General features: G+C 72.5%; 58 protein-coding genes (1 of these 58 running past the window's edge). 28 read left to right on the top strand and 30 right to left on the bottom strand.

What is annotated here, in order from left to right:
• The 5 genes from VGN18_RS00990 to VGN18_RS01010 all read right to left on the bottom strand — a co-directional run.
• Nucleotides 1-396, bottom strand: a 396-nt coding sequence (locus VGN18_RS00990) for a glycosyltransferase (protein ID WP_327537751.1), incomplete at its 3' end; no start/stop codon positions are given.
• A complete protein-coding gene (locus VGN18_RS00995; RefSeq protein ID WP_327537752.1) occupies nt 393-1,736 on the bottom strand; it encodes a bifunctional PIG-L family deacetylase/class I SAM-dependent methyltransferase in 1,344 nt (447 codons plus the stop codon). The genes VGN18_RS00995 and VGN18_RS00990, both read right to left, overlap by 4 nt.
• Nucleotides 1,733-2,746: an acyl-CoA dehydrogenase gene (locus tag VGN18_RS01000; protein WP_349259802.1), complete on the bottom strand. Its 1,014-nt coding sequence runs from the start codon at nt 2,744-2,746 to the stop codon at nt 1,733-1,735. Before VGN18_RS01000 ends, VGN18_RS00995 begins: the two co-directional genes overlap by 4 nt.
• Before the next feature lie 118 nt (nt 2,747-2,864).
• Complete coding sequence (locus VGN18_RS01005; RefSeq protein WP_327537754.1) at nt 2,865-3,800, bottom strand: NAD(P)H-binding protein; 936 nt, start codon at nt 3,798-3,800, stop codon at nt 2,865-2,867.
• Nucleotides 3,797-4,231 carry an SRPBCC family protein gene (locus VGN18_RS01010; RefSeq protein WP_327537755.1) on the bottom strand — a complete coding sequence of 145 codons (435 nt, stop codon included), beginning with the start codon at nt 4,229-4,231 and terminating at the stop codon, nt 3,797-3,799. Before VGN18_RS01010 ends, VGN18_RS01005 begins: the two co-directional genes overlap by 4 nt.
• Nucleotides 4,232-4,384: 153 nt before the next feature.
• On the opposite strand from VGN18_RS01010, the gene VGN18_RS01015 reads away from it, so the two are divergent.
• A complete protein-coding gene (locus VGN18_RS01015; RefSeq protein WP_327537756.1) occupies nt 4,385-4,888 on the top strand; it encodes a hemerythrin domain-containing protein in 504 nt (167 codons plus the stop codon).
• Between the two features lie 10 nt (nt 4,889-4,898).
• Here the strand turns inward: VGN18_RS01015 and VGN18_RS01020 are convergent, their stop codons facing one another.
• The 5 genes from VGN18_RS01020 to VGN18_RS01040 all read right to left on the bottom strand — a co-directional run bounded on the left by VGN18_RS01020 (nt 4,899) and on the right by VGN18_RS01040 (nt 8,968).
• Nucleotides 4,899-5,924: a YhjD/YihY/BrkB family envelope integrity protein gene (locus tag VGN18_RS01020; protein WP_327537757.1), complete on the bottom strand. Its 1,026-nt coding sequence runs from the start codon at nt 5,922-5,924 to the stop codon at nt 4,899-4,901.
• 24 nt (nt 5,925-5,948) lie between these two features.
• Nucleotides 5,949-6,779 (bottom strand): thioesterase family protein, encoded by an 831-nt coding sequence (locus VGN18_RS01025; protein ID WP_327537758.1) that lies wholly within the window; start codon nt 6,777-6,779, stop codon nt 5,949-5,951.
• Nucleotides 6,780-6,910: 131 nt separating this feature from the next.
• On the bottom strand, nt 6,911-7,351 hold the full coding sequence (locus tag VGN18_RS01030; RefSeq protein ID WP_327537759.1) for an OsmC family protein: 441 nt from the start codon (nt 7,349-7,351) through the stop codon (nt 6,911-6,913).
• Nucleotides 7,352-7,428: 77 nt separating this feature from the next.
• On the bottom strand, nt 7,429-7,878 hold the full coding sequence (locus VGN18_RS01035; RefSeq protein WP_327537760.1) for a MarR family transcriptional regulator: 450 nt from the start codon (nt 7,876-7,878) through the stop codon (nt 7,429-7,431).
• 25 nt (nt 7,879-7,903) lie between these two features.
• Nucleotides 7,904-8,968: an NADH:flavin oxidoreductase/NADH oxidase gene (locus tag VGN18_RS01040; protein WP_327537761.1), complete on the bottom strand. Its 1,065-nt coding sequence runs from the start codon at nt 8,966-8,968 to the stop codon at nt 7,904-7,906.
• A 115-nt stretch (nt 8,969-9,083) separates the two neighbouring features.
• On the opposite strand from VGN18_RS01040, the gene VGN18_RS01045 reads away from it, so the two are divergent.
• Nucleotides 9,084-9,962 carry an aldo/keto reductase gene (locus VGN18_RS01045; protein ID WP_327537762.1) on the top strand — a complete coding sequence of 293 codons (879 nt, stop codon included), beginning with the start codon at nt 9,084-9,086 and terminating at the stop codon, nt 9,960-9,962.
• A gap of 19 nt (nt 9,963-9,981) precedes the next feature.
• Here VGN18_RS01045 and VGN18_RS01050 read toward each other — a convergent pair whose 3' ends face one another.
• From VGN18_RS01050 to VGN18_RS01085, 8 genes are all read right to left on the bottom strand, one after another.
• Entirely contained in the window at nt 9,982-10,893 is a 912-nt protein-coding gene (locus tag VGN18_RS01050) for a hypothetical protein (protein ID WP_327537763.1), read from the bottom strand.
• A gap of 41 nt (nt 10,894-10,934) precedes the next feature.
• Complete coding sequence (locus VGN18_RS01055; RefSeq protein WP_327537764.1) at nt 10,935-11,324, bottom strand: YchJ family protein; 390 nt, start codon at nt 11,322-11,324, stop codon at nt 10,935-10,937.
• Nucleotides 11,321-12,862, bottom strand: a complete 1,542-nt coding sequence (locus VGN18_RS01060) for an acetolactate synthase large subunit (protein WP_349259803.1) — start codon at nt 12,860-12,862, stop codon at nt 11,321-11,323. Before VGN18_RS01060 ends, VGN18_RS01055 begins: the two co-directional genes overlap by 4 nt.
• Entirely contained in the window at nt 12,859-13,479 is a 621-nt protein-coding gene (locus VGN18_RS01065) for an MBL fold metallo-hydrolase (RefSeq protein ID WP_327537765.1), read from the bottom strand. The genes VGN18_RS01060 and VGN18_RS01065 overlap by 4 nt, the downstream gene beginning before the upstream one ends.
• A complete protein-coding gene (locus VGN18_RS01070; RefSeq protein WP_327537766.1) occupies nt 13,479-14,573 on the bottom strand; it encodes an S-(hydroxymethyl)mycothiol dehydrogenase in 1,095 nt (364 codons plus the stop codon). Before VGN18_RS01070 ends, VGN18_RS01065 begins: the two co-directional genes overlap by 1 nt.
• Complete coding sequence (locus tag VGN18_RS01075; RefSeq protein ID WP_349259804.1) at nt 14,570-15,091, bottom strand: YbhB/YbcL family Raf kinase inhibitor-like protein; 522 nt, start codon at nt 15,089-15,091, stop codon at nt 14,570-14,572. The genes VGN18_RS01070 and VGN18_RS01075 overlap by 4 nt, the downstream gene beginning before the upstream one ends.
• 113 nt (nt 15,092-15,204) lie before the next feature.
• The gene (locus tag VGN18_RS01080) at nt 15,205-15,615 is read right to left on the bottom strand and encodes a cupin domain-containing protein (protein WP_327537768.1); all 411 of its coding nucleotides are present in this window, start codon (nt 15,613-15,615) and stop codon (nt 15,205-15,207) included.
• An 18-nt stretch (nt 15,616-15,633) separates the two neighbouring features.
• Nucleotides 15,634-16,941 (bottom strand): hypothetical protein, encoded by a 1,308-nt coding sequence (locus tag VGN18_RS01085; RefSeq protein ID WP_327537769.1) that lies wholly within the window; start codon nt 16,939-16,941, stop codon nt 15,634-15,636.
• Between the two features lie 126 nt (nt 16,942-17,067).
• On the opposite strand from VGN18_RS01085, the gene VGN18_RS01090 reads away from it, so the two are divergent.
• Both VGN18_RS01090 and VGN18_RS01095 read left to right on the top strand, forming a co-directional pair.
• The gene (locus VGN18_RS01090; protein WP_327537770.1) at nt 17,068-18,510 is read left to right on the top strand and encodes an NAD-dependent succinate-semialdehyde dehydrogenase; all 1,443 of its coding nucleotides are present in this window, start codon (nt 17,068-17,070) and stop codon (nt 18,508-18,510) included.
• Nucleotides 18,507-19,238: a YqjF family protein gene (locus VGN18_RS01095; protein ID WP_327537771.1), complete on the top strand. Its 732-nt coding sequence runs from the start codon at nt 18,507-18,509 to the stop codon at nt 19,236-19,238. Before VGN18_RS01090 ends, VGN18_RS01095 begins: the two co-directional genes overlap by 4 nt.
• Nucleotides 19,239-19,243: 5 nt before the next feature.
• On the opposite strand, the gene VGN18_RS01100 is transcribed toward VGN18_RS01095, so the two are convergent.
• Nucleotides 19,244-19,966, bottom strand: coding sequence for an IclR family transcriptional regulator (locus VGN18_RS01100; RefSeq protein ID WP_327537772.1), 723 nt, complete (start codon nt 19,964-19,966; stop codon nt 19,244-19,246).
• Nucleotides 19,967-20,042: 76 nt separating this feature from the next.
• Here VGN18_RS01100 and leuC point away from each other — a divergent pair, with 76 nt between their 5' ends.
• The 3 genes from leuC (at nt 20,043) to VGN18_RS01115 (ending at nt 22,965) form a co-directional block, all read left to right on the top strand.
• Complete coding sequence (gene leuC / locus VGN18_RS01105; RefSeq protein ID WP_327537773.1) at nt 20,043-21,440, top strand: 3-isopropylmalate dehydratase large subunit; 1,398 nt, start codon at nt 20,043-20,045, stop codon at nt 21,438-21,440.
• 9 nt (nt 21,441-21,449) lie between these two features.
• The gene (leuD, locus tag VGN18_RS01110) at nt 21,450-22,043 is read left to right on the top strand and encodes a 3-isopropylmalate dehydratase small subunit (RefSeq protein WP_327537774.1); all 594 of its coding nucleotides are present in this window, start codon (nt 21,450-21,452) and stop codon (nt 22,041-22,043) included.
• 121 nt (nt 22,044-22,164) lie between these two features.
• Nucleotides 22,165-22,965: an HU family DNA-binding protein gene (locus tag VGN18_RS01115; RefSeq protein WP_327537775.1), complete on the top strand. Its 801-nt coding sequence runs from the start codon at nt 22,165-22,167 to the stop codon at nt 22,963-22,965.
• A 60-nt stretch (nt 22,966-23,025) separates the two neighbouring features.
• Here the strand turns inward: VGN18_RS01115 and VGN18_RS01120 are convergent, their stop codons facing one another.
• The 3 genes from VGN18_RS01120 to cofC are packed head-to-tail and all read right to left on the bottom strand — an operon-like array spanning nt 23,026 to nt 26,702.
• On the bottom strand, nt 23,026-23,913 hold the full coding sequence (locus VGN18_RS01120) for an NUDIX hydrolase (RefSeq protein WP_327537776.1): 888 nt from the start codon (nt 23,911-23,913) through the stop codon (nt 23,026-23,028).
• 6 nt (nt 23,914-23,919) lie between these two features.
• Complete coding sequence (locus VGN18_RS01125) at nt 23,920-26,070, bottom strand: RNA degradosome polyphosphate kinase (protein WP_327537777.1); 2,151 nt, start codon at nt 26,068-26,070, stop codon at nt 23,920-23,922.
• On the bottom strand, nt 26,067-26,702 hold the full coding sequence (gene cofC, locus VGN18_RS01130; RefSeq protein ID WP_327537778.1) for a 2-phospho-L-lactate guanylyltransferase: 636 nt from the start codon (nt 26,700-26,702) through the stop codon (nt 26,067-26,069). The genes VGN18_RS01125 and cofC overlap by 4 nt, the downstream gene beginning before the upstream one ends.
• Before the next feature lie 106 nt (nt 26,703-26,808).
• Here cofC and VGN18_RS01135 point away from each other — a divergent pair, with 106 nt between their 5' ends.
• From VGN18_RS01135 to VGN18_RS01145, 3 genes are read left to right on the top strand one after another with little or no spacing between them, the layout of a single operon-like run.
• Nucleotides 26,809-27,579, top strand: a complete 771-nt coding sequence (locus VGN18_RS01135; protein WP_327537779.1) for a lysophospholipid acyltransferase family protein — start codon at nt 26,809-26,811, stop codon at nt 27,577-27,579.
• A gap of 28 nt (nt 27,580-27,607) precedes the next feature.
• Nucleotides 27,608-28,609, top strand: coding sequence for an NAD(P)H-dependent glycerol-3-phosphate dehydrogenase (locus VGN18_RS01140; protein ID WP_327537780.1), 1,002 nt, complete (start codon nt 27,608-27,610; stop codon nt 28,607-28,609).
• Nucleotides 28,610-28,636: 27 nt separating this feature from the next.
• Nucleotides 28,637-29,716 carry a D-alanine--D-alanine ligase family protein gene (locus tag VGN18_RS01145; RefSeq protein ID WP_327537781.1) on the top strand — a complete coding sequence of 360 codons (1,080 nt, stop codon included), beginning with the start codon at nt 28,637-28,639 and terminating at the stop codon, nt 29,714-29,716.
• A 1-nt stretch (nt 29,717) separates the two neighbouring features.
• On the opposite strand, the gene VGN18_RS01150 is transcribed toward VGN18_RS01145, so the two are convergent.
• From VGN18_RS01150 to VGN18_RS01170, 5 genes are all read right to left on the bottom strand, one after another.
• A complete protein-coding gene (locus VGN18_RS01150) occupies nt 29,718-30,098 on the bottom strand; it encodes a DUF3037 domain-containing protein (protein WP_327537782.1) in 381 nt (126 codons plus the stop codon).
• A gap of 67 nt (nt 30,099-30,165) precedes the next feature.
• Nucleotides 30,166-30,996, bottom strand: coding sequence for a HipA family kinase (locus VGN18_RS01155; protein ID WP_327537783.1), 831 nt, complete (start codon nt 30,994-30,996; stop codon nt 30,166-30,168).
• 129 nt (nt 30,997-31,125) lie between these two features.
• Nucleotides 31,126-32,268, bottom strand: coding sequence for a CaiB/BaiF CoA-transferase family protein (locus VGN18_RS01160; protein ID WP_327537784.1), 1,143 nt, complete (start codon nt 32,266-32,268; stop codon nt 31,126-31,128).
• A gap of 112 nt (nt 32,269-32,380) precedes the next feature.
• Nucleotides 32,381-34,537, bottom strand: a complete 2,157-nt coding sequence (locus VGN18_RS01165; RefSeq protein ID WP_327537785.1) for a 3-hydroxyacyl-CoA dehydrogenase NAD-binding domain-containing protein — start codon at nt 34,535-34,537, stop codon at nt 32,381-32,383.
• 23 nt (nt 34,538-34,560) lie between these two features.
• The gene (locus VGN18_RS01170; protein WP_327537786.1) at nt 34,561-35,772 is read right to left on the bottom strand and encodes an acetyl-CoA C-acetyltransferase; all 1,212 of its coding nucleotides are present in this window, start codon (nt 35,770-35,772) and stop codon (nt 34,561-34,563) included.
• A 157-nt stretch (nt 35,773-35,929) separates the two neighbouring features.
• Between VGN18_RS01170 and VGN18_RS01175 the strand changes: the two genes are divergently transcribed.
• Nucleotides 35,930-36,670 (top strand): MerR family transcriptional regulator, encoded by a 741-nt coding sequence (locus VGN18_RS01175; RefSeq protein ID WP_327537787.1) that lies wholly within the window; start codon nt 35,930-35,932, stop codon nt 36,668-36,670.
• Between the two features lie 3 nt (nt 36,671-36,673).
• On the opposite strand, the gene VGN18_RS01180 is transcribed toward VGN18_RS01175, so the two are convergent.
• Nucleotides 36,674-37,201 carry a DUF3515 domain-containing protein gene (locus VGN18_RS01180; protein ID WP_327537788.1) on the bottom strand — a complete coding sequence of 176 codons (528 nt, stop codon included), beginning with the start codon at nt 37,199-37,201 and terminating at the stop codon, nt 36,674-36,676.
• A gap of 69 nt (nt 37,202-37,270) precedes the next feature.
• Nucleotides 37,271-37,507, bottom strand: coding sequence for an Lrp/AsnC ligand binding domain-containing protein (locus tag VGN18_RS01185; RefSeq protein WP_327537789.1), 237 nt, complete (start codon nt 37,505-37,507; stop codon nt 37,271-37,273).
• Nucleotides 37,508-37,720: 213 nt separating this feature from the next.
• On the opposite strand from VGN18_RS01185, the gene VGN18_RS01190 reads away from it, so the two are divergent.
• Together VGN18_RS01190 and VGN18_RS01195 are read left to right on the top strand one after the other, a co-directional pair.
• Complete coding sequence (locus tag VGN18_RS01190) at nt 37,721-38,641, top strand: thiamine-phosphate kinase (RefSeq protein ID WP_414655003.1); 921 nt, start codon at nt 37,721-37,723, stop codon at nt 38,639-38,641.
• A 22-nt stretch (nt 38,642-38,663) separates the two neighbouring features.
• Nucleotides 38,664-39,125, top strand: a complete 462-nt coding sequence (locus tag VGN18_RS01195) for a GNAT family N-acetyltransferase (RefSeq protein WP_327537790.1) — start codon at nt 38,664-38,666, stop codon at nt 39,123-39,125.
• A gap of 70 nt (nt 39,126-39,195) precedes the next feature.
• Here VGN18_RS01195 and rpmB read toward each other — a convergent pair whose 3' ends face one another.
• Nucleotides 39,196-39,387, bottom strand: a complete 192-nt coding sequence (gene rpmB, locus VGN18_RS01200; protein ID WP_327537791.1) for a 50S ribosomal protein L28 — start codon at nt 39,385-39,387, stop codon at nt 39,196-39,198.
• A 207-nt stretch (nt 39,388-39,594) separates the two neighbouring features.
• Here rpmB and VGN18_RS01205 point away from each other — a divergent pair, with 207 nt between their 5' ends.
• From VGN18_RS01205 to VGN18_RS01275, 15 genes are all read left to right on the top strand, one after another.
• Entirely contained in the window at nt 39,595-41,208 is a 1,614-nt protein-coding gene (locus VGN18_RS01205; protein ID WP_327537792.1) for a DAK2 domain-containing protein, read from the top strand.
• 2 nt (nt 41,209-41,210) lie between these two features.
• A complete protein-coding gene (gene recG, locus VGN18_RS01210; protein WP_327537793.1) occupies nt 41,211-43,400 on the top strand; it encodes an ATP-dependent DNA helicase RecG in 2,190 nt (729 codons plus the stop codon).
• 100 nt (nt 43,401-43,500) lie between these two features.
• Nucleotides 43,501-44,058, top strand: coding sequence for a 16S rRNA (guanine(966)-N(2))-methyltransferase RsmD (gene rsmD, locus VGN18_RS01215; protein ID WP_327537814.1), 558 nt, complete (start codon nt 43,501-43,503; stop codon nt 44,056-44,058).
• A complete protein-coding gene (gene coaD / locus VGN18_RS01220) occupies nt 44,055-44,570 on the top strand; it encodes a pantetheine-phosphate adenylyltransferase (protein ID WP_327537794.1) in 516 nt (171 codons plus the stop codon). Before rsmD ends, coaD begins: the two co-directional genes overlap by 4 nt.
• 32 nt (nt 44,571-44,602) lie before the next feature.
• On the top strand, nt 44,603-45,328 hold the full coding sequence (locus VGN18_RS01225; RefSeq protein ID WP_327537795.1) for a hypothetical protein: 726 nt from the start codon (nt 44,603-44,605) through the stop codon (nt 45,326-45,328).
• Nucleotides 45,329-45,405: 77 nt separating this feature from the next.
• Nucleotides 45,406-46,044, top strand: coding sequence for a YceD family protein (locus VGN18_RS01230; RefSeq protein ID WP_327537796.1), 639 nt, complete (start codon nt 45,406-45,408; stop codon nt 46,042-46,044).
• A 5-nt stretch (nt 46,045-46,049) separates the two neighbouring features.
• On the top strand, nt 46,050-46,229 hold the full coding sequence (rpmF, locus tag VGN18_RS01235) for a 50S ribosomal protein L32 (RefSeq protein WP_327537797.1): 180 nt from the start codon (nt 46,050-46,052) through the stop codon (nt 46,227-46,229).
• 23 nt (nt 46,230-46,252) lie between these two features.
• The gene (gene rnc / locus VGN18_RS01240; protein WP_327537798.1) at nt 46,253-47,020 is read left to right on the top strand and encodes a ribonuclease III; all 768 of its coding nucleotides are present in this window, start codon (nt 46,253-46,255) and stop codon (nt 47,018-47,020) included.
• A 2-nt stretch (nt 47,021-47,022) separates the two neighbouring features.
• The gene (gene mutM, locus VGN18_RS01245) at nt 47,023-47,916 is read left to right on the top strand and encodes a bifunctional DNA-formamidopyrimidine glycosylase/DNA-(apurinic or apyrimidinic site) lyase (protein WP_327537799.1); all 894 of its coding nucleotides are present in this window, start codon (nt 47,023-47,025) and stop codon (nt 47,914-47,916) included.
• 284 nt (nt 47,917-48,200) lie between these two features.
• Complete coding sequence (locus tag VGN18_RS01250) at nt 48,201-48,389, top strand: hypothetical protein (RefSeq protein WP_327537800.1); 189 nt, start codon at nt 48,201-48,203, stop codon at nt 48,387-48,389.
• A 153-nt stretch (nt 48,390-48,542) separates the two neighbouring features.
• Nucleotides 48,543-52,127 carry a chromosome segregation protein SMC gene (smc, locus tag VGN18_RS01255; RefSeq protein WP_327537801.1) on the top strand — a complete coding sequence of 1,195 codons (3,585 nt, stop codon included), beginning with the start codon at nt 48,543-48,545 and terminating at the stop codon, nt 52,125-52,127.
• A 119-nt stretch (nt 52,128-52,246) separates the two neighbouring features.
• The gene (locus VGN18_RS01260) at nt 52,247-53,251 is read left to right on the top strand and encodes a L,D-transpeptidase (protein WP_327537802.1); all 1,005 of its coding nucleotides are present in this window, start codon (nt 52,247-52,249) and stop codon (nt 53,249-53,251) included.
• Nucleotides 53,252-53,355: 104 nt separating this feature from the next.
• Nucleotides 53,356-54,510 carry a signal recognition particle-docking protein FtsY gene (gene ftsY / locus VGN18_RS01265; RefSeq protein WP_414655004.1) on the top strand — a complete coding sequence of 385 codons (1,155 nt, stop codon included), beginning with the start codon at nt 53,356-53,358 and terminating at the stop codon, nt 54,508-54,510.
• Between the two features lie 7 nt (nt 54,511-54,517).
• Nucleotides 54,518-55,552 carry an L-threonine 3-dehydrogenase gene (gene tdh, locus VGN18_RS01270; RefSeq protein ID WP_327537804.1) on the top strand — a complete coding sequence of 345 codons (1,035 nt, stop codon included), beginning with the start codon at nt 54,518-54,520 and terminating at the stop codon, nt 55,550-55,552.
• Nucleotides 55,552-56,438: the 5' portion of a glycine C-acetyltransferase gene (locus VGN18_RS01275; protein WP_327537805.1), read on the top strand. 307 nt of this gene lie beyond the right edge of the window; 887 of the gene's 1,194 nt are visible here — the first part of the coding sequence; the start codon lies at nt 55,552-55,554; the stop codon falls past the right edge of the window. The genes tdh and VGN18_RS01275 overlap by 1 nt, the downstream gene beginning before the upstream one ends.

Raw genomic sequence — 56,438 nt, forward strand, 5'->3', positions numbered from 1 at the left:
GAGCACGACCTGGGCGCCGCGGGCGGCTTCGTCGAGCATGCCGGCGAGCCAGCCGGGTGACACCTCGGAGTCGGCGTCGGTGTTCGCGATCCAGGTGTGCTGCGCCGAACCGCGGGGTCCGGTGCCCAGCAGGTGGGCAACTCCGAGAGCGCGAGCCGGGCCGACGGCTCGGACGTCGACAGCCACGGTCTCGACGCCGGCGTGGCGGGCGGCGATCGCGGCGCTCGCGTCGGTGCAGGCGTCGAGGGCGAGCACGATCCGGATCGGGCCCACGTCCGGATGGCGCGTCGCGGCCACCGTGCGGGTGACCTGCAAGGCCTGCAGGCAGCGCCCGAGCAGGTCCTCCTCGTTGGCGACCGGCACGACGATGCCGACGTGGCGGATGGGCCCGCTCATCCGAGGATCCCGGCCGCGCGGGCCACCGACTCGGGCGAGGTCGACCAGACGTCGAGCCGGAAGTCAGCCTCCTCGTGCGCGACGAGCCGGTGCAGCGCGGTGCCGAGGGCATCGTGGACGAGCTCGGCCGGGTGCGCGTGGTCGGGGGCCGGATGCCGCCAGTGGCAGGCGACCACCACGCCGCCGTCGGCGAGGGAGGCCCGCACCCGCCCGGCCAGCGCGACGAGATCGTCGACGTAGTACCCGACCTCGCTCAGCACGACGAGGTCCAGCGAACCCTCCGGCCAGTCCTCGGCCAGGCTGCGCTGCTCGACGGTGACGTGGGGCGAGCCGGCCATGCGGTCGGCGGTCTGCCGCACGGCCGCGGCAGCGACGTCCCACGCCACGACGTGGTCGCAGCGTTCGGCCAGGGCGGCGGTCAGCAGGCCGGTGGCGCAGCCGGGCTCGAACGCCCGGCCGAACCGCTCCCGCGGCAAGGCGGCGAGCAGGATCGCCCGCTTGCGGCGCTCGTAGAACGAGTCGGCCAGGCTCCACGGATCGTCGGCCGCGGCATACAGGTCGTCGAAGTAGCCGGCGTCGCTCGTCGGGTTGTCCGGCAGCACGACGAACGTTTCGAAGCCGCGCCGGAAGTGGGCCACGATGCTCGGCGGCAGGATCGCTTCGTCGCCCGGAGCAGCCGACAGCGCCGAGTGCTGCGACACGTGGCACGCGAGCGCCGCGTCCTTCCGGGCCCGCGTCGCCGGGTCGAGGTCGAGGCGGCGCAGCCGCGGCCAGGGCAGATCGTCCGGCGTGCCCCAGTGCCAGGCCCAGATGGGGAACTGCCAGTGGCGCACGCGGTGCGGGCCGGCGGCCAGCGCCGCGGCACCGGCCCGGGCACACGCCTCGTGGTCGGGGTGCGCGTCGTGCGCCCAGGGCGTGACCAGCAGCGTGTAGTCGTCGAGGTGCGCGGTCAGCCACGACGTCAACGACCCGAGGTGCGCGGAGAGCTGCCCGTCGGGCAGGCCGAGGAAGGTCGTCCGCGCCCGCGGGTCGAGGGCCGCGACGGCGGCGCGCAGCTCCTCGCGCCGGATCGCCGCGAGCTGCGCCGGCGTGTGGGTCGGCGAGTTCGGGTGCGAGGCGTCGCCGTCGGTGGCGACGACGACGTGGACGGCGACGCCGCGGTCGGCGGCCGCCGCGACGAGGCCGCCGGCCCCGAGCGTCTCGTCATCGGGATGGGCGACGAGGAGCAGCACGCGATCCGACGGCTCGGGCAGCTCCAGGGGCGGCAGCTGGTCCAGCGCGCTCGCGGCCCAGACCGACTCGTCCGTCCCGGACTGAAGGTGGTCGAACCCGACGCTCATCGCGCCGTCACCTCCGCCCCGCGGCGCGCCGTGCCGAGCGCGGCGAGATCGCGCTCGGCGTGGTGCTGGCGCACGTACAGCTCGAGGTCGGCGACGCGGCGCGCGTGCTCGTCGTCGAAGGCCAGCGGCGCCGGGCCGAGAGCGTGCCCGACCTGGCGCAGGGTGCGCTCGACGGCGTCGGCGACGACTGCCCGCACACGCAGCGCGAGCAGCTCACCGGCCGGCCCGCGCGCCTCGCCCCGATCGACCGCCGCGGCGGCCTGGGCCAGCGTGGCGGCCGCACCGTGCAGGGCGGCGTCGACGGTGCCGACGTGCAGCCGGGCCAGATCGCCGTCCTTCCGGTCCAGCGCCGCCGCGAGCGTGCGGTAGAGGCCCAGCGCCCCGCCGTACCAGCACGCGGCGACGCCGAGCCCACCCCAGGCGAAGCCGTCGCGCTCGAGGTACCAGCCGGCGGCGCCGACGGGACGGGCCGGCGTCGCGTCGAAGGTCACCGGCGCGCTGGTCACGTGGGCCAGCCCCCGCGCGACCCAGCGGGCGGGATCGTCGGCAGTCACGGACGGCTGGTGCAGGTCGACCGCGAAGAGCCGCCGCCCGTCGGGGGTGTGCGCGGTGACCAGCGCGTGGTCGAGCACGCCGCCGAGGGAGCACCACGGCTTCGTGCCGGTGAGCGTGGTCGCGTCGTCGGCGCCGGTCGCGTCCAGGTGGACGTTCGGCATCTCGGCCGCGAACACGCCCCAGGTGCCGTCGGGCGGGGGTTCCCCGGCCTCGGCGAGGATGGCGAGCGCATCGGTGTGGGCCTCGAGGATGCGCGCGGCGGTGAGATCGATCGAGCCGGCGAGAGCGAGCAGCCGCCACCGGACGGCGGTGGCGCCCGAGCCGGGCGCCGGGAAGGACCGGCCGAAGGTGCGGGCGAGTTCCAGCCCGGCCGCGACGTCGTCACGCGCGGCATCGACTGCCGAGCAGAACTCGGTCGACCAGTCGGGCAGATCTTCGGACGTTTTCACACACATCCTCGCTGGAACAGTCGTACATCGAGTCGGCGAGCTGTTTCGCCGCGAGACGTCCGGCCGATCGAGTCGGCTTGGTTGGCTTTCCCATCTCGACGGCGGTTTCCACAGCCGGCCTGCGTCAGGAAGCCCGTCTCGCGCGAGCCCGCTCGCCCAGGGCGGCCAGTACCGCCTCGTCGTAGCCCATCGGTTCGAACGGGACGACACGACGGATGCTGTCGTCGCGCACGACCACCTCGTTCTTCATCGACGCGATCAGCGAACGGATCGTGCGCCCGTCGACCCCGGTGATGAGCGGCAGTGCCTGCCCCGCGAGCAGGGCGGCGAGGCGCGTGCTCGGCACCGGTACCGGCACCACGATCGAGGGACGGCCCTCGAGGGCACTGACCCGCGACAGCACGTCGACGTAGCGCAGCACCTCGGCGCCGCCGATGTCGAAGGTGTGCGACTGCTGGTCGTCCAGGTCGAGTACGCCGACGAGGTAGCGGACGACGTCGGCGAGCGCGATCGGCTGGGTGCGGGTCAGCGCCCACCGCGGCACGGCCAGCGCCGGGATCCGCTCGACCACCGAGCGGATCATCTCCCACGACGCGCCGCCGTGGCCGATGACGATGCCGGCCCGCAGCGTCGTCACCGGCACGCCGCCGGTCGCGAGCAGGCCCTCGACCTCCTGCCGGCTGCGCAGGTGGGGGGAGAGGTCGTCCTGCTCGTCGCCGAGGCCGCCGAGGTAGACGATGCGCTGCACCCCGGCCGATGCTGCCGCGAGCCCGAACGCCTCCGCTGCCGCCGCGTCGCGGGCCACGAAGTCGCCGCGATCGAGCGAGTGGACGAGGTAGTAGGCCGCCGCGCACCCGTCCAGGGCGGCGAACAGCGCGTCGGGGTCGTCGATGTCGGCCCCGACCGCCGTGCCCGGGCCGTCGTACCGGTCGGGCCGGCGCGTCATCGCCTGCACGTCGTGGCCGGCGTCGATCAGCGCCGGGACGAGCCGCCGCCCGATGAAGCCGGTGGCGCCGGCCACGAGGACCGGCCGCGCGGCGGGTGACGGGAGTCGGCTCACGGCAGGCGGGCGATCACGGAGGTGATGCTGTCGCGGGTCTTGTCGCCGAGCGAGTCGAACTCGCCCTGCAGGAACGGCCCGGCCACCTTGGCGATGCCGTGGAACTCGATCTCGGCGCGATAGGTGATGGTCGCCCCCGTGACGGACCCGACGACCCGGATGTCGTCGGTCGACGTCGCGGTCTTGTTCTTGCCGACGAAGACGAGGTGGTCGGGCTCGAGGGTGACCAACTCGTAGGTCAGCTCGGTCTCGCGTCCCTTGATCTCGGAAACGTTGTGCCACGTGGTGCCGACGCCGACCGGGCCGCCGCTCACCTGGGTGCAGCTCCTCGTGCCCGGATCCCACTCCTCGGCGTGGGCGAAGTCCTTCAGGTACGCCACGACGACGTCAGCCGGCTTGTCGACCTCGAAGGTGCGCTCAACGGTGATCATGGGAAAGCCTCCGGTTCCGCCGCACGTCGCCCGGTGCTGGACCACTGCGGTCATCGTTGCGCAGATACCCGCCGCCGGACGCCGAATCACCGCGGGGTGACGCGCGGAACCGTCTCGGCTTCGACCCGGTCGGCTATGGGTATTCCGACTGGCATGGCTGACATCATCGAGCTCATCTACGCCGACCACGACTGGTTCCGGCGGCAGTTCTTCTACCTGGACTCGGCGCGCACACCCGAGGAGTTGATCGCGATCTGGGCGCCGCTGGCCACGCGTCTCGACACCCACGCCGACGCCGAGGAGACGGTGTTCTACCCGGCGCTGCTGAAGCGGGGCGACAGCGGCGACCCCGAGGACGAGACCGAGGACGCGATCACCGACCACAACGCGATCCGCGACGCGATCCGGGACGCGGCGGCCGCGGACGTCGGCAGCGACGAGTGGTTCGAGGCGGTCGGCCGGGCCCGGACGGAGAACGGCGAGCACCTCGACGAGGAGGAGCGCGAGGCGCTGCCCGACTTCATCAAGAGCGCGTCGGCCGAGATGCGGCACGAGCTCGCGATGAAGTGGCTGCGGTTCTACTACCAGCACAGCGACGGCCGGGGCGTCGACACGTCCGACAAGGATCCGGACACCTACCTCGACGAGAACTCCTGACCCGCTGCCCTCAGCGCCGGAAGGCCGCCATCTGCGCCACCCCGGCGGCGTGGTCCTCGCGCACCTGATCGACGTCGGCCGGGGCGGGATTCTCGACCTCGGCGAACTCCGCCGTCCGCAGCTCGTCGGTGTGGTCCTGCGCGGCCGCGGCCGAGTTGTGGCCCTTTCGGGTCAGCGGGCTCTCGCGGAGCTCGTCGCGGCGGTAGCGCGGCCGACCGGCCTTCTTCTCGGCCACGAGGGCGCCGAACAGCACGCCGCCGAAGACGAGGACGCTCGACACCATCAGCCAGATCGAGAGCACGAACACCGCCCCGATGAGGCCGTAGGCGTGCACCTGCCACGAGATCTGCGGCGGCATGATCACGCGCGAGAGCCGGACCAGGATCGTGGTCAGCACTCCCACCGTGAACGAGCCGAGGAACAGCGCCTTCCACTCGACCCGGCCGCGCAGCAGCCAGTGCTGGGTCCACCAGTAGAACAGGAACGTCAGGAAGCCCTGCACGCCGATGATGACCCACGTGCCCGGGCCGTGCCCGCTCGGGTCGACCTCGCGCCCGAACCGGCCGGCGAGCAGCACCAGGACCGAGAAGACGGCCAGCATCGGGGTCCAGACCAGCTGGCGCAGGTAGGAGCGGACACCGCTGAACCGCGGCAGCGTCCAGATCATCTCGAACCCGCGCTGCTGCACGGCGGCGACGCTGGTGGTGAAGATGATCGAGGTGACGAGGCTCAGCACCAGCGCCAGCGTGCTGATGGACTCGGAGACGCGGCCGAAGAGGTGCTGGACGGCCGCGGCCGAGTCGTCGTGCAGGCCGAAGAAGCGGGAGATCACGTAACTGACGTTGCGGTGCGTGGTGCGCTGCAGCACGGCCGACATCGCGACGATCAGCGGCGCGGTGCACAGCACCTGCTGGGCGCAGAGCGCGAGCGCGTGGGTGTCGAGGTCGATCTCGCGGATGCGGCGCAGCCCCCGCCCGCCGATGCTCTGGGCCCACCACCGGCGGCCGGCGGTGACGCGGCGGCTGGCAGAAGCCATGACCACCCCTCGATTCTCTCCCGGTCAGCCCAGCCGGATCCCGGCGAGCTGCGTGGCCTGCGCGACCACACGGCCGCGGCTATCCCATACCCAACAAACCTCGTCCACACGCTGTTGGTCGACAAGATGGGCCCGCTGCACCATGCGAAGTGGGCCGGGTGCCGGGATTGCCCGGATGTAGGAGGTCAGCTCGAGCGTCGGCACCCAGCCCGTCATCTCGATGTCGAAGGTGGCGGGCGGGAAGGCGTCGACGGCGTAGAGCAGCGAGATCGGGTCGAACGCCTCGCCGTGCGGCAGCTCGATCCACCCGCGCAGCTCGCCGCGGCCTGACGGTCGCCCCCGACCCCAGCCGAGCGAGTCGCGGTCGATGCGGACGTCGGCCTGGCCCATGATCGGGACGGCCAGGCCGGCCGGGTTGGTGGCCGGCAGCCGGATCGCGTCGGCGAAGTCGGTGGTGGGGGCCGCGGGCAGTCCGGCGTCCCAGTAGGGCTCGGCCGCCGGGTCGAGCGCGCCGACGAGGAACAGCGTCTCGACGCACGGCGTGCCGTCCTGCGACATCCTGGCGCGGACCTGGCTGGCGCTGCGACCGGCGCGCAGCACCTCGGCCTCGAGCTGGACGGCGCCGGGGCCGGGGGAGTGCAGGTAGTGCGCGCTCGCCGCGATCACGTCGGCGTGCGGCGCGACGGCCACGGCCGCCCGGGCGAGCGCGGCCAGCAGGTAGCCGCCGTTCGGGCGCCCGCCGATCGTCCATTCGGGGTGGACGTCGGCGGTGAAGGTCCCGGGATCGCCGGGGGTGACGGCCGTGGCGGCGGAGAACGCGACGACCTCGGGGGTGGTGTCAGCTGCGGTGGGCACCCGCCGATCAAACACGACCGTCCTGCTCGCGCGGCCAGGTGTCCCGGGCGGTGCGCGGCAGCAGAGCGCAGTGCACGGCGCTGGGCTGACGCCGGCCCGGCCCGACGATGCGGAGGGCCGGCGCCGCGGGCTCAGCTCTCGAGCGCGGCGTCGAGGGTGATGTCGACGCCGGTCAGCGCCTTGCTCACCGGGCAGCCGGCCTTGGCGTCCTCGGCGGCCTTGACGAAGCCGTCGTTGTCGAGACCCTCGACCTCACCCCGGACGGTGATCTTGATGCCGGTGAGGCGGAAGCCGCCGGCCGGGTCCGGGCCGAGCGAGACGTCGGCCTGCACCTCGAGGGACCGCGGCGTGCCGCCGGCCTGGGCGATCAGGGCGGACAGCTGCATCGCGTAGCAGGACGAGTGCGCCGCCGCGATGAGCTCCTCGGGGCTGGTGGTGCCGTCGGCGTCGTCCGCCGCGCGCTTCGGGAACGAGACGTCGTAGGTGCCGACCTTCGAGCTGGACAGCTCTACCTGGCCCGAGCCCTCCTGCAGGGTGCCGTTCCAGGCCGTGCGTGCGGTACGAGTGGGCATTGCGTGCTCCTTAGCTGCGATGAGTGACGGTCGATCCGACCGTAGCCGATTCAGTTGTGCACAACCAGATTGGTGACTCAGGCGTCACGCAGCGCGGCCTCGAGGTCGTGCAGCGCGTCCATCAACCGGTGCTGGTCGACGCCGTCGAGGGAGGCGCGGATCTGCGGCGGGATCCGGGCCGCGCGACCCTGCAGTCGCTTGCCCTTGGGCGTCGTCCGGATCTCGACCGAACGCTCGTCCTCGGGGCGCCGGGCCCGGGTGATGAGGCCGTTCGTCTCGAGCCGCTTGAGCAGCGGCGACAGCGTGCCGGAGTCGAGGCGCAGGCGCTCGCCGAGCGTGCTGACGGTGGCCGGCCCCTCGTCCCACAGCACGATCAGCACGAGGTACTGCGGGTAGGTCAGCCCCAGCGCGTCGAGGTAGGGGCGGTAGCGCGCGGTCATCGCCCGCGACGCGGCGTAGAGCGCGAAGCAGAGCTGGTCGTCGAGCGTCAGTGGGTCCGCCGTCGGGGCAGTCGTCGTCCGCGCCATGCCCTCCACCCTAGGCCGTCGGGGCTCACCGGGGCCGGGCCCGAAGATACTGATCGGGCCAGTAGACGTCGTCGCCGAGTTCCTGCGCGGCCCGCTGCGGCCACGACGGATCGCGCAGCAGGGCGCGCGCGAGCAGGACCGCGTCGGCCCGGTCCGCGGCCACGATCTCCTCGGCCTGGGCCGGTTCGGTGATGAGGCCGACGGCGGCGACGGGCAGCCCGCTCTCGCGGCGGATGCGCTCGGCGAACGGCACCTGGTAGCCCGGCCCGACCGCGATCTGCTGGTCGGGCGAGTTGCCGCCGCTCGACACGTCGATCAGGTCGACCCCGCGGCCGGCGAGGTCCCGCGTCACCTCGGCCACCTGCTCGACGTCGAGGCCGCCCTCGACCCAGTCGCTCGCGCTGACCCGCACGAAGAGCGGCGCCGAGTCGGGCAGCTCGGCCCGAACCGCGTCGACGATCTCGCGCAGCAGGCGGGCCCGGCTGTCCAGGCTGCCGCCGTACCCGTCGGTCCGGGCGTTCGACAGCGGCGACAGGAACTGGTGCAGCAGGTAGCCGTGCGCGGCGTGGATCTCGATCACCTCGAAGCCGGCGGACAGCGCCCGGCGGGTCGCGGCAGCCCAGGCCCGCACCAGGTCGGCCAGGGCGGTCTGGTCCAGCTCGTGCGGGGGCGGCCAGTCGGCGTAGCCCACGGGCGACGCCCCGACGGAGCTCCAGCCGCCGTCGCTCGGCTCGACGTACCCGCGCCCGCGCCACGGCACGTCGGTCGACGCCTTGCGCCCGGCGTGCCCGAGCTGGATGCCGGGCACCGCACCCTGCCCCCGCACGAACGCGGTGATGCGCTCGTAGTCGGCCGCCTGGGCGTCGGTCCAGATACCGGCGTCACGCGGCGAGATGCGTCCCTCGGCGGTGACGGCCGTGGCCTCGGTGAACACGAGCCCGGACCCGCCCCGGGCCAGGGCGCCGAGGTGCACGAGGTGCCAGTCGGTCGGGTGCCCGTCGACCGAGGAGTACTGACACATCGGCGACACCCAGATGCGGTTGCGGAACGTCGTGCCGCGCAGGGAGAGGGGGGAGAGGAGTCGGCTCACACCGGGGCCAACCGGGCCGGCGGCGGCTATCTTCCCGGCCCGGCCGGGTAGGGAAGTCGTGGGCGGCACCTGCGGTTACGTCCACCGACCCCCGTTCTGAGGAGCACCCCGAACCATGGCTGACAGCAACCCCGTCGACACCGAATCGCCCAACCACGCCTCCGGCACGTTCACCATCGGCGACAAGACCGTCCACCGCCTCGGTTTCGGCGCGATGCGCCTGACCGGCAAGGGGATCTGGGGCGAGCCGACCGACCGGGCCGAGTGCGTCCGCGTCGTGCGCCGCGCCGTCGAGCTCGGAGTCGACCTCATCGACACCGCCGACTCCTACGGCCCGTACGTCAGCGAGGAGATCATCCGCGAGGCGCTGCACCCGTACCCCGACCAGGTGCTGGTCGCCACCAAGGCCGGCCTCGTGCGCCACGGCCCCGACGTGTGGCTGCCGGTCGGGCGTCCGGAGTACCTGCGCCAGCAGGTCGAGATGAGCCTGCGCCGTCTGGGCCTCGACCGCATCGACCTGTTCCAGCTGCACCGCATCGACCCGAAGGTGCCGGCCGAGGACCAGGTCGGCGAACTCGCCACCCTGCAGGAAGAGGGCAAGATCGGCTCGATCGGGCTCTCCGAGGTGACGACCGACGAGATCGACGCCGCCCGCAAGGTCGCCGAGATCGCGACCGTGCAGAACCTGTACAACCTGACCAACCGCAAGGCCGAGGACGTCGTCGACTACTGCACCCGCGAGGGCATCGGCTTCATCCCCTGGTTCCCGATCGACGCCGGCAAGCTCGCCCAGCCCGGCGGTCCGGTGGCCGAGATCGTGGACGCCACCGGCACCTCGCCGGCCCAGGTCGCGCTGGCCTGGCTGCTGCAGCGCGCGCAGATCATCTTGCCGATCCCGGGCACGTCGTCGGTGGCGCACCTGGAGGACAACATGGGCGCGGCCCGGCTGCGGCTGACCAAGGAGCAGATGGCCGCGTTGACCGACGCCGCCTGACGAGCCCGCCCCGGACGGCTCAGCCGCGCACCGCGACGACGATCCGGGGCCGGGCCGCGGGGTCGAGCCAGCCCGCGACGGAGACGGCGACGGGCAGCGAGGTGCCGATGCAACCGGCGGTCGGTCCGCCCGCGCCGACGTGCAGGAAGATCCCCGACGACCGGCCGCGCAGGTGGCGCGGATTCGTCACGATGTGGATCGCGATGCGCGACCACGTGTTGCGGCCGGCCCACAGCTCGCCGCTCTGGGCGAGCCGGTCGTAGTTCGCGCAACTCAGGCACGACGACCAGCCGTCGCCCGGGCGCAGCACGTGCTCGGGCAGGCGGGTGACCCCCGCGTCACGGGTCAGCACGGTGTCCATCGCCCAGGTGCCGATCGGGGTCTGCGGCCGCTGGTCGGACGGGGAGCGGGTGAGTCCGCCCGCGCCCAGTTCGACCCGCGCCGGGGCGCCGACGGCGTGCCACGTGCCGGTCGCGTCGCGCTGCCATCGCCGCAGGACGGCCGTGCGGCTGACGCTGCTCGCGGCGACGACCGAGACGACCTGGCGCACCGAGGCGGCGACCCGGCCCGGGAACGGCTGCGGCGCTGGTGCCGGGGCGACCCCACGCCCCGCGGGCCGCGCGACCGGGCGCTCCCCCGGCGCGGATGCCGCGCTGGTGCGCGGGGCGAGAGTGAGGGCGACGAGCGTCAGGGCAAGGGCGGTGACGACGGCGCCGCCGGTGACGACGGCACCCACCCGCGAGCGCCGGGCGGCCGGCTCCGGCACCACGACCTCGACCGGCGCCGTCTCGGCCAGGTAGGCCGCCCAGGCCTCGGGCGTGGCGCGGCGCGGGACGACGGTGCGCGGCGAGTCGGGGGAGTTGGGGACGCGTGGCGGCGTCGCCCGCGACGGCCGCGCCGGCGCGGGGCCGCTGCCGGGTCCCGTCCTCACCCCTCTTTGATCGGCCGCAACCGGGGCGAACTGAGCTCGGGTCAGGTGCGCGGCGTCGTGCCGTCGACGTAGAACCAGGCCCCGTTCTCCCGGACGAAGCGGCTGCGTTCGTGCAGCACGCCGCGGCGGTCGGCCGAGCGGTGGTGGGCCCGGAACTCGACGATGCCGGTCGTGTCGAACGGTCCGCCGGCCACGATGTCGACGATGTCGAGCCGGAGCCAACGCAGGCTCGGGTCGAGGTCGAGACGTCGTGGGCGCTGCGCGGAGTGCCAGGTGCGGGTCAGGTAGGCGGCGTCGCCCATCGCGAAGGCGGTGAACCGGGAGCGCATCAACGCCTCGGCCGTCGGCGCCGGCTCCCCGCCGTGGAAGCGGCCGCAGCACGAGTCGTAGTCGTCCCCCGACCCGCACGGGCAGCGCTGCGGTGCGCTCACGGCCCGAACATCGCCTCGATCAGGTGCGGACCGGGCGCGGCATTGGCGCGGCGCAGCTCGGCGGTGAGCTCGGCCGCGTCGTGCACCCGCACGCCGTCGACCCCCAGCCCGGCCGCGAGCTCGGTGAAGTCGAGCCGCGGTCCACCGATGTCGAGCATCTGCTCGGCGCGGGGGCCGGTGCCCTCGCCGCCGACCCGGTGCAGCTCGGCCCGCAGGATCGCGTAGGAGGCGTTGTTGACGATGACGGTCGTGACGTCGAGGTTCTCGCGGGCCTGGGTCCACAGCGACTGGATCGTGTACATCGCGCTGCCGTCGCCGACGATCGCCACGACCCGGCGGCCCGGCGCGGCGACCGCGGCGCCGGTCGCCACGGGCAGGCCCTGGCCGATGGCGCCACCGGTGAGGGTCAGCAGGGTGTGCGGCGCCGCGCCGGCCGTCGCGGCCGGGAGCCCGCCCCCGGCGGTGATCGCCTCGTCGACGAGGACGGCGTCGGCCGGCAGGGTCAGCGCGACGGCGGCGGCGAGCGTGCGGGCGGTGATCGCGCCCTCGGGCGCGGCCGGCACCGCCGCCGGGGCCAGGACCGGCTCGACGCCCGCGGCGAGACGATCGGCCAGCAACACGAGGGCGGCCTCGACATCGTCGCCCGGACCGGTCAGGCGCTCCACGGTGCAGCCGTCCGGGACGAGATCGCTCGCCCGGCCGGGGTAGGCGAAGAAGGACACCGGCGCCGCCGCGCCGGCCAGCAGGAGGGTGGTGGTGCCGGCGAGCTGGGCCTCGGCGGCCTCGGCCAGGTAGGCGAGCCGGTCGACCGCCGGGCGGCCCGCGCCGCGCTCCAGCCGGGCCGGGAAGGTCTCGGCCAGCAGCCGGACCCCGGTCGCGGCGACGATGCGGCTCGCGGCCCGCAGGCCGCGCTCGGTGAGCGCGCCGCCGCCGAGGAACAGCGTGGTGGCGTCGCCGTCGAGCAGCGGGACGAGCGCTTGGAGGCGCTCGGGCGACATCTCGGTCGGCGACGTGATCGTCGGGGGCGGCGCCGGTACCCCGCCGTCGCTCCACGACACGTCGGCCGGCAGGACGAGGGTGGCGATGTGGCGGTCGCGGCGCGCCGACCGCACCGCGCCCATCGCGTCGTGCGCGACATCGCGCGGGTGCCCGCTCGTGTGGACCCAGCCCGACACCGTGCCGGCGAGCGACTCGATGTCGGACTGCAGCGGCGCGTCGTAGCGCTCGTGGTGGGTCGCGTGCGCGCCGACCACGACCACCATCGGCGTGTGCGCCCGGCGGGCGTTGTGCAGGTTGGCCAGCCCGTTGCCCAGACCGGGCCCGAGGTGCAGCAGCACCGCGGCCGGGCGCCCCGTCATCCGGGCCCAGCCGTCGGCGGCGCCGGTCGCCACGCCCTCGAACAGGGTGAGCACACCGCGCATCTCGGGAACCGCGTCGAGCGAGGCGACGAAGTGCATCTCCGACGTGCCCGGGTTCATGAAGCAGACGTCGACCCCGGCCCCGACCAGGCTGCCGATGAGCGCCTCGGCGCCGATCAGGGTTTCGTCCAGTCGTCCGCGCCGGCGGCCTCGGCCCCGATCGTCGTGTCGTCGCCGTGGCCGGTGTGCACCACGGTCTCCGGCGGCAGGGTCAACAGCTGGGACCGGATGGACGCGACGATCGTGTCGAAGTCCGAGTGCGAGCGGCCGGTCGCGCCCGGCCCGCCCCGGAACAGGGTGTCGCCGGTGAAGACCGCGCCGAGTTCCGGGGCGTAGAAGCAGACCGCGCCGGGCGCATGGCCCGGCGTGTGCCGCACCTGCAGCTCGGTGCCGCCGACGCGGATCGTGTCGCCGTCGGCCAGCGGCTCGAACGCCGCGTGCCGGTAGGTCATCCGCCAGAGCACGTCGTCGTCGGGGTGCAGGCGCACCGGGGCGTCGAAGCGGTCGGCCAGGTCGTTGGCGACGGTCACGTGGTCGTCGTGCGCGTGGGTGCACAGGACGGCGAGGAGACGCCGCGATCCGATCAGCTCGGCGATCGGCTCGACCGCGTGCGGGGCGTCGATGACGACGCACTCGTCGTCGTCACCGATCACCCACACGTTGTTGTCGACGTCCCAGGTGCCGCCGTCGAGGCTGAACGTGCCGCTCGTGACGGTGTGGTCGACCCGCGCCACCATCAGAGAACGACCACCGAGCGGAGCACGTCGCCGTGATGCATCTTCTCGAAGGCCACCTCGACGTCGTCGATGCCGATCTCCTCGCTGACGAACTTGTCGAGCGGCAGCCGGCCCTGCTGGAACAGGTCGATGAGCATCGGGAAGTCGCGCGACGGCAGGCAGTCGCCGTACCAGGACGACTTGAGCGCGCCGCCTCGGCCGAAGAAGTCGATCAGCGGCAGCTCGAGCATCATCTGCGGGTTGGGCACGCCGACGAGCACGACCGTGCCCGCCAGGTCGCGTCCGTAGAACGCCTGTTTGTACGTCTCGGGCCGGCCGACCGCGTCGACCACGATGTCGGCGCCGAAGCCGCCGGTCAGCCCCTGGATCGCCTCGACCACGCCGTCGGTGTCGAGGTCCTTGGAGTTGATTGTGTGGGTGGCGCCGAACTCCTTCGCCGTGGCCAGCTTCCGATCGTCGATGTCGATCGCGATGATCTTCGCCGCGTTCTGCAGCCGGGCACCCGCGATCGCGGCCGCCCCGACCCCGCCGCAGCCGATGACGGCGATGCTCTGGCCGCGCTTCACGCCGCCGGTGTTCACCGCGGCGCCGAGGCCCGCCATCACGCCGCAGCCGAGCAGCCCGGCCACGGTCGGCGGAGCCGACGGGTCGACCTTGGTGCACTGCCCGGCCGCCACGAGCGTCTTCTCGGCGAAGGCACCGATGCCGAGGGCGGGGGAGAGCTCGGTGCCGTCCTCGAGGGTCATCTTCTGGGTGGCGTTGTGCGTGTCGAAGCAGTACTGCGGCTCGCCCCGCTTGCAGGCCCGGCACTGGCCGCAGACCGCGCGCCAGTTGAGGACGACGAAGTCGCCCGGGGCGACCTCGGTGACGTCCGGCCCGACCGCCTCGACGATGCCCGCCGCCTCGTGCCCCAGCAGGAACGGGAACTCGTCGTTGATGCCGCCCTCGCGGTAGTGCAGGTCGGTGTGGCAGACCCCGCAGGCCTGCACCTGCACGAGCGCCTCGCCCGGCCCCGGGTCGGGGACGTTGATGGTGACGACCTCGACCGGCGCCTTGAGACTGCGGGCGATGACACCCTTGACCTGATGGCTCACTGCTCGTAGGTCCCGACGATCGTGGCGCGGCCCAGCGAGTGACTGAACAGGTTGAAGCCGAGGTAGGCCGGCGTCGCCTCGGCCGGGATGTCGAGGCTCGGCACGTCGACGGCGTGCACGACGATCCAGTAGTGGTGGGTGCCGTGACCCTCAGGCGGGGCGGCGCCGACGTAGCCGTCCATGCGGGCGTCGTTCTTCAGCTGCACCGCGCCGGCGGGCAGGCCGTCCTGGCTGGCGTTGCTCGCGAGCTCGGTGACGTCGGCCGGGATGTTGAAGACGGCCCAGTGCCAGAAGCCGCTGGCCGTCGGGGCGTCCGGGTCGTAGATCGTCACGGCGTAGCTCTGCGTGCCCTCGGGCGCGCCCGACCACGACAGGTGCGGCGAGCGGTCCTCGCCCCCCGCGCCCATCACGCCCGAGACCTGCGGCGACGAGAGCTTCGCGCCGTCGGTCACGTCGTCGCTGGTGACCTGGAAGGTCGCGACGTCGGGGAGTTCGTCGTAGGGGTTCCGGCTCACGATGGGCCTCCTTCTTCGGCGCAGGATCTGCGCGGTGCGTGGGGCGGGCCGGCACGGTGGCCGGCCCTCATGGCGAGTCTGTCCGCACTCTAATCCGGTCAAACGGGCAGCGTGGTTCAGCCGTCCAACGACTCGAGGTTGACGACGATCGCCTCCTGCGTCGTGCGGGCGATCACGACGACGGCTTCGTCCGAGGCCGACGGGTTCTCCTCGCGGTGCGGCACGAACGGCGGCACGTAGACGTAGTCGCCCGGCTGCGTCTCGAGGCGACGCTCGACGCCGTCCTCGAGGAACACGAACGCGGGGTGACCCGACACGACGTAGATCGCGGTCTCGGACTCGCCGTGGTGGTGGTTCGCCGACGCCGTCTCAGGGTGGACGTGGGTCTGGCCCATCCAAAGGTCTTTCGAGCTAACCGTCTTGCCGCTGATCGCCTCGACGCGCTGCATGCCCGGGCTCTGCGCGGTGTCGCCGCCCAGGCTGCCGCCGGCGATGTGGTGCAGCTTCTGGTGGAACGCGTCGCTCATGCTGTGAACGTAGCGCGCTCAGCCCGCCCTGCGAGTGCGTCGCGTACGACGGTTGCGCCGCCGGGTGGCGTCGGTGTCCTCGCTGCTGCGCCCGGCGCCGTCGGCCCCGGCGAGCCACTCGCGCAGCTTGGCGTAGACGGTGGCATCGGCCAGCAGGTCGAAGTGGTGCTTGCGGCCGCCGAGGTGGTGCGTGCGGGCGACGTCGAAGGGGATCGAGCGCACCTTGCCGATGCCGTGCGCGCTGCTGTGCTGCACGAGCAGGTCGTGCGCGAACAGACCCTCGGGTTCGCGCGAGAGCGTCGCCGACGCCATCGAGTACGCGACGCCGGGGATGAGCGTGGCGGGCGTGACGCGGTCCTGCAGCAGCTCGTCCGGGTCGATGTCGAACCAGTCGGCCTCGAGCAGCGCGCCGTAGCGCAGGTCCTTGATGCCGACGCTGCGCCGGTTGAGCCAGACGGCGATCGGGCGCGTCTCGGGCAGCCGGGCCAGCCGGTGCGTGCCCCAGTTGGCGAAGCGCTCGAGCGGCGCGCCGAGGTGGGGCGTGCCGAGGCCGACGATGTGGCGCAGCTGCTTCACCCAGCGGTGGCCGAGCTCGTCCGCCTGGTGTGCGGCGCTGCGCGCGACCAGACCGCCGAGCGAGTGACCGACGAGCGCGATCTCGGTGACGGGCACCGGCCAGAGCGCGACGAGCTCTTCGAGCTGGTCGGCGAGCTCGCGGGCGTTGGCCGAGATGTGCACGCCGGTGTTGTAGTTCAGGTAGAACGGCGTCCACCCGTCGTCGTCGCGCAGCTTCGAGCCGTACGTGACGCTGCGGTCGCCCCAGCGCTTCTCGGCGGCGAACGACCAGCACAGGTCGGTCTCGCACAGGCCGTGCGCGAAGAACACCAGCCTCCCGGTCACCGACTCGTCGGCGTCGTGGGCGAGGTTGGCCGGCACGCCCCGCATCGGGCCGTTGTTGAGGCGCATGCGCAGCTGCGGCGCGAGCGCGGGCTGCCGCTCGGCGACCCGGTCGCCCCAGAAGCCGTTCAGCGCACCGAGAGCGAAGCGGCCGCGCGCGGTGTCGTGCACCGACTCGGCGGTCGGGTCCTGCACGGCGCCGGCCACGAGCCCGACGGCCGCGGGCAGCACCTTGACCCCGACCTCGGTCGAGGCGTAGGCGATCGCGGCGATGCCGTCGTGCAGCATCCGGATCGGCTCGGCCGGCTTGCCGGCGAGGGTGAACAGGCGGTCGGCCAGGGCAGTGTGCACGCCGCGGGCCAGCTGGGCCAGCTCGCCGAGCGCCGTGCCGGTCAGTGCTCCCGCGTCGCGCAGCTCGTCCGATCGCATGGCCAGATAGTGCACGACTGTTCACTGAACTGGCAAGAGATGGCAGCGTGACGGCGCGGCGAGCCGCGATGGCAAGCTGGGATCGAGCGGGCGTCACCTCGTCCGCCGCGGCCGGAGGCGATGACGATGACTGTTCCCGCGGGTACCCCCACCCAGCTGTTCGTCGGCGGCGAGTGGAGCGACGGTTCCGAGGGCACCTTCGACGTGCTCGACCCCGCGACCGGTGATGTGCTCGTCGCGGTGGCCCGCGCCGGCGCGGGCGACGTGCAGCGTGCCGTCGCCGCCGCCGCGACCGCGCAGCCCGGGTGGGCCGCGACGCCGCCACGCGAGCGCAGCGTGGTGCTGCGCCGGGCGTTCGAGCTGATGCTCGAGCGCAAGGAGGAGCTTGCGTTCCTCATGGCGCTCGAGATGGGCAAGTCGCTCACCGACGCGCGCGGCGAGGTCGTCTATGCCGCCGAGTTCTTCCGCTGGTTCTCCGAGGAGGCGGTGCGCATCGGCGGCGAGGTGCGCATGGCGCCGTCCGGGGCCAACCGCATCGTCACCTTCCGCAAGCCGGTGGGCGTCGCGTTGCTGCTGACGCCCTGGAACTTCCCGGCCGCGATGGCCACGCGCAAGATCGGTCCCGCGCTGGCGGCGGGCTGCACGTTCGTGCTCAAGCCGGCCGAGGACACCCCGCTCACCGCCCTGCTGCTCGCCCAGATCCTCGCCGACGCGGGCGCGCCGGCCGGCACGGTCAACGTCGTCACGACCGACAAGCCCGGCACGCTCGTCGAGACCGCGCTCGCGGACTCGCGGGTGCGCAAGCTGTCGTTCACCGGCTCGACCGGCGTGGGTCGCATGTTGCTGAAGCAGACGGCCGATCGTGTCATCAACTCGTCGATGGAGCTCGGCGGCAACGCGCCGTTCATCGTCCTCGACGACGCCGACCTCGACGCCGCGGTCGAGGGCGCGATGCTGGCCAAGATGCGCAACGGCGGGCAGGCCTGCACCGCCGCGAACCGCTTCCTCGTCGCCGAGTCGGTCGCCGACGACTTCGCCCACCGTCTCGCCGCGAAGATGGGCGCGCTGCGGGTCGGCCCCGGCACGGCCGAGGACACCCAGCTCGGGCCGATGGTCAACCGCAAGGCCGTCGACGGCATCGACGACAAGGTGTCGCGCTCGATCGACGCCGGCGCGAAAGCGGTCATCGGCGGGGCGCCGTCCGACGGCCCGGGCTTCTTCTACCCGCCGACCGTGCTCTCCGACGTCCCGCGCGACTCGCCGGTCGCCCTCGACGAGATCTTCGGCCCGGTCGCGCCGATCATCTCGGTGAAGGACGACGACGACGCGATCGCGTTCGCCAACGCCTCGGAGTTCGGGCTGTCGGGCTACGTGTACACCCGCGACCTCGCCCGCGGGCTGCGCGTCTGCGAGCAGCTCGAGGTCGGCATGGTCGGCCTCAACCGCGGCCTCGTCTCCGACCCCGCCGCGCCCTTCGGTGGCGTGAAGCAGTCCGGCCTCGGCCGTGAAGGCGGCTTCGAGGGCATCGACGAGTACCTCGAGACCACGTACGTCGCGACCAACTGGTGAGTGACCCGCTCGCCGGTTTCGCGCTCACGCCGGATCCGCTGCCCCGACCGGTCGTCTTCGACCAGCACTGGCGCAGCGTCGGGTTCGTGCACTGGCCGGTCGAGCCGGCGACGGTGGCGCCGCTGTTCCCGAAAGGCACGCGTCCCGACGTCTTCGCCGATGGGTTCACCTATGTCGGTCTGGTCCCGTTCCGCATGGAGGACGCCGGTTTCGGGCGACGGCCGGTGCGGTACTTCGGCACGTTCCTCGAGACCAACATCCGGCTCTACTCGGTCGACGACGCGGGCCGCCACGGCGTCTTCTTCCGCTCCCTCGATGCCACCCGGCTGGCCATCGTGCCGCTCGCGCTCGTCGTGTTCGGCATCCCGTACGCGTGGTCGCGCATGCGGTACTCGCACGTCGACGACGTCGTGCGGTACGACTCGCGGCGACGCTGGCCGCGGCGAGGGCTGCGCAGTCACGTCGCGCTCCGCGTCGGCGAGCCGATCGAGCCGACGCCGCTCGAGTCGTGGCTGACCGCCCGGTGGGGCGCCCACAGCCGAGTGGCCGGGCAGACGATCTGGACCCCGAACGAGCACGGCCCGTGGCCGCTGCACCGCGCCGAGGTGCTGCACCTGCGCGACGACCTGCTCGGCGCCAGCGGGGTCGAGCCCGCCGGCCCCGCTATGCCTGCTCTGTGGTCGCCCGGCGTGCGCACCCGCTTCGGCCGGCCCTCCCCAGTGCGGTAGCGGGCTCAGCCCAGCGCGGCGGTGATGCGGCGCGCGCCGGCGATGAGCACCGGCGCCAGCCGCTGGCCCGGGGTGCGGCCGAGCCGCTCGATCGGGCCCGACACCGAGATCGCGCCGAGCAGCTCGCCGTCGCGCGAGAGCACCGGCGCCGAGACCGACGCGACGCCGGCCTCGCGCTGGCCGATCGACTGCGCCCAGCCCCGCTTGCGGATCTCGGCCAGGGTGCGCAGGGTGAACTCGGCCGAGGCCAGGATGCCGCCGAGCCCGTCCGGATCCGACCACGCGCACAGCACCTGGGCGCCCGACCCCGCGGTGAGCGGCAACCGGCTACCCACCGGGACGGTCGTGCGCAGGCCGTGCGAGCGCTCGGCGGCCGCGACGCAGATCCGCTCGGCGCCGTCGCGGCGGTAGAGCTGCGCGCTCTCGCCGCACTCGTCGCGGACCCAGGCGAGCACCGGCCCGGCCGCGGTCACGATCGGATCGGGCAGCGCCGCGGCGAACTCGCCGACCCGCGGGCCGAGCACGAACCGCCCTTCCGGGTCACGCGCGAGCAGCCGGTGCACCTCGAGCGCCACCGCCAGCCGGTGGGCCGTCGCCCGCGGCAACGACGTCGCCTCGACGAGGTCGGCCAGCGCGCGCGGGGCGGCCGCCACCGATGCGAGGATAGCCACCGACTTGTCCACGACACCGATACCGCTCTGCGTTCCTTCGCTGCTACCCTGTCCCATAAGGCGATACTAGAGTCCCATATATTGGGACGCAAGCCGAGCCCGACACGGGCCGCCGAGGACGGGAGACAGCCGCATGGGCAAGACACTCGCGGAGAAGCTCTGGGACAGCCACGTCGTGCGCTCGGCGGTCGGCGAACCGGATCTGCTCTTCATCGACATGCACCTCGTGCACGAGGTCACCAGCCCGCAGGCCTTCGACGGCCTGCGTCTCGCCGGACGACCGGTGCACCGTCCCGATCTCACCCTCGCCACCGAGGACCACAACGTCCCGACGCAGGACATCTTCTCCCCGATCGCCGATCCGGTGAGCCGCACCCAGGTCGAGACGCTGCGCAAGAACTGCGCCGAGTTCGGCGTGCGCCTCTACCCGATGGGTGACGCCGAGCAGGGCATCGTGCACGTCATCGGCCCGCAGCTCGGCATCACCCAGCCCGGCATGACGATCGTCTGCGGCGACAGCCACACCAGCACGCACGGCGCGTTCGGCTCGATCGCGTTCGGCATCGGCACCAGCCAGGTCGAGCACGTGCTCGCCACCCAGACGCTGCCGATGGACCGTCCGAAGACCATGGCCGTCACCGTCAACGGCGAGCTCCCCCCGGGGGTCACGCCCAAGGACGTCATCCTCGCGGTCATCGCCAAGACCGGCACCGGTGGCGGCCAGGGCTACATGGTCGAGTACCGCGGCTCGGTGTTCGAGCAGATGACCATGGAGGGCCGCATGACGGTCTGCAACATGAGCATCGAGTGGGGCGCGCGGGCCGGCATGATCGCCCCCGACCACACGACCTTCGATTACGTGCAGGGCCGCGACCACGCGCCGAAGGGCGCCGAGTGGGACGCCGCGGTCGAGTACTGGAAGACGCTGCGCACCGACGACGACGCCGAGTTCGACGCCGAGGTCGTCCTCGATGCGAGCGAGCTCTCGCCGTTCGTCACCTGGGGTACCAACCCGGGCCAGGGCGCACCGCTCGCGAGCAGCGTGCCGAACCCCGAGGACTTCGAGGACGAGTCCGATCGCCTCGCCGCCACCAAGGCCCTGCAGTACATGGGTCTGACCGCCGGCACCCCGCTGAAGGACATCACGGTCGACACCGTCTTCGTCGGCTCGTGCACCAACGGCCGCATCGAGGACCTGCGCGCCGCCGCGAAGGTCCTCGAGGGACGCAAGGTGGCCGACGGGGTGCGCGTGCTCGTCGTGCCCGGCTCGATGCGGGTGAAGAAGCAGGCCGAGGACGAGGGCCTCGACGCGATCTTCACCGCGGCCGGTGCCGACTGGCGCCAGGCCGGCTGCTCGATGTGCCTCGGTATGAATCCCGACCAGCTCGCCCCCGGCGAGCGCAGCGCGTCGACGTCCAACCGCAACTTCGAAGGACGTCAGGGCAAGGGCGGGCGCACGCACTTGGTGTCGCCGCTCGTCGCCGCCGCGACCGCGATCACCGGCCACCTCGCCAGCCCTGCGGACCTCTAGGAGCATCCGATGGACAAGTTCACCGTCCACACCGGCACCGCTGTGCCGCTGCGGCGCAGTAATGTCGACACCGACCAGATCATCCCGGCCGTCTACCTCAAGCGCGTCACGCGCACCGGCTTCGAGGACGGCCTGTTCAACGCCTGGCGCACCAACGAGCCGGACTTCGTGCTCAACCAGCCGCAGTACGACGGCGCGTCGATCCTCGTGGCCGGCCCGGACTTCGGCACCGGCAGCTCGCGCGAGCATGCGGTGTGGGCGTTGCACGACTACGGCTTCAAGGCGGTCATCTCGCCGCGCTTCGCCGACATCTTCCGCGGCAACTCGCTCAAGGCCGGGTTGCTGACCGTCGAGCTGCCCGAGAAGATCGTCCAGCGGCTCTGGGACGACATCGAGCAGGACCCGAAGACCGAGGTGACGATCGACCTCGTCGAGCGTCAGGTGCGGTGGGAGGGCGACGTGCACGACTTCGCGCTCGACGACTACTCGCGGTGGCGCCTGCTCGAGGGGCTCGACGACATCGGCCTCACGTTGAAGCACGTCGACGCGGTCGCCGCGTACGAGGCGACGCGCAAACCGTGGCTTCCGACCGTGTCGGTCTGAGCACTTCCACGCAGAAATCTGCTGCGACACAGGGCTTCTACGTTGTTGTGCGGTGCGCAAGCGCCTAGCGTGACGTGCGGAAACGACCATCGTGGTCGAGCAACACGTCCCGGGAGGACTCGTGCCAAACAAGGCCCAGTTCGTCGACATGCTCGCTGAGCGTCTCGACGGAGACAGGAAACGTGCCGCCGCCGCTCTCGATGCGGTCATCGACAGCGTGTACGCGGCTGTCGCTCGTGGCGAGCGCGTCGCCATCACCGGCTTCGGCGTCTTCGAGCGTCGCGAGCGCGCGGCTCGCACCGCGCGCAACCCCGCGACCGGCGCCTCGGTGCAGGTGGCCGCGTCGCGCGTGCCGGCGTTCCGCCCCGGTGCGGAGTTCAAGGCCATCGCCAGCGGTGCCCGCGAGGTCATGCACGAGCGGTCGGTCCGCACGCAGTCGGCCGTGGCCCGTGCCGCCGAGACCGTCCGCGAGGCACCGGGCAAGGCGGCCGCCGTGGTGAAGGACGCGCAGGACCGCGCGTCGGCCGCCGTGCGCGAGGCGGCCGAGGCCGTGCTCGAGGCGCCGGCCAAGGCCGCGGCCGCGGTCAAGAAGGCGCCGGCCGCGAAGAAGGCGGCCAAGAAGGCGGCCGCCGCGAAGAAGGCGGCCAAGCAGTCGGCTCCGGTCAAGCAGGCCGCGGCGGCCAAGAAGAGCGCGCCGGCCAAGAAGGCGGTGGCGAAGAAGACTGCCGCCAAGAAGACCGCGAAGAAGGCCGCGCCGGCGAAGAAGGCCGCCGCCAAGTCGGCCCCGGTCAAGAAGGCCGCGAAGAAGGCGGCCGCGAAGAAGACGGCGGCCAAGGCCCCGGCCAAGAAGGCCGCGAAGAAGACGGCGGCCAAGGCGCCGGCCAAGAAGGCCGCCAAGAAGGCTCCGGCCAAGAAGAAGTAGCAGCGCCGACACGAAAGGGCGCCGACCCGCGATGGTCGGCGCCCTTTCGCGTGCCGCGCTCTACTCGCGCGCGGCGTCCTCGTAGTAGTCGGCCGACACGACGGTGCCGTCGACGATCGACAGCACCCACGCCGCGCCCTTACGGGTGTCGGGCGGCCCGAAGCCGCGCACCACGCGATCGATCAGCCCGGGGATCGTCACGCCCTGGCTGCACACGACGGTCACGTGTCCCGGCTTGGCCAGCGACAGCAACGCGGTCTCGGTCGCCGTCGGCGCCACCTCGTAGTTCGCGTCGGAGAACGCCGGGTCGACGACGAGGTCGAGCCCGAGCACGTCGGCGATCGGCTCGACGGTCTGGACACAGCGGGTCGGCTCGGCGCTGATCACCCGGTCCGGCGCGAACGCCTGCAGGAATGCGCTGAGCGTGATGGCCTGCGCGTGCCCGGACGGTTCGAGCGGACGCAGCCGGTCCTCGCCCGGCCAGTCGCTGCGCTTGCCCGCCTTCGCGTGCCGCACCAGGATGATCACCGACTCGGGCAGCGGCACCGAGGAGAAGTCGACGAGCACCCGGCGCTCGACGTCATAGGTGAGGCGGTTGCGCGCCTGCTTGGGGGAGAGCCACTCGACCGCGTCGACCTCGCCGTTCGGCACGAAGCGACCGTCCACGTGCTGCATCACCCAGTACGTGACGCTCTTGCGGGCGGCGCCGACGGGGTAGACGACCGTGGTGATGCGGCGCGACACCGCGACCTCGGAGCCGAGCTCCTCGCGCACCTCACGGACGGCGGCGGCCAGCTCGGACTCGCCGTCGTCGAGCTTGCCCTTCGGCAGCGACCAGTCGTCGTAACGCGGCCGGTGCACGAGGGCGACCTCGACCTTGCCCCTGCGTACGCGCCACACGACGCCGCCGGCCGCACGGATGTCGGGCACCGATCGTCGGTCGGCCACCGCGCCCTACTCGCCGCGGTCCGCCAGCCGCTTCATGAGCAGCTCCTGGAGGTCGTTGCGGGCACCGCCGGAGCGTACCCACTCCCCGTCGGGCTGCAGATCCCATGCGGCCGTGTCCTCGTCGAACGCGGCGTCGAGGTTGATCGTCAGGTGGTTGCGGGCGTGGCGCTCGGTGACCTGGCACAGCACCTCGACCCGGCGATCGAGGTTGCGGTGCATGAGGTCGGCCGAGCCGATCCAGAACTCGGGGTCGCCGTCGTTGCCGAAGTGGTAGATGCGTGAGTGCTCGAGGAAGCGGCCGAGGATCGAGCGGGTCCGGATGTTCTCCGACAGCCCGGGCACGCCGGCCCGGATCGTGCAGAACGTGCGCACCAGCAGCTCGACGCGCACCCCGGCCCGCGACGCGCGGTAGAGCGCCTCGATGGTGTGTTCGTCGACCAGGTGGTTGGTCTTGAACCGGATGTGCGCCGGCCGCCCATTGCGGGCGTGCTCGATCTCGCGCTCGATGCGCTCGATGAGTCCGGAGCGGATGCCGTTGGGCGCCACCAGCAGCGAGCGGTAGTCGGTCTGGCGCGAGTACCCGGTCAGCACGTTGAACAGGTCGGTGAGGTCGGCGCAGATCTTCTCGTCGGCGGTGAACAGCCCGAGGTCCTCGTACATGCGGGCCGTCTTCGGGTTGTAGTTGCCGGTGCCGATGTGGGCGTAGCGCCGGATCTGGTTGCCCTCCTGGCGCACCACCAGCGCGGTCTTGCAGTGCGTCTTCAGCCCGACGAACCCGTAGACGACGTGGCAGCCCGCGCGCTCCAGCGCCCGGGCCCACTTGATGTTGGCCTGCTCGTCGAAGCGGGCCTTGATCTCGACCAGCGCCACGACCTGCTTGCCTGCCTCGGCGGCGTCGATGAGCGCGTCGATGATCGGCGAATCACCCGACGTCCGGTACAGGGTCTGCTTGATCGCCAGCACCCGCGGGTCGGCTGCGGCCTGCTCGATGAAGCGTTGCGTGCTCGTCGCGAACGACTCGTAGGGGTGGTGCACGAGCACGTCCCCGTCGCGGAGCGTCGCGAACACCGACTTCGGGGTCTCGCCCTCGGCGAAGCGCGGGTGGGTCGCCGGCACGAACGGGCGCTCCTTCAGCGTCGGCCGGTCGATGTCGTAGACCTGGTGCAGCGAGCTGAGGTCGAGCAGGCCGGGCACGCGCAGGATGTCGTCGGGCTCGACCTCGATCTCGCCGGCCAGCAGCTCGACGACCTCCTCGTCGATGTCGTCGGTGACCTCGAGGCGGACGGCCGGGCCGAACCGGCGGCGCATCAGCTCGCGCTCGAGGGCCTGCAGCAGGTCCTCGTCGCGGTCCTCCTCGACCTCGAAGTCGGCGTTGCGGGTGACCCGGAAGAGGTGGTGCTCGACGACCTCCATGCCCGGGAAGAGCGCGGGCAGGTGCGCGGCGATGAGGTCCTCGAGCGGCAGGTACTCCGTCTCGACCGGGCTCGTCGACACCACCACGAAGCGGGGGACGTTGTTGGGCACCTTGACCCGGGCGAAGCGCTGCACCTGACCGTCGGGGTCGCGGACGAGGACGGCCAGGTTCAGCGACAGGCCGGAGATGTAGGGGAACGGGTGCGAGGGGTCGACCGCGAGCGGCGTCAGCACCGGGAAGACCTTGGAGTCGAAGTAGTCGGCGAGGCGGCCGCGCTCCTCGTCGTCGAGCTCGTTCCAGCGCCGGATGTGGATGCCCTGCGCGTCGAGCAAGGGCAGGATGACGTCGCGGAAGCAGCGGGCGTGCCGGTCGACGAGTTCGCGGGTGCGCTCGGCGAGCGTGGCCAGCACGACCCGGGGCGAGAGGCCGTCGGCCGAGGTGATCTGCAGGCCCATGTCGGCGCGACGCTTCAGCCCGGCCACCCGGACCATGTAGAACTCGTCGAGGTTGCCGGCGAAGATCGCGAGGAACTTGACCCGCTCGAGCAGCGGCTGCGACTCGTCCTCGGCCAGGGTCAGGACGCGCGAGTTGAACGCGAGCCAGGAGAGCTCGCGGTTGCTGAACCGGTCGTCGGGCAGGTCGTCGAGATGCGCGACCGCGGTGCCGAGGTCACCGCCGGGAACGGCGTCGCTGGGATCGATGGTCTCGGCCGCACCGGGCATCGTGACGGGTTCCGCGCTCATGCGCCCATGATGCCGCTGCAAGCTGAACGCACGATGACGCCGGTGTTGCCGAGCTCGGCGGCGGTGGCATCGCCCAGGCCGAGGGCCGCGGCGGCGTGCAGGTCGGCGGCGTCGTCGACGTCGTTGCGCAGGCCGGGACCGGCGTCGATCGGCATCGCGTGCACCTGGTGGCGTTCGGCCGAGCCGAGCCCGAACTGCGGGCGCAGGCTGTGCCCGGGGGTGGCGGCGAGCAGGGTCGTGCCGGTGCCGGAGGCGTCGGGGACGAACGCGCGGGCGTGTTCGGCGGCGGCCCGCAGGGCGGCGGCCAGCTCGGCCGGCTGCAGGGCGGGCAGGTCGCCCACGAGCGCGGCGACGCCGTCGGCGGGCCAGTGCCGCGACGCGTGAGCCGCGCCCTCGCTCACCGCGGCGTCGAGCCCGGGACTCGTCTGCACGAGGGCGTCGGTGTCCGGACCCGGCCGGTCGACCACCACGACGACCCGGGCCACGCCCTCGGCCGAGCGGGCTGCGGCGATGGTGTCGGCCCGGATGGCCTCGACGAGGCGGCGGTGCGCCTCGGGCCCGTCACTCACCGACGCGAGGCGTGATTTCGCCTCGGGCAGGGCCTTGGCCGGGATGACGACGGTCCAGTTCACGCTTCGAGTCTACGAAGCGGATGCACGGACGTCCGGGCGATACGGCAGACTGCGGGGCGGATCGCGACGTGGGCGTAACTACGCCGCGGACTCGAGGTTGAGGGAGATGCGGGTGGCGAGGGTCGCCAAGCTACGCAAGCCGGGACACGGGGAGCAGATGGGCGTCGGATGGCGCTTCGTCTGGCTCGTCCTCTACTGGCCGGTGTCGTTCCTGGTGAAGGTGCGCTACATCGGCATGGAGCGCATCCCGCAGGGCGGGCCGGCGATCATCGTGGTGAACCACGTCTCGCACATCGACCCCTTCCTCGTCGCGAAGTACGTCCTCGACGCAGCAAGGGTCCCGCGCTTCCTGGCCAAGGACTCCCTGTTCGAGGTCCCGGCCGTCGGGTGGGGCATGCGGATCATGGGGCACATCCCGGTCAAGAGAGGGACGACCGACGCCCGGCAGTCGCTCGCCGCGGCGGTGGCCGCGCTCGAGCGGGGCGAGATCCTGGTGCTGCACCCCGAGGGCACCGTCACGCGGGACCCGGACGGCTGGCCGATGGTCGGCAAGACCGGCGCGGCCCGGCTCGTGACCCTCGTGCCCGACGTCCCGGTGATCCCGATCGCCCAGTGGGGCGTGCAGGAATCGATCGACCTCTACACCAAGAAGGTCAAGCTCTACCCGCGGCCGAAGCACGTGCTGGCCGTCGGCGAGCCGATCGACCTCAGTGCCTTCCACGGCCGCGGCAGCGGTGCGCGCGTGCTGAAGGAGATGACCGACGTCATCATGCGGCGCCTGCGGGCCGACGTCGCCGAACTGCGCGAGCTCCCCGAGCCGGACGGCGACCTGTTCCAGTGGCGCCGTTCCGGCGAGACGCCGAGCGACGTCGCATGAGCGACGCAAGCGGCCCGGAGGTCGACTCGTGAGCAGAGCGGCCGTCCTGGGCGCGGGTTCGTGGGGCACGACGTTCGCGAAGGTGCTGGTCGACGCCGGCAACGAGGTGACGCTGTGGTCGCGCCGGCCGGAACTCGCCGAGGTCATCAACCGCGAGCACCGCAACCCCGAGTACCTGCCCGGTATCGAGCTGCCCGCGGGCCTGGTGGCCACGCACGATGCCACCGCGGCCCTGCGCGGCGTCGAGATGGTCGCGATCGCGATCCCGTCGCAGTCGCTGCGCGACAACCTGCGCGGCTGGGCCGCCGACCTGCCGCCGGACTCCTCGCTGGTGAGCCTGATGAAGGGTGTCGAACTCGGCACGCTCAAGCGCATGAGCGAGGTCATCGCCGAGGTGGCCGACGCGCCGGCCGATCGCATCGTCGTGGTCAGCGGGCCGAACCTCGCCCTCGAGATCGCGCAGGAGCAGCCGACCGCCACCGTCGTGGCCTGCGTCGACGAGGCCCGCGCCACCGCGGTGCAGAAGTCGTGCAGCACCGGCTACTTCCGGCCGTACTCGAACACCGACGTCGTCGGCTGCGAGCTCGGCGGCGCGGTGAAGAACGTCATCGCGCTGGCCTGCGGCATCGCGCAGGGCATGGGCTTCGGCGACAACTCGCTCGCCTCGATCATCACCCGCGGCCTGGCCGAGACGGCCCGGCTGGGGGAGCGCCTCGGGGCCGATCCGCTCACCTTCGCCGGTCTGGCCGGCCTCGGAGACCTCGTCGCCACCTGCAACTCGCCGCTGTCCCGCAACCGGACCTTCGGCGAGCGGCTCGGCCGGGGCGAGTCGATCGAGCAGGCCCAGGCCGCGACCCACGGGCAGGTCGCCGAGGGCGTGAAGTCGTGCCGCTCGGTGCTCGAGCTCGCCCAGGGCCTCGACGTCGACGTCCCGATCACCGCCGCGGTCGACGCCGTGTGCTCGGGCCGGCTGACCTCGGCCCAGATGGCGCAGTTGCTGATGTCACGCTCGATGAAATCGGAGAGCTGAGCGCGAGCGTCCCGGTAGGGTCGAACCGTGGCAGATCGCATCCGCGTCGCAGTCGTCTACGGCGGCCGAAGCAGTGAACACGGCATCTCCGTGGTCTCGGCCGGCAGCGTGCTCAAGGCTCTCGACCCCGATCGGTACGACATCGTGCCGGTCGGTATCACGCCGTCCGGGCGGTGGGTGCTCACCGAGGCCGACCCCACGGCGCTGCAGATCGTCGGCCGCACCCTGCCCGAGGTCGAGAAGGGCACCGCGGTGGTGCTGAACACCGATCCCGAGTCGGCCGGTCTGGTGTCGATCGACCCGGGCGCGGCGGCGCAGCTGCTCGAGACCGTCGACGTCGTCTTCCCGCTGCTGCACGGGAAGTTCGGTGAGGACGGCACGATCCAGGGGCTGTTCGAGATGGCCGGCATCCCCTACGTCGGCCCGGGCGTCTTCGCCAGCGCGGCCGGCATGGACAAGGAATTCACGAAGCGGCTGCTGCGCGACGCCGGGCTCGAGGTCGGGCAGTTCGAGGTGCTGCGCCGCGGGCGTCCGTACTCGGCGGTCGATCTGGCGCACCTGCCGCTGCCGGTGTTCGTGAAGCCGGCCCGGGCCGGGTCGAGCGTCGGGATCACGAAGTTGACCGATTGGGCCGACCTCGACGACGCGCTCGCCGAGGCGTTCGCGCACGACGACAAGGTGTTGCTCGAGGCCGGGGTCGACGGGCACGAGGTCGAGTGCGGCGTGCTCGAGGACGAGGACGGGCTACCGATCGCGAGCCTGCCGGCGGAGATCCGCCTCGTCGGCGACCACGACTGGTACGACTTCGAGGCCAAGTACCTCGACGACGCCAGCGAGTACGACATCCCGCCGAACCTGCCCGGCGACGTGATCGCCCGGGTCCGTGACCTCGCCTGCCGCGCCTTCACCGCGATCGACTGCGCCGGCCTGGCCCGGGTCGACTTCTTCGTCCGGCCGAACGGCGAGGTCGTGGTCAACGAGATCAACACGATGCCGGGCTTCACCCCGATCTCGATGTTCCCGAAGATGTGGGCCGCGACCGGCGTCGACTACCCGACGCTGGTCGACAAGCTGATCTCGGCCGCGCTGCGCCGCGCCGGGCGCTGAGTCACCGGTCGATCGCGAGGACCAGCAAGCGCAGCAAGCGCTCGGTCTCGGCCGCCGGATCGTCGGTGAGACCGGTGTGCACCGGCCCGGCCTGCACCACCGTGCTGCGGGGGGCGACCAGCCAGCGGAAGCGACGCCCGATGTCCTCTACCGATGCGCGGCCGGTGCCGTCGCAGGTGCCGGCCACCGACCGCAGCGCGGCCGCCACCGCCTCGACGTCCGCGCCCGGATCGAGCGCGCGCAGGCGGTCGGCGTCGAGCTGCACCCGGGCGCCGAGGTAGTCGAGGTCGCGGCAGTAGACGACGACCCCGCCGTTGATCGACTCGCCCCGCTCGATGCGGGGCACGACGCGCAGCACGGCGTACTCGAACGGGAAGGTCATGAGCGAGCCTGCGAGCGAGTGACCCAACGGGTATGGCCTTCGCCGCCCGGAGCGCAGCGGAGGGCGGTCATGCGCTGCCGCCCAGCCACCGCGGCCGGTTGTCCGGTCGCTCGCCTCGCTCGCGGGTGCGCCCGCCCGAGGCGACGGTGTCGCGCAGGTCGGCCAGCCAGGCGTCCCGGGCGTCGAGGCGGGCGAGCAGGGCCTCGACGTACGCGGTGCGCACGTCGTCCGGGGTGTCGAAGCCGGGCTCGCCGGTGAGCCACTCGTCCGGTACGAGGGCGGCGACGGCGTGCAGCGTCGCCGCGGTGACCAGGGGCGCGAGGGCGGCGTCGGCGGCGTCGAGCGCCGGGTCGCAGCCGAGCAGCGCGTGCTCGCCGGCGTCGTAGGGCCGCAGGAAGCTGCGGGCGGGCCAGTTGTGGTGGAACGTCAGCGCCGCGCCGTGGTCGATCAGGTACGGCGCGCCGTGCCAGAACAGCATGTTCGGGTTGCGCCACGAACGGTCGACGTTGCCGATGAGGGCGTCGAACCAGAGGACGCGCCCGGCCGGCCCGGCGCCGATGCTGAAGGCGGCCGTGTCGAGGTCGAGCGCGCCGGGCAGAAAGTCGACGCCCAGATTGAGCCCGGGGCTGGCGCGCAGGAGATCCTGCACCTCCTCGTCCGGCTCGTTGGCGGCGAGCACCGGATCGACCGCGACGGTGACGAGGTCGGCCACCGGCAGGCCGAGCGCGCGGGCCAGCTCGGTGCCGATGATCTCCGCGATCAGCGCCTTGCGGCCCTGCCCGGCGCCGTGGAACTTGACGACGTACATGCCGAGGTCGTCGGCCTCCATCAGCCCCGGCAGCGACCCGCCCTCGCGCAGCGGCGTCACGTATCGCGTCGCGGTCACGGCAGGCAGCACGATCCCTCACCCTACGGGGACCGCTCGGCGTCCCCGTCCCATCTCGTTGAGTGGCGAGTTGACGCGGTCAGTGGCGCGTAACTGCGCGCCACTCATAGAGGTAACTCGCCACTCAACGAAATGCGGGCGCTACGAGATGACGCCGGCGGCGCGGAGCTCGTCGACCTCGGCGGCCGCGTAGCCGGCCTCGTCGAGCAGGCCGGCCGTGGCGGCGCCGATCTCGGTGAGCGGGCCGGGTGCCGCCGGGGTGGCCGAGAAGCGCGGGGCGGGGGCACCCGTCGTGGCGCCACCGACCGTGGCGTACGCGCCGCGGGCGACGTTGTGCGGGTGCGACGGCGCCTCGTCGAGGGTGAGCACCGGCGCGACGCAGGCGTCGAGCGGGGCGAAGAGGTCGGCCCACTCGTCGCGCGACTTCCTCACGAACGTCGATTCGAGCATCGCGGTGCAGGCCTCGTGCTGCGCCGGGTCGTAGGGCGACGGCGCGGTCGCGGGGTCCTGGCCGATCGCGGTGCACAGCGCGGCCCAGAACTGCGGCTCGATCGCGCCGACGGCGACGTAGCGGCCGTCCGCGCAGGTGTAGCAGCGGTAGTTCGGCGTCCCGCCATCGAGCAGGTTGGCCTCGCGCTCGTCGCGCCAGCCACCCATGGAGCGGAACGTGCGGGTCATCGAACCGAGGTAGGAGGCGCCCTCGATCATCGCGGCGTCGATCACCTGGCCCTCGCCGGTGGCCCGGGCATGCAGCAGCGCGGCGAGCAGGCCGGTGGCGAGGAACATCGCGCCGCCGCCGAAGTCGGCGACGTAGTTGATCGGCACGACCGGCGGCCGGTCGGCGTAGCCGATGCCGTGCAGCAGCCCGGTGAGCGCGAGGTAGGTGATGTCGTGCCCGGCGGTGGGGGCGAGCGGGCCGTCCTGGCCCCAGCCGGTCATCCGCCCGTAGACCAGCTTCGGGTTGCGGGCGAGCACCGCCTCGGGACCGACGCCCAGCCGCTCGGCCACGCCGGGGCGGAACCCCTCGATGAGCGCGTCCGCGTTCTCGGCCAGGCGCAGCAGCACCTCGGCCCCGGCCGGGCTGCGCAGGTCGAGCCCGATCGAGCGCCGTCCGCGCCCGAGCGGCCCCGCCCCGAAGGCGTCACCGAAGCCGGGACGCGCGCCCGGCAGCTTGTCGACCCGGATCACCTCGGCGCCGAGGTCGGCGAGCAGCATGCCGAGGAACGGCACCGGCCCGATCGCGGGCAGTTCGAGGACACGGACACCGTCGAGCGGTCCGGGCATGGACGAGACCTCCGAGTTGGACGAGCAGCGGTCAGGGCGGGGAAACGACCGCGCGAGTGGCCACCTGCGGATCAGGCGACCACTCGCGCGGACGGGAAATGCAAGCAGCGAACTAGAACGTCTCGCCGTTCGCGGCCTTCTTGCGCAGCAGGGCGTTCGGCTCGAAGCGCTCACCGAACTTCGCGGCGAACTCGTCGGCGCGGGCGACGAACGCGCTCACGCCTCCGGGGAAGCCGTTGATGTACTGCAACACGCCACCGGTCCACGGCGGGAAGCCGATGCCCATGATCGAGCCGATGTTGGCGTCGGCCGTGGTGATGAGGACGTTCTCCTCGACGCAGCGCGCCGACTCGACGGCCTCGCGGACGAGCATGCGCTCCTCGAGCTCCTTGAGGTCGACCTGCGACGGGTCGCCCTGCACCGGGAAGTGCTCGGCCAGGCCCGACCAGAGACCCAGGCGCTTGCCCGACTCGTCGTAGTCGAAGAAGCCCGCGCCCTTGAGCCGGCCCGGACGTCCGAGCTCGACCATCTTCTCGACGATCGCCTCGGCCGGGTGGGCGACGTAGCTGTCACCCATGGCGTCGCGCGTCTCGTTGCGGATCTTGAGGAACAGCTCGAGGTTGAGTTCGTCGGCCAGCTGCAGCGCGCCGACCGGGTACCCGGCCTGCGTGGTGGCCTGCTCGATGGTCGACGGGCTGATGCCCTCGCCCAGCATGGCGACGGCCTCGTTGACGAACGTGCCGATGACCCGCGAGGTGAAGAAACCCCGGCTGTCGTTGACGACGATCGGCGTCTTCTTGATCGCGGCCGCGTAGTCGAGCGCGCGGGCCAGCGCCTCGTCCGACGTCTCGTCGCCGCGGATGATCTCCAGCAGCGGCATCTTGTCGACGGGGGAGAAGAAGTGCAGGCCGATGAAGTCGGACTTGCGCTCCACGCCTTCGGCGAGGCCGGTGATCGGCAGCGTCGACGTGTTCGAGCCGAGCAGCGCGTCGCTGTCGACGACCTTCTCGACGTCCTGGAACACCGAGTGCTTCAGCGACACCTTCTCGAAAACGGCCTCGACCACGAAGTCGCAGCCCTTGAGGTCGTTGTAGTCGGCGGTCGGGGTGATGAGCGCCAGCACCGAGTCGCGCTTGGCCTCGTCCAGCTTGCCGCGGGACACGGCCTTGTCCAGGATCTTCTGCGAGTAGGACTTGCCCTTCTCGGCCGCCTCGATCGAGACATCCTTGAGCACGACCTCGATGCCGGCGCGGGCGGTGACGTAGGCGATGCCCGCGCCCATCATGCCGGCGCCGAGCACGGCGACCTTCTTGGGCAGCCGCTTCTCGAAGCCGGCCGGCCGCGATCCGCCGCCGTTGATGGAGTTCAGGTCGAACCAGAAGGCCTGGATCATGTTCTTCGCCGTCTGGCCCTTGGCCAGGTTGACGAAGTAGCGACCCTCGACCGCGAGCGCGGTGTCGAAGTCGAGACCCGCACCCTCGACCGCGGCGCACATGATGTGGTGCGGCGCGGGCATCGGGGCGCCCTTGAGCTGCTTCTTCAGGTTGCCCGGGAAGGCGGGCAGCATGCCGGCGACGGCTGGACTCGTGGGCTTGCCGCCGGGCATCTTGTAGCCCTTGTCGTCCCACGGCTGGGTGGTCTCCTGGTTGGCCTTGATCCACTCGCGGGCCTTCGCCAGCAGCTCCTCGGGCGTGGCCGCGAGCTCGTGGACGATGCCGACCTGCACGGCCTCGGCCGGCTTGTACCGGTTGCCCTGCAGCAGCACCTTCATCAGGCCGTCGGCGATGCCGAGCAGCCGGATGATGCGGGTGACGCCGCCGGCGCCCGGCAGCAGGCCGAGGGTGACCTCGGGCAGGCCGAACTGGGCCTTCGGGTTGTCGAGCGCGATGCGCCGGTTGCAGGCGAGCGCGATCTCGAGGCCGCCACCGAGCGCGGCACCGTTCAGCGCGGCGACGGTCGGCTTGCCCAGCTTCTCGAGGCGGCGGAAGTCGGCCTTGATGCGGGCGACGCCCTGGGCGAACTCGGCCGCGTTCTCCTCGGTGACTCCGATGAGCTGGTTCAGGTCGCCGCCGGCGAAGAAGGTGTCCTTCGCCGAGGTGACGATGACGCCGGTGATCGAGTCCTTCTCGGCCTCGAGCCGGTCGACGGTCGTCGAGAGCGACGCGCGAAAGTCGTCGTTCATCGTGTTGGCGCGCTGGCCGGGGGCGTCGAGCGTCAGGGTGACGATCCCGTCGGCGTCCTGGTCCCAGCGGATGGTGTTCTCAGTCATCGATTCTCAGTTCTCCGTTGGTCTCAGATGCGTTCGACGATGGTGGCGACACCCATGCCGCCGCCGACGCAGAGGGTGGCGAGGCCGTAGCGCAGGTCGCGCGCCTCGAGCTCGTCGACGAGGGTGCCGAGGATCATCGCGCCGGTGGCCCCGAGCGGGTGACCCAGGGCGATCGCGCCGCCGTTCACGTTGACCTTCTCGTGCGGCACCTTGAGGTCCTTCATGAACTTCATGACGACCGCGGCGAAGGCCTCGTTGACCTCGAACAGGTCGATGTCGTCGACGGACAGGCCGGCCTTGGCCAGCGCCTTCAGCGCCGACGGCGCCGGGCCGGTCAGCATGATGGTCGGCTCGGAGCCGACGACGCCGACGGACACGATGCGGGCCCGCGGGGTGAGGCCGTTGTCGGTGCCGGCCTTCTCGCTGCCGATGGCCATGAGCGAGGCGCCGTCGACGATGCCGGACGAGTTGCCCGGGGTGTGGACGTGATTGATCTTCTCGACCCAGTGGTACTTCTGCAGCGCGACGGCGCCGAAGCCGCCCATCTCGGCGAGCGCGGCGAACGACGGCTTGAGGCCGGCGAGGCTCTCGACGGTGGTGCCCGCGCGCGGGAACTCGTCGTGGTCGAGGACGACCTGGCCGTTGATGTCGATGACCGGGACGATCGAGCGGTTGAAGTTGCCGTTCGCGATCGCCTTGGCCGCGCGGTCCTGCGACTCGGCGGCGTAGGTGTCGACGTCGGTGCGGCTGAAGCCCTCGGTGGTGGCGATGAGGTCGGCGCCGATGCCCTGCGGCACGAAGCCGGTCTCGTACGCGGTCTCCGGGTCCTGCGCCCACGCGCCGCCGTCGGAGCCCATCGGGATGCGCGACATCGACTCGACGCCCCCGGCGAAGACGAGGTCCTCCCAGCCGGAGCGCACCTTCTGCGCGGCGATGTTCACGGCCTCGAGGCCCGAGGCGCAGAAGCGGTTGAGCTGGAAGCCCGGGCCGGACAGCTCGTAGCCGGCCGCGAGGGCCGCCGTGCGGGCGACGTCGGCCCCCTGCTCCCCTACGGGGGAGACACAGCCGAGGATGACGTCCTCGACGTTGGCCGGGTCGAGGTTCGGGTTGCGCTTGCGCAGCTCTTCGAGCAGGCCGACCACCAGCGACACCGGCTTGGTGCCGTGCAGCGATCCGGTGTCCTTGCCGCGACCGCGCGGGGTCCGCACGGCGTCGTAGACGAATGCTTCGGTCAATTTCCTACCGTCCTGTCGCGAGTGGCACTCGGGCCCATGGGTGCAGCCCGTCCCGTCCCATGGGTCAAGTGCCGGCTGATTCTTCCAGTTTTACTGTCACAGTGCTCAGGCGCCAGTGATTGTGTCGCGTTGTACTCCCAGCGTCTACGCTCGCGCCATGACGGGAGCGGGGTCGACCGCGGTCGACGGTGAACTCACCGTCGACGAGCTGGCGGCGCGTACCGGCATGACGGTACGCACGGTTCGCTTCTATGCAAGCGAAGGCCTGCTGCCGCCGCCCGAGCGGCGGGGCCGGATCGCGTACTACGACGCGCGGCACCGGATGCGCCTCGAACTCATCCGCACGCTGCAGGAGCACGGCTACACGCTCGCAGCCATCGAGCGGGTGCTCGCCCGCATGCCGCACGACGCCGCGCCGGCCGAGTACGCCGTGCAGGCGGCGGTCCTCGCGCCGTGGCTGCCCGACCAGTCGGAGGAACTCGACCGGGCCGGGCTCGAACGGCGGGTCGGCCGCCGGCTCGACGACGAGCAGCTCTCCTACCTGACCTCGATCGGCGCGCTGGTGCCGGTGGAGGACGGCCGCTACCGCACCGCGCCGGTCCAGCTCGGCCACGCCTTGGAGCTGATGCAGCTACCGGTCGCGCCCGAGGTGCTGGCCGAGTCGGCCGCGATCATCGACGAGCACGCCACCGCCGTCGCCAACGGCCTGACCGACGTCTTCGTCCGGGCCATCTGGGGGCCCTACCAGCGCGGCGAGATCGACCACGAACAGGTGGTGGCGCTGCTCGAACGCATGCGCCCGCTGGCGATCCAGGGCCTGATCAGTTCGTTCGGGCGGGCCGCCGACCACGCCGCCCGCCGCCGGGTCGACGCGCCCGAACCGAATCCTGCGGAGTAGCGCTCAGGGACGGCGGGTGCAGAGCTGGTCGCGGGGCGAGGTCGGGTCGGTGCTGCACACGGCGGGCAACGCCTTGGCGATCGCGGTCGACAACGCCGGCAGGGGAGCCGCGGCGTAGGTGCGCGGGATCGTGATCGAGATGTAGGCCGCGCGATCGACGCTCGTGTACACCTTCGCCTGCGTCCCGTCGTCGGTGACGTCGTAGAACGGCCCGGACTCGCCGGTGCCGGAGAAGAACTGCGCCGCCGAGTTCGCCACGAGGCTCTTCGGACGGTCGACGCCGCACCGCAGCACGACGGCCGGGTCGCCCCACGCCACCACGTAGGGCGTCTCGGGCCTGGTGTGCACGACCCGCGGGGCGAGCTTGTCCAGCGTGACCGGCAGCTGGGCGAGCACCTTCGCGCACGGACCGGTCTGGGCCGCGACGTCCCCCGGCGCCGCGAACGACAGCGGCGCTCCGGGGTCGCTCGCCGAGGCCGAGGGCGTCGGGTCGGTGCCGCTGAGCGAGGCGAAGGCCACCGCCGCGATCACGAGGAACGGGACGGCGGCCGCGGTCGCGATGAGCGCCGCCCGGCGGGTGACGGGGTCGATCGGTCAGTCCTAGAGGTGGACGATCGGGCAGGTCAGCGTGCGGGTGATCCCGTCGACCGCTTGGATGTTGGCGACGACCAGCTTGCCGAGCTCGTCGACCGTCTCGGCCTCGGCCCGCACGATCACGTCGTAGGGACCGGTCACGTCCTCGGCGGTCGCGACACCCGGCAGCGCGCCGACCGCCTCGGCGACGGCCGCCGCCTTGTTCACCTCGGTCTGGATCAGGATGTACGCACTGACAGACATTCTCTCAACACCCTCGTTTCGCTGCGCGCCGATCCAGGTTCGGCCCGTGCTCTGCAGCACGTCGGCCGATCGCGGCGCGTCCTCTCCTCGTCGAGACTTGCGGACGGGTAGAACGTAGCGCAGGGGTGCGAAGCCGACGTCGAGCGTGCAGCCGGGCCGAACGAGCGCACCGCAACCGATCCGTGAGGGGCGAGGGCCATCACCGTTTCCGACGTGGGGGAGTTCGGCTTGATCGCGCGGGTGGTCGCCGGGCTCGCGACGGCTCCGACGACACTGCTCGGCCCCGGCGACGACGCCGCGGTCGTGGCCGCACCGGACGGCCGGGTGGTCGTCTCGACCGACATGCTGGTGGAGAACCGGCACTTCCGGCGCGACTGGTCGACGGCCGAGGACGTTGGGCACAAGGCGGCCGCCCGCGCGTTCTCCGACATCGCCGCGATGGGCGCGGTGCCGACCGCGCTGCTCGTCGGCTTCGCCGCGCCGGGCGATCTCGAGCTGTCGTGGGTCGACGGCCTGATGAGCGGCCTGCGGGCCGAGTGCGCCGCGGTCGACGCGGCCATCGTCGGCGGCGACGTCACGGCGTCCGACGTGGTCGTGGTGAGCCTCACCGCGCTCGGCGACCTGCAGGGGGCCGACCCGGTCACGCAGTCCGGCGCGAAGGTCGGCGACATCGTCGCCGTCTGCGGCCGGCTGGGCTGGGCCGCCGCCGGCTTCGCCGTGCTCGGCCGCGGCTTCCGCTCGCCGGTGCAGGTCGTGTCGGCCCACCGCCGGCCCGAGCCGCCGTACTTCGAGGGCCCGCGCGCCGTCGCCTTCGGCGCCACCTCGATGACCGACATCAGCGACGGCCTGGTGGCCGACCTCGGCCACATCGCCGAGGCCAGCGGGGTCCGCATCGATCTCCGCGGCGACGCCGTGGACGTCCCGGCCAAGCTGCGCGAGGTCGGCGCGGCCCTGAACGTCGACCCGATGATCTGGGTGCTCACCGGCGGCGACGACTACTCGCTCGCGGCGACGTTCCCGCGCGGCACCGACCTGCCCGAACCGTGGCGCACGATCGGCGTGGTGGCCGAGGGTGAGGGCGTGCGGGTCGACGGCCGGCGCTGGCCCCACGGTGGGCACGAGCACTTCCGCTGAACCCCGCCCGTATCGTCGCGGCGTGGAGTTCGTGATCGAGGCGCGTCCGTACGGGGACCCCGATGTCGTCCGGATGGTCGCCGACGTGCAGGCCGAGTACGTCGTGCTCTACGGCGGCCCGGACGAGGCGGTCGTCGACCCCGACGAGTTCGTCCCGCCCAACGGCCTGCTCCTGGTCGGGCTGGTCGACGGCGAGCCGGTGGCGATGGGCGGCTGGCGGCGGATGTCGGACACCGTCGCCGAGATCAAGCGCATGTACGTGTCCAAGCCGGCCCGCCGGCGGGGGTACTCGCGCCGGATGCTGGCCGAGATCGAGCGCCGCGCGGCCGCGGCCGGCATCGCCGAGCTGATCCTCAACACCGGACCGGAGCAGCCCGAGGCCGTCGCGCTGTACGAGCAATCCGGCTACACGGTGATCCCGGGGTTCGGGCACTACGCCGACCACCCGCACGCGCTGTTCTACGGCAAGCCGACCGCCCGCTGACCTGCTGGGAGCGGACGCACGAAGGCCCGGTTCGCGATGCGAACCGGGCCTTCGACGAAGCGGAGCGGCGTCAGCCGCGAGTGACCTTGCCTGCCTTCAGGCAGGAGGTGCAGACATTGAGCTTGCGGCGGGTGCCGGGGGAAACCATCGCGCGCACGGTCTGCACGTTCGGGTTCCACCGACGGTGGGTGCGGCGGTGAGAGTGGGAGACGGCCATGCCGAAGCCCGGACCCTTGCCGCACACATCGCAGACGCTGGCCACGTGGAACTCCTCAGGAAGACTGATCAGATTCGGGGGTCGCCCACCTGTCTTCGGGCAACCTTGGCAGTCTAACCGTTGCCTTGCGCGGCAACCAAACCGCCCGACGCGCGCCACCGGTTGCGGCGGATCCGGCGGGCCCGGCCAGTAGTGTGCGGCAGACCGGGAGCCGAGCGGCTGGACTCGGAGACTGCACCGGCTGGGGGTGACGTGCTCGACGTCCTGGACTCCGCCGCGGTACGCCACTGGAGCCGGGCCGCGGTCGAGGTCCTGCGGGCCCACCGCGGCGAGATCGACGCCCTGAACGTGTTCCCCGTCCCCGACAGCGACACCGGCAGCAACCTGCTGGTCACGATGCTGGCCGCGGCCGACTCGCTGGCCGTATCGCCGTGCGACGACGTCGCCGGCGCGCTCGCCGAGCTGGCCGCGGGCGCCGCCCTCGGGGCCGTCGGCAACTCGGGGTTCATCGTCTCGCAGCTGCTGCGCGGCCTGGCCGAGTCGGCCGCGGCCGAGCCGGGCGAGTGCGGCGGCCGCACCGTCGCCGCCGGTCTCGGGTCGGGCGCGGTCCTGGCCCGCGCGGCCGTGGTGACGCCGGTCGAGGGCACGATCCTGAGCGTGGCCCAGGCCGCGGCCGACGCCGTTGCGGGCAGCGAACGCGCCTCGCTCGGCGACGTCGTCACCACCGCCGTGCGCGCCGCCGACGCGGCGCTGCAGCGCACGCCCGACCAGCTCGCCGAGCTGCACGACGCCGGGGTCGTCGACGCCGGCGGGCGGGGCCTCGTCGTGCTGCTCAACGCGCTCGCCCGCACGGTCACGGGCGCCTCGGTGCCGACCACACCGGTGCACCGCCCCGCGCACCGCCCGGCGCTCGTCGACCCGCACGAGCACGAGGACCGCTCCGGCTTCGGCTTCGGCTTCGAGGTGCAGTACCTGCTCGAGAGCACCGAACCCCAGGTCCGCCGGTTGAGCCATCGCCTGGCCGACCTGGGTGATTCGGTCGCGATCGTCCCGGCCGGGCTGGACGTCTGGAAGGTCCACGTCCACGTCGACGACGTCGGTGCGGCCATCGAGGTCGGCGTCGAGGCCGGCCGGCCGCACCGGATCGCCGTCGTGCGGTTCGCCGACGAGTCCCGCGGGGCGGGGCACGACCACGACCACGGCGACGAGCGGGACGCCGCGGCCAGCGCGGTCGTCGCGGTCGCTCCGGGCACCGGCCTCGCCCACCTGTTCGAGGCCGAGGGTGTGCACGTCGTCGACGGCGACGAGGTCGACGACGTCGTCGAGGCGATCATCGCGAGCGGGGCGCGTGACCTCGTGCTGCTGCCCAACGCCTCGCGGGTCACCGGGGTCGCCGAGGCCGCGGCCCGCCAGGTTCGGGCCCGGGGGCTCCGGGTCTCGGTCGTGCCGACCCGCTCGCCGGTGCAGGGGCTGGCCGCGATCGCCGTCCACGACCCGACCCGCCGCTTCGACGACGATGTCGTGGCCATGGCCGAGGCCGCGGCCGCCACCCGCTTCGCGCAGGTCACCATCGCCCGCGACGAGGCCCTGACCGCGGTCGGCATCTGCCAGCCAGGCGACGTCCTCGGCCTGATCGACGGCGAGGTCGTCGCGGTCGGTCGCGGCATGCTCGCGGTCGCGTTCACCCTCGTCGACCGCCTGCTCGCAGTGGGCGCCGAGCTGATGACGGTGCTCGTCGGGGCCGACGCGCCCCCGCGAATCGGCGAACTCGTCGAGGCGCACGTCCGGGGACGCGCGCCACTCACCGATGTCTCGGTCTACCAGGGAGGTCAGCCCGACCACCCGGTGATCATCGGGGTCGAGTGACCGTGGCGACCCTTTCCACCCCGCTCGTCGACGTCGTCGGCGGTCGCACCGCCACCGCGCTCGACAAGGCGTTCGAGATGCGCACCGTGCGCGACCTGCTCGCGCACTACCCGCGCCGGATGGCCGAGCGCGGCGAGCTGACCGAGCTCTCCTCGCTGCAGGTCGACGAGGAAGTCACCGTGGTGGCCGACGTCCTCAGCGCCACCGTGCACAACCGGCCCGGCGGCCAGCCCCGGCTCGAGGTCGTGGTCGGCGACGGCCGGGCCCGCCTGCACCTCGTCTTCTTCGGCAAGAAGGGCGTCTACGCCAACAAGAACCAGCTCCAGCCGGGCAGCCGGGGGCTCTTCTCCGGCAAGGTCGGGCTGTTCAACACCAAGCGCCAGCTCGTTCACCCCGACTACCTGCTCCTGCGCGGCGACATCCCCGACGAGCTCGAGGCCGACGTCTACGCCGGCCGGCTGATCCCGGTCTACCCGGCCACCCAGGCCGTGCGTACCTGGACGATCTCGCGGGCGGTGCAGCAGGCGCTGGCCATGCTCGACCTCGTCCCCGACCCGCTCACCGCGGAGCTCCGGGGCCGGCACAAGCTGCTCAGCAGCGACACCGCCCTGCGGGCGATGCACCAGCCCGACGACTACGGCCACTGGCAGGCCGCCCGCAAACGCCTCGCGTGGGACGAGGCGCTCGGCGTGCAGCTCGCCCTGGCCCAGCGCCGCTTCGCCTCGAGCGCCAACCCGGCCACGCCCCGCCCGGCGCGATCGGGCGGCCTGCTCGACGCCTTCGACGCCCAGCTGCCCTTCACCCTCACCACCGGGCAGCGCGAGATCGGCGACCTGCTCGGCCGCGAGCTCGCGGCGCCGCACCCGATGCACCGCCTGCTGCAGGGCGAGGTCGGCTCGGGCAAGACCATCGTCGCGCTGCGGGCGATGCTGCAGGCCGTCGACTCCGGCGCCCAGGCCGCCCTGCTCGCGCCGACCGAGGTGCTCGCCGCCCAGCACGCGCGCACCATCGAGTCGCTGCTCGGGCCGCTGGCCCAGCGCGGCCGGCTCGGTGGTTCTGACGCCGCCACCCGGGTCACCCTGCTCACCGGCTCGCTGCCCACGGCCGCGCGCCGGGCCGCGCTGCTCGAGGCAGCGTCGGGGGAGGCCGGCATCGTCGTCGGCACGCACGCGCTGATCCAGGAGCACGTGCAGTTCGCCGAGCTCGGCCTCGTCGTGGTCGACGAGCAGCACCGCTTCGGCGTCGAGCAGCGCGATGCCCTGCGCAGCAAGGCCGAGCAGCCGCCGCACGTGCTCGTCATGACCGCGACGCCGATCCCGCGCACGGTTGCGATGACCGTCTTCGGTGACCTCGAGACCTCGACGCTCTCCGAGCTCCCGGCCGGCCGCGCGCCGATCACGACCAGCGTGGTGCCGGCCCGTGAGAAGCCGGCCTGGCTCGAGCGGGCGTGGTCGCGCATCCGCGAGGAGGTCGCCGCGGGGCGGCAGGCCTACATCGTGTGCCCGCGCATCGGGGTCGACGTCAGTGACTGCGAAGCCGACATGATCGATGTCGTCGACGACGGTGAGACCGAGCGCCGCCCGCCGCTGGCCGTCGTCGACATCCTGCCGATGCTGGCCGACGGCCCGCTGCACGGCCTGCGCCTCGCCCCGCTGCACGGCCGGCTCACGCCGGAGGAGAAGGACCGCACGATGACCGAGTTCGCGGCCGGGCGCATCGACGTCCTCGTCGCCACGACCGTCATCGAGGTCGGCGTCGACGTGCCCAACGCGACCGTCATGGCCGTCCTCGACGCCGACCGGTTCGGTGTCTCGCAGCTGCACCAGCTGCGCGGGCGCATCGGCCGCGGCGGGCATGCCGGCCTGTGCCTGCTGGTCACCGACGCCCGGGCCGACGCCCCGGCCCGCGAGCGCCTCGACGCCGTCGCCGCGACCACCGACGGCTTCGAACTGGCCCGCCTCGACGTCGAGCAGCGTCGCGAGGGCGACGTGCTGGGCGCGGCGCAGTCGGGCCGGCGCCGCCGGCTGCGGCTGCTCTCGCTGCTGCGCGACGAGGACCTCATCGCGTCCGCGCGGGCCGAGGCCGTCGACATCGTGGCCGCCGACCCGACCCTCGCGTCCCACCCCCTGCTCGCCGCCCAGGTCGCCGCCCTCGTCGACGACGAGCAGGCCGAGTTCCTGGAGAAGACGTGACCGCCGCCCCGAACACGTCTTGTCCGCCCGGGTGGCTGCGTTCCGGGCCCGATTCACGACCACACCGGCGGACAAGGCGAGTCGCCGGGCGGGCCGCCACGTGCCGCGGATAGTCGCGGGGCGGGCGAAGGGGCGGCGGTTGGCGACGCCGGCGTCGGGCACCCGGCCGACCTCGGACCGGGCCCGTGAGGCGCTGTTCAACTCCCTCGCCGCCCGGCTCGACCTCGTCGACGCCGCCGTGCTGGACCTCTTCGCCGGTACGGGCGCGGTCGGGCTCGAGGCGCTGTCCCGCGGCGCGGGGCGGGCGGTCTTCGTCGAGTCCGACCACGGGGCGATCCAGGTGCTGCGCCGCAACATCGAGACCGTCGGCCTCGCCGGGGCGGTCGTGCGCCGCCGCCCCGCCGCCGCGTACCTCGCCGGCCCGCCGGACGACGGCCCGTTCGACCTCGTCTTCGCCGACCCGCCCTACGCCCTCGACGCCGCGGCGCTGGGCGGCCTGCTCGCCGATCTGGGCACCGACGGCTGGCTCGCCGACGACGCGCTCGTGGTCGTCGAGCGCAGCGCGCGCGGTGCGGCGCCGGCGTGGCCGGATGTGATCGAGGCCCTGCAGGACCGGCGCTACGGCGAGGGCGTGCTTTGGTACGGTCGCCGTCGATGAAACCGCCTGCCGTAGACGGCTCCGCCCAGGTCCGCCGCGCCCTGTGCCCGGGCTCGTTCGACCCGGTCACGAACGGCCACATCGACATCATCGGACGGGCCGCAAACCTGTACGACGAGGTCGTGGTGGCCGTCTTCGTGAACCAGTCGAAGTCCGGCCTGTTCACCGTGGACGAGCGCCGCGACATGCTCACCGAGGTCACCACCGACTACCCGAACGTCACCATCGACGTGTTCGAGGGGCTGGTCGTCGACTACTGCCGGGTCCACGACATCCCGGTCATCGTCAAGGGCCTTCGCGCGGTCAGCGACTTCGACTACGAGCTGCAGATGGCGCAGATGAACCGCGGCCTCGCCGGCGTCGACACGCTGTTCATGCCGACCAACCCGGAATACAGCTTCCTTGCCTCTAGCCTGGTCAAGGAGATCGCGAAGTGGGGCGGCGACGTCTCGTCGCTCGTCCCGCCGACCGTCCTCAAACGGCTCAAGGAGCGCACCGGCTCCTCCGAGTGACTGTGGGGGAGACGACCGATGGGCGCACCAGCATGAGTACCGACGAATCGCTGCGGCTCGTCGATGGGCTGCTCAGCGAGCTGATCGAGACTGTCGAGACCGCCCGCGCCCTGCCGATGTCGGCGTCGTGCGTGCTGCCCCGCGAGCGCATGCTCGATCTCCTGGACGAGCTGCGCGAGGTGCTGCCGCCGGAGATGGACGAGGCCCGCACCCTCATCGCCCGTCGTGACAAGGTCGTGCAGGACGGCTACGAGGCCGCCGCCGCCCACCGCGAGCGCGCCGCCGCCGAGGCCGAGGTCGTGCTGGCCGACGCCGGCCACCGGGCCGAGCGGCTGGTCGCCGCGGCCGAGGAACGCGCGGCCGAGCTGGTGCAGTCCGGCCGCGAGGAGCACGGCCGGCTGCTGGCCAACACGACCGTGCACCAGGCCGCCGCCCAGGCCGCGGCCGCCCTGCGTCGCGACGCCGAGCAGTACCAGCAGCAGGTGACCGCCGACGCCGACGAGTACGCCGGGCACGTGCGGGGCGAGGCCGACCGCTACGCCCGTGCGGCCCGCATCGAGGCCGAGCGCTACGCGACGAAGCTCACCGCCGACGCCGAGGACTACGCCGAGCGCACCCTCGACGAGCTGGCCGCCGTCCTGCACAAGGCGGCCCAGACCGCCGAGCAGGGCCGCACCGCCCTGGCCCAGCGCCGCGCCGGCAACTGGGTGCAGGACACGGGCGCCGATGACGCCACCGACGCACAGATGTCGGCCTGATCCGCACCGGATTAGGACGCGCGTCGACGCCTCGGCTAGGCTGAACAACGGCCTCAACCCAATCAGGCCGTCTTCGTATGCCCGAGAACACCACACCGATGCAGCAGACGCCGAGCCGAGCCAACCCGCGCGGCCCGTTCGTCTTCGACCTGCGCGAGCTCGGCCGCCGGCCGGGCACGTTGCGCGAGTATCAGCGTCGTGTTCCCGCGCCTGCGGGGCTCGGTCTGGATGTCATCGGCGTGCCGGAAGGTGCGCCGCTCGAACTGGAGCTTCGGCTCGAGTCGGTCACCGAAGGTGTGCTCGTGACGGGCACGATCTCGGCCCAGATCGACGGTCAGTGCGCGCGGTGCCTCGACCCGATCTCCGAGGATCTCGACGTGGACGTCTGTGAGCTGTTCGCCTACGGCGCCAGCACCACGGCGGAGACGACCGAGCAGGACGAGGTCTACCGGGTCGACGGCGATCTCCTCGACGTCGAGCCGGTCGTGCGTGACTCAGTGGTGCTCGCCCTCCCGTGGACACCGCTGTGCCGGCCGGACTGCGCGGGTCTGTGTCCCACCTGTGGGCAACGGCTCGACGACCTGCCGGCGGGTCACTCGCACGAGACGATCGACCCGCGTTGGGCGGCCCTGGCCGCCTTCGCCGACACCGACACCGACGGTGCCGGTGACGACGCGGTTGAAGTACCCGAAGCCAGTCCCGAGAAACAGGAGTAACCGCCGTGGCCGTTCCGAAGCGGAAGATGTCGCGCAGCAACACCCGGGCCCGTCGGTCGCAGTGGAAGACCTCCGCCCCGACGCTCGTGCTGTGCCCAAACCGCGCCTGTGGCGAGCTCAAGCTCCCGCACACCGCGTGCAACAACTGCGGTCAGTACGACGGCAAGCAAGTTCTGTCGGTCTGACCTGCCGCGAGCACGGCTAACGCATGCCCGCAGTGAAGCCGCCGGCCGAGCAACGTGAGTTGGCCCGGGCGCTGGGTCTGGAGATGGACGACGAGCTGCTTCGTCGCGCCCTGACCCACCGCTCGTTCGCCTACGAGCACGGCGGGCTGCCGCACAACGAGCGGCTCGAGTTCCTCGGCGACGCCGTGCTCGGCATCGTCATCACCGACACGCTCTACCGCGCGCACCCGGATCTCTCCGAGGGCAAGCTGGCCAAGCTGCGGGCGAGCGTGGTGAACATGCGCGCGCTGGCGTCGGTCGCGCGCGGCATCGGGCCCGGCGGGCTCGGCGCCTACGTGCTGCTCGGCCGCGGCGAAGAGGGCACCGGCGGTCGGGACAAAGCGAGCATCCTGGCCGACACCCTCGAAGCCATGTTCGGCGCCGTGTACATCCAGCACGGGCTCGAGGCCGCGGCCCGGGTGATCCACGGCCTGTTCGACGATCTGCTCTACGACGTCGCGACGGCCGGGGTCGGGCTCGACTGGAAGACCAGCCTGCAGGAGCTCACCGCCGAGTTCGGCCTGGGCGTGCCCGAGTACGTCATGTCATCGACCGGCCCCGACCACGAGAAGACCTTCACCGCCCAGGCGCACATCGCCGGCGAGCTCTTCGCCGCCTCCACCGGGCGGAGCAAGAAGGAGGCCGAGCAGCTCGCCGCGGAGACCGCGTGGCGCGCGATCTCGGGACGCATCGCCGAGCGCAAGGCCGACGCCGTCGAGAGTGCGGCGCTGCCCGACGCCTCCCCGCACTGACCGTGCCGGAGCTCCCCGAGGTCGAGACGGTCCGCGACGGTCTGGCCCGCTGGGTCGCAGGCCGTACCGTCGCCCGCGTCAAGGTCACCCATCCCCGTTCCGTGCGCCGCCATCTCGCCGGCGCCGACGACTTCGCCGCCCGTCTCGCCGGCCTGCGGATCGAAGCGGCGTCGCGCCGCGGGAAGTACCTGTGGCTGCCTCTGGCCGACCCCGACGGATCCCGACGGGAGTGCGTCGTCGCCCACCTCGGCATGAGCGGTCAGCTGCTCGTCCAGCCCCCCGACTCCTCGGACGAGAAGCATCTGCACGTCCGGATCACCTTCGCCGACGGCGGCCGGGAACTGCGCTTCGTCGACCAGCGCACCTTCGGCGGCATGATGCTCGACGAGCTCGTCCCGGCGCCCGACCGCCCGATCGAACTCGTCCCTCGCTCGATCGCGCACATCGCCCGCGACCCCCTCGACCCGGTCTTCGACGACGCGCTGTGGAACGTCCGGCTGCGGCGCCGGGACTCCGCGGTCAAGCGGGCCCTGCTCGACCAGTCGCTGGTCTCGGGCATCGGCAACATCTACGCCGACGAGGCGCTGTGGCGGGCCGGCCTGCACGGCGAGCGGCGCGGCCTGACGCTCACCCGCTCGGCCGTCACCGGCCTGCTGGCCGAGGTCCGCGACGTGCTGACCGAGTCCCTCGGCGCCGGCGGCACCTCCTTCGACGCGCTCTACGTGAACGTGAACGGGCAGAGCGGCTACTTCGAGCGCTCGCTCAACGTGTACGGCCGCGAGGGCAAGCCCTGTCGCCGCTGCGGAACGGCAATCCGGCGCAGCGCCTTCATGAACCGATCGAGCTACTTCTGCCCCTCGTGCCAGCGTCCGCCGCGGGTGCCCCGGAACCCCTGAACCCGGGCCCAGCGCGCTCATGTTGACCGGTCGTTACAGCAGTGAGACCATGATGTGACAACACGGGAGTTCTGCCCTAAGGTGCCCGCCGGCTCGGCTACCACAGCGAACACAGGGGATGCCGGTCCCCGGGCGCCAGGCGATGAACACCGCTCCCGCTGCGTCTGCGTTTCAGGTCCAACTGGTCGATTCGAAGACACAACAAGACAGCTGTCCGCGCTCGCCGTCCGGATCCACCGATCCGGCGCGGTACCGGACAATCAGGGGAAGTGAAGGGTCGCCACATGGCACGCGCCCTGCTGGGACACATCGGTTTGCCCAACGAGCAAGCGCTCGCGTACGAGGTCGCACGCCTCCGTCGGAGGGTCGCCGAGCTCGAGACCGAGGTCGAGCACCTTCGGGAGCAGAACACCCGGGTTCTCGACCTCGAACTGCACCGCATCGCCGAGGAAGCCGAACCCGCGCTCGCCTGAACCGTCGGGCCCGTCGTTCGGCCGCGCTCGCCGCGCCGCCGGTCAACCCGCGCCGGCGAACCGTGTAGGTTCGTCGCCGTCGTTGCTGCGCGCCCGGTCACCGGGTCGCGGCAGCGGGCCACACCGGCCGACCAGCGCTGATCCGGGAGTCTCGTGCACCTCAAGTCGTTGACGCTGCGGGGCTTCAAGTCCTTCGCATCGGCGACGACGCTGCGCTTCGAACCCGGCATCACCGCCGTCGTCGGCCCCAACGGCTCGGGCAAGAGCAACGTCGTCGACGCCATCGCCTGGGTCCTCGGCGAGCAGGGCGCCAAGGCGCTGCGCGGCGGCAAGATGGAGGACGTCATCTTCGCCGGCACCTCCGGCCGCCCGCCGCTGGGCCGGGCCGAGGTCACGCTCACCATCGACAACTCCGACAACGCCCTGCCGATCGACTTCACCGAGGTGTCGATCACCCGGCGGATGTTCCGCGAGGGCAGCAGCGAGTACGAGATCAACGGCGAGGGCGCCCGGCTGCTCGACATCCAGGAACTGCTCTCCGACTCCGGCATCGGCCGCGAGATGCACGTGATCGTCGGCCAGGGCCAGCTCGACGCCGTGCTCCAGGCCCGGCCCGAGGAGCGTCGCGGGTTCATCGAAGAGGCTGCCGGCGTCCTGAAGCACCGCAAGCGCAAGGAGAAAGCGCTCCGCAAGCTCGACGCGATGCAGGCCAACCTCACCCGCGTCACCGACCTCACCGCCGAGCTGCGCCGCCAGCTCAAGCCGCTCGGGCGCCAGGCCGAGATCGCCCGCCGCGCCCAGGGCGTGCAGGCCGAACTGCGCGACGCCCGGCTGCGCCTCCTGGCCGACGACCTGCTGCACCTGCGCACCGAGCTCGAACGCGAGGTCGCCGACGAGGAGGCGATCCGGGCCCGGCGGACCCAGGTCGAGACCGCGCTCGAGGAGGCCCGGGCCCGCGAGGCCGCCCTCGACGCCCAGATCGCCGCCGACGCGCCGCTCGTCGCCCGCACCCAGGAGACCTGGTACCGCCTGTCCGCGCTCGAGGAGCGTTTCCGGGGCACCGCCTCACTCGCCGCCGAGCGAGCCCGGCACCTCGCCGCCGAGCCCGAGGACGTCCGCAGCGGGCGCGACCCGGAGGCGATGGAGGCCGAGGCGGCCGAGGTGCGCGAGAAGGAGGCCCGGCTGCAGGCCGACCTCGACCGCGCGCACGCCGAACTCACCGAGGTGGTCGGGCAGCGCCAGGCCCTCGAGCGGCGGTTGACCGAGGCCGAGCGGGCCGTCGTCGCCGCCGTGCGGGCCGTGGCCGACCGGCGCGAGGGCCTCGCCAAGCTGAACGGGCAGGTCAACGCGCTGCGGGCCCGGGCGGCCGCGGGCCGAGACGAGAGCGAGCGGCTCTCCGCCGCCGCGGCCGACGCCCGCACCCGCGCCGAGCAGGCCGAGACCGAGCTGGGCCGCGTCCAGGCCGAGGTCGGGCTGCTCGACGACGGCGAGCTCGGGCTCGACACCCGGCACGAGTCCGCCGTCGCCGCCTTCGAGGCGCTCGAGACCCGGGTGCGTGAGCTGGCCGAGACCGAGCGGGACGCCGAGCGGGAGCGCTCGACCTGGACCGCTCGCGCCGACGCCCTGGTCGTCGGCCTCACCCGCAAGGACGGCACGGCCACGCTGCTCGCCGCCGACGTCGGGCTGCCCGGCGTGCTCGGTTCGGTGGCCGCGCTGGTGACCGTCGAGTCCGGTCACGAGACCGCTGTGGCCGCCGCCCTCGGCGCGGTCGCCGACGCCGTGGCCGTCGGGTCGCCGTCCGACGCCGTGGCCGCCCTCGAGCGGCTCAAGCTCGACGACGCCGGGCGGGCCGGGCTGCTGGTCGGCACCGCCCCCGAATCCCTCGACCGCTCGTCGTGGCCGGCGCTGCCTGCGGGCAGCCGCTGGGCCGTCGACACGGTGACCGCCCCGGCCACGCTGCGGGCCAGCATCGAGGCGGCGCTCGACAGGGTCGCCGTCGTCGACGACCTCGCCGCGGCGGCCGACCTCGTCCGGGCCCACCCCGACCTGCGCGCGGTCACCCGCGACGGCGACGTACTCGGCTCGTACTGGTCGACCGGCGGGTCGTCGTCCACGCCCAGCGCCATCGAGATCAGCGCGGCCGTCGACGAGGCCCGGCAGAAGGCCGACGAGGCCGCTGCCCGGCACGACCGGGCCCACACCGAACTCGCCGAGGCCCGCGCGCAGGCCGAGGCGGCCCGGGCCGAGGTCGACACCGCCCTCGAGGCGCTCAACGAGTCCGACGCCAAGCTCTCGGCCGTCGCCGAGCGTCTCGCCGAACTCGGCCAGGTCGCCCGCTCGGCCGGCGCCGAGGCGGCCCGCATGGACGAGGCCCGGGTCCGCATCGACGAGGCGCGCGACCGCGACCTCGCCGGCCTGGCCGAGATGGAGGAGCGGCTGCGGCTCGCCGAGGCCAGCTCCGACGAGCCGACCGAGCCCGACACCGCCGAGCGGGACGCCCTGCAGGTGCAGGTCGGCGAGGCGCGTCAGGGCGAGATGGAGGCGCGGCTGAGCGTGCGCACCGGCGAGGAGCGGGTCCGCGCGGTCCACGGCCGGGCCGACCAGCTGCTCCGCGCGGCCGAGATCGAGCGCACCGCCCGGCGCAAGCGGCAGGAGGCCCGTGAGGCCCGCGCCCGCGGCGCCGTCGTCGCCGCCGAGGTGCGCGACGCGGCCCGCGGCGTGCTCACCCGCATCGCCGAATCGGTCGCCGCGGCCGCCACCGAGCGGGACGCCGTGCAGCAGACCCGCGCCGCCCGCGAGTCCGAGCAGGCCGGCGTGCGCACCCGGGTCCGCGAGCAGGCCGACGAGCTGGCCCGCCTCACCGACGCCGTGCACCGCGACGAGGTCGTGCGGGCCGAGCAGCGCTTGCGCATCGAGCAGCTCGAGGCCCGCGCCGTCGAGGAGTACGGCGTCGAACCCGAGGCGCTCACGGCCGAGTACGGACCCGACCAGCCCTGCCCGCCGAGCGCGATCGAGGTCGCCGAGTACGAGCAGGCCCGCGAGCGCGGCGACCAGGTCGTGGCCCCCCAACCCGGCCCGTTCGAGCGCGCCGTGCAGGAGAAGCGAGCCGCCCGGGCCGAGCGCGACCTCGCCCTGCTGGGCAAGGTCAACCCGCTGGCGCTGGAGGAGTTCGCCGCTCTCGAGGAGCGGCACCAGTTCCTCTCGACCCAACTCGAGGACCTCAAGGCCACCCGTCGTGATCTCCTCACGGTGGTCAAGGAAGTTGACGACCGCATCCTCGAGGTGTTCACCAAGGCCTACTTCGACGTCGCCCGCGAGTTCGAGATCGTGTTCGCCGCACTGTTCCCGGGCGGCGACGGCCGCCTCGTCCTGACCGAACCCGGCGACATGCTGCTCACCGGCATCGAGGTGGAGGCCCGTCCGCCGGGCAAGAAGGTGAAGCGGCTCTCGCTGCTGTCGGGCGGTGAGCGTTCCCTCGTCGCGGTGGCGCTGCTCGTCGCGATCTTCCGGGCCCGGCCCAGCCCGTTCTACATCATGGACGAGATCGAGGCGGCCCTCGACGACACCAACCTCGGCCGCCTGCTGTCCCTCGTCGAGCAGCTGCGCGAGAGCAGCCAGATCATCCTGATCACCCACCAGAAGCGGACGATGGAGATCGCCGACGCCCTGTACGGCGTCACCATGCGGGGTGACGGCGTCACCCAGGTGATCAGCCAGCGCCTGCGTGACACCGGCTGAGTTCGCACACCGGAGATCAGCTCGGAATTACGGTCGCGCGGGCACCTGTCGAGGTTGCGAGTCTGTGAAATCAATCGGCCGGTTAGGGATGTGACAGCAGTTTCACCTACCGTGGTGGGGTGTCGAAGCCCTTCCGCATGCGCCCGTCCGCTGCCGTCGTGACCCTGCTGGCCGTCTCCACGCTCGCGCTCGCCGCGTGCACGTCCTCCGGTTCGCCGCAGGCCACGGTCACTGTCACCAAGCCCAACGGAGCGGTGTCCACCGCCACCACCGACCCCGCCGCGGCGTCGTCGCTGTCGTCGTCGGCCTCGGCCAGCAAGCCGGCCGTGGCGACCAAGCCGGTGCACATCCGCCTGCTGAACTCCGACGGCTCCGTCTACGGCGTGGGCATGCCGGTGATCGCGTACTTCTCAAAGAAGATCACCGACGGCAAGGCGCTGCAGGCCGCCACGAAGGCCACCGTCAACGGCAAACCGGTGCAGGCCGCAGGCTGGTACTTCGAGTACTCCTCGGCCCAGACGGGCTACCCGATCGAGGCGCACTTCCGGCTGGCCGACTTCTGGCCGGCTCACTCGCAGATCCACATCGACATCCCGGCCAAGGGATTGTCGGCCGGCCCGGGCCTGACCTACGACGACAGCCTGACGCTCGACTTCTCGACCGGCGCGCGCAACATCTCCACCGTCGACGACGCGTCGCACACCATCACGGTGTCCAGCGACGGCAAGCAGTTCGGCCGGTTCCCGGTATCGCTGGGCTCGGACAAGACCCCGACCAAGCGGGGCACCAAGGTCATCATGGAGAAGGGCCGCGACATCCGCATGACCGGCCCGGGCTACGACGACCCGCACGTGAAGTACACCCAGCGCCTCACCTACGGCGGCGAGTACCTGCACGCCGCGCCGTGGAACACCTACAACATCGGCCACGGCATCGACTCCTCGAACGGGTGCACCAACCTCTACGACAGCGTCGCGATCAAGCTGTACAACTTCCTGCGCATCGGCGATGTCGTGATGTACCCGAACGCCACCGGCCCGCAGATGCAGCTGGGCGACGGGTACGGCGACTGGAACGTCGACGCGGCCGTGTGGGCGACCGGCGGGCTCGTCCCGACCAAGTAGCCCGCAGGTCCCGCGCCGAGCGCCCTGTCGTCCGGGCGCCGAGGCGGGGTCGAACTGCCACCCGATCGAGGCTGACCCGCGCCTGACAGGATGGGCGGGTGGTCATTCTCGTCATCTCCCTCGCCATCGTCGTGGTGGCGATCCTGCTGGTCGCCGCCCTGGTCGTCCCACGCCGTCGGCGCGACCGGATCGTGTCGGCACCGCCGCCCGTGCGCGACGTCCCTCGCCCGCCCGGGACGACGGCGACCGCGGTGGACGAGCGCGGGCCGCCCGCACCGACCGACACGCTCGAACTGCCGGTCGAGGAAGCCCCGCCGGCGCTGGAGGTCCCCGAGCCGACGGCCGGGCGGCTGCTGCGGCTGCGGGCCCGGCTGGCCCGCTCGCAGAGCAGCCTGGGCCACGGCCTGCTGTCCGTCCTCTCCCGCGAGAAGCTCGACGAGGACGCCTGGGAGGAGATCGAGGAGGCGCTGCTGACCGCCGACGTCGGCATCGGCGCCACCACCGAGATCGTCGACCGGTTGCGCACCCGCACCAAGGTGCTGGGCACCCGCTCCGAGGGCGAGCTGCGGGCCCTGCTCGCCGAGGAGCTCGTGACCGCCCTGCAGCCCGATCTCGACCGCACCCTGCACTCGATCCCCACCGAGGACCGTCCGGCCGTCGTGATGGTCGTGGGCGTCAACGGCACCGGCAAGACCACCACCTGCGGCAAGCTCGCCCGGGTGCTCGTCGCCGACGGCCGCACCGTGCTGCTCGGCGCCGCCGACACGTTCCGCGCTGCCGCCGCCGACCAGCTGCAGACCTGGGGATCGCGGGTGGGGGCCGACACGATCCGCGGCCCCGAGGGCGGCGACCCGGCGAGCGTCGCGTTCGACACCGTGAAGCAGGGCATCGAGCGCAAGGTCGACACCGTCCTCATCGACACCGCGGGCCGGCTGCACACCAAGGTCGGGCTGATGGACGAACTCGGCAAGGTGAAGCGGGTCGTCGAGCGGCAGGGGCCGGTCGACGAGACGCTGCTGGTGCTCGACGCGACCACCGGCCAGAACGGCCTGATCCAGGCGCGCGTCTTCACCGAGGTCGTCGATGTCACCGGGATCGTGCTGACCAAGCTCGACGGCACTGCGAAGGGCGGCATCGTCATCAGCGTGCAGCGCGAGCTCGGCGTGCCGGTGAAGCTGATCGGGCTGGGCGAGGGGGCCGACGACCTCGCGCCGTTCGAGCCGGAGACCTTCGTCGACGCACTCCTGGGTGAGGTCTGATACCGCGATGAAGGCGCTCTACAAGCCGGCAGCGTCGCCGGGGTTCGAGCTCACCGACCGTCCCGAGCCCGAGGCCGGCCCCGGTGAGGTGAAGATCCGCGTCCTGCGCACCGGCATCTGCGGCACCGACCTGCACATCGAGGCCTGGGACGACTGGGCGGCCGGCGCCATCGACGTGCCGCTGGTGCCCGGGCACGAGTTCTGCGGCGAGGTGGTGGCCGTCGGCCCCGGCGTCCGCGACGTCACCGAGGGCGACCTCGTGTCGGGGGAGGGGCACGTCGTCTGCGGCACGTGCCGCAACTGCCGGGCCGGGCGGCGGCACCTGTGCATCCGCACGTCCTCGATCGGCGTCAACCGCGACGGCGCATTCGCCGAGTACGTCGTGCTGCCCGAGTCGAACGTCTGGGTGCACCACACTCCCGTCGACCCCGACCTCGGCGCGATCTTCGACCCGTTCGGCAACGCGGTGCACACCGCGCTGTCGTTCCCGCTCGTCGGCGAGGACGTGCTCATCACCGGGGCCGGGCCGATCGGGCTGATGGCGGCCCAGGTGTGCCGGCACGTCGGGGCCCGCTTCGTCGTCATCACCGACGTCTCGCCGTACCGGCTCGAACTCGCCCGCTCGATGGGGGTCGACCTCGCGCTCGACGTGTCGAGCGAGACGGTGGCCGACGCGCAGCACCGCCTCGGCATGGTCGAGGGCTTCGACGTGGCGCTCGAGATGAGCGGCCACCCCTCGGCGCTGCCCGACGTGATCGACAACCTCAACCACGGTGGCCGCATCGCCATGCTCGGCCTGCCGAGCACGCCGATCGAGATCGACTGGGCCCGGGTCGTCACCCACATGATCACCATCAAGGGCATCTACGGCCGCGAGATGTACGAGACCTGGTATGCGATGAGCGCGATGCTGCGGTCGGGGCTCGACATCTCCGGCGTCATCACGCACCGCTTCCCGGCCACCGAGTGGGCCGAGGGCTTCGCCACCGCGCGCGGCGGCCGGTGCGGCAAGGTTGTTCTCGACTGGACGGAGGTCGGCTGATGTACGGAACCGTGGGCCGCGAGCTGGAGGCGACGCTCGCCGAGATCCGCGAGGCGGGCCTCTACAAGCACGAGCGGCAGCTGGCCTCGCCGCAGTCGGCGCACGTGACGAGCGGCGGCCGCGACGTGCTGAACTTCTGCGCCAACAACTACCTCGGTCTGGCCGACCACCCGGCGGTCGTCGCCGCGGCGAAGCAGGCGCTGGACACGTGGGGCTTCGGCATGGCCAGTGTGCGCTTCATCTGCGGCACCCAGACCCAGCACACCGAACTGGAGCGGCGGCTCTCGCAGTTCCTCGGCACCGACGACACGATCCTGTTCTCGTCGTGCTTCGACGCCAACGGCGGCGTGTTCGAGGTGCTGTTGGACGAGCGCGACGCGGTGATCAGCGACGAGCTGAACCACGCGTCGATCATCGACGGCATCCGGCTGTGCAAGGCCACCCGCAAGCGCTACAAGAACCGCGACATGGCCGATCTCGAGCAGCAGTTGAAGGACACCGTCGATGCGCGGCGCCGGCTGGTCGTCACCGACGGCGTCTTCTCGATGGACGGCTACCTGGCTCCGCTCGACGAGATCTGCGACCTCGCCGAGCGCTACGACGCGCTGGTCATGGTCGACGACTCGCACGCCGTGGGCTTCGTCGGCCCGAACGGGGCCGGCACGCCGGATCTGTTCGGCGTGCCGGACCGCGTCGACATCAACACCGGCACCCTGGGCAAGGCGCTCGGCGGCGCCTCCGGCGGCTACGTCAGCGCCCGGGCCGAGATCGTCGAACTGCTGCGGCAGCGCGCGCGGCCCTACCTGTTCAGCAACGCCGTCGCGCCGTCGGTCGTGGCCGGATCGCTGGCCGCCCTCGACCTCGTCACCCGGGGCGGCGGCGAACG

The organism is Jatrophihabitans sp., from assembly GCF_036000465.1.
Taxonomy (GTDB): domain Bacteria; phylum Actinomycetota; class Actinomycetes; order Mycobacteriales; family Jatrophihabitantaceae; genus Jatrophihabitans.

Excerpts from the sequence above, each read along its gene's own strand:
- leuD (WP_327537774.1), top strand. The coding sequence starts at position 21,450 with ATGGACAAGTTCACCGTCCACACCGGCACCGCTGTGCCGCTGCGGCGC.
- VGN18_RS01090 (WP_327537770.1), top strand. The coding sequence starts at position 17,068 with ATGACTGTTCCCGCGGGTACCCCCACCCAGCTGTTCGTCGGCGGCGAG.
- rnc (WP_327537798.1), top strand. The coding sequence starts at position 46,253 with ATGCCCGCAGTGAAGCCGCCGGCCGAGCAACGTGAGTTGGCCCGGGCG.
- VGN18_RS01125 (WP_327537777.1), bottom strand. The coding sequence starts at position 26,070 with ATGAGCGCGGAACCCGTCACGATGCCCGGTGCGGCCGAGACCATCGAT.
- VGN18_RS01160 (WP_327537784.1), bottom strand. The coding sequence starts at position 32,268 with ATGCCCGGACCGCTCGACGGTGTCCGTGTCCTCGAACTGCCCGCGATC.
- VGN18_RS01020 (WP_327537757.1), bottom strand. The coding sequence starts at position 5,924 with ATGGCTTCTGCCAGCCGCCGCGTCACCGCCGGCCGCCGGTGGTGGGCC.
- VGN18_RS01065 (WP_327537765.1), bottom strand. The coding sequence starts at position 13,479 with ATGGTGGCGCGGGTCGACCACACCGTCACGAGCGGCACGTTCAGCCTC.
- VGN18_RS01030 (WP_327537759.1), bottom strand. The coding sequence starts at position 7,351 with ATGCCCACTCGTACCGCACGCACGGCCTGGAACGGCACCCTGCAGGAG.
- VGN18_RS01015 (WP_327537756.1), top strand. The coding sequence starts at position 4,385 with ATGGCTGACATCATCGAGCTCATCTACGCCGACCACGACTGGTTCCGG.
- VGN18_RS01045 (WP_327537762.1), top strand. The coding sequence starts at position 9,084 with ATGGCTGACAGCAACCCCGTCGACACCGAATCGCCCAACCACGCCTCC.
- leuC (WP_327537773.1), top strand. The coding sequence starts at position 20,043 with ATGGGCAAGACACTCGCGGAGAAGCTCTGGGACAGCCACGTCGTGCGC.
- VGN18_RS01135 (WP_327537779.1), top strand. The coding sequence starts at position 26,809 with ATGCGGGTGGCGAGGGTCGCCAAGCTACGCAAGCCGGGACACGGGGAG.
- VGN18_RS01080 (WP_327537768.1), bottom strand. The coding sequence starts at position 15,615 with ATGAGCGACGCGTTCCACCAGAAGCTGCACCACATCGCCGGCGGCAGC.
- VGN18_RS01100 (WP_327537772.1), bottom strand. The coding sequence starts at position 19,966 with ATGGGACAGGGTAGCAGCGAAGGAACGCAGAGCGGTATCGGTGTCGTG.
- VGN18_RS01230 (WP_327537796.1), top strand. The coding sequence starts at position 45,406 with ATGCCCGAGAACACCACACCGATGCAGCAGACGCCGAGCCGAGCCAAC.
- VGN18_RS01185 (WP_327537789.1), bottom strand. The coding sequence starts at position 37,507 with ATGTCTGTCAGTGCGTACATCCTGATCCAGACCGAGGTGAACAAGGCG.
- VGN18_RS01085 (WP_327537769.1), bottom strand. The coding sequence starts at position 16,941 with ATGCGATCGGACGAGCTGCGCGACGCGGGAGCACTGACCGGCACGGCG.
- VGN18_RS01165 (WP_327537785.1), bottom strand. The coding sequence starts at position 34,537 with ATGACTGAGAACACCATCCGCTGGGACCAGGACGCCGACGGGATCGTC.
- VGN18_RS01250 (WP_327537800.1), top strand. The coding sequence starts at position 48,201 with ATGGCACGCGCCCTGCTGGGACACATCGGTTTGCCCAACGAGCAAGCG.
- VGN18_RS01225 (WP_327537795.1), top strand. The coding sequence starts at position 44,603 with ATGAGTACCGACGAATCGCTGCGGCTCGTCGATGGGCTGCTCAGCGAG.
- VGN18_RS01000 (WP_349259802.1), bottom strand. The coding sequence starts at position 2,746 with ATGTGTGTGAAAACGTCCGAAGATCTGCCCGACTGGTCGACCGAGTTC.
- VGN18_RS01035 (WP_327537760.1), bottom strand. The coding sequence starts at position 7,878 with ATGGCGCGGACGACGACTGCCCCGACGGCGGACCCACTGACGCTCGAC.
- coaD (WP_327537794.1), top strand. The coding sequence starts at position 44,055 with ATGAAACCGCCTGCCGTAGACGGCTCCGCCCAGGTCCGCCGCGCCCTG.
- tdh (WP_327537804.1), top strand. The coding sequence starts at position 54,518 with ATGAAGGCGCTCTACAAGCCGGCAGCGTCGCCGGGGTTCGAGCTCACC.
- VGN18_RS00995 (WP_327537752.1), bottom strand. The coding sequence starts at position 1,736 with ATGAGCGTCGGGTTCGACCACCTTCAGTCCGGGACGGACGAGTCGGTC.
- VGN18_RS01010 (WP_327537755.1), bottom strand. The coding sequence starts at position 4,231 with ATGATCACCGTTGAGCGCACCTTCGAGGTCGACAAGCCGGCTGACGTC.
- VGN18_RS01150 (WP_327537782.1), bottom strand. The coding sequence starts at position 30,098 with ATGACCTTCCCGTTCGAGTACGCCGTGCTGCGCGTCGTGCCCCGCATC.
- VGN18_RS01175 (WP_327537787.1), top strand. The coding sequence starts at position 35,930 with ATGACGGGAGCGGGGTCGACCGCGGTCGACGGTGAACTCACCGTCGAC.